Consider the following 55,625-nt stretch of genomic DNA (forward strand, 5'->3'; position numbering starts at 1 on the left):
CGTCCGCCGCTAACATCCGGGAGCAAGCTCCCTTCTGTCCGCTCGACTTGCATGTATTAGGCACGCCGCCAGCGTTCGTCCTGAGCCAGGATCAAACTCTCCGAAAAAGTACAAAACCGAAGTTTTGCTTTTCGCCAGTTTGACTGACTACCTATGATGTATCATAGGATTTTTTATAAAAACTCGAATTAACAGGTACGTTTTGTCTTGTTTAGTTTTCAAAGATCATCTTCGTTATCGCTCGTAAGCGACTTTAACATCTTAACATTTTGCTTTGGTTGAAGTCAAGAACTTTTTTCATTTTCTTTTTTCAACCTCGTTGCTGTTTTGCGGCAACGAATAATAATATACCATCTGGATTCTTTTCTTGCAATAGTTTTTTTGAAAAAAGTTTCATTTTATGAAAAATAAAAAGCGCCACAGATCAAATGGCGCTTTTGTTGATGTATTAACGGTTTCTCATTTGCGGGAAAAGCAGTACATCTCTGATTGATGGAGAATTTGTTAGCAGCATGATTAATCGGTCGATACCGATTCCTAGTCCACCTGTTGGCGGCATGCCATATTCTAAAGCTTCAACAAAATCGTCATCCATGAGATGCGCTTCGTCATTTCCTTCTTCACGTTCTTTTAATTGAGCTTCAAAACGTTCTCTTTGGTCGATTGGATCATTCAGCTCGGTGAATGCATTTGCATGCTCGCGGCGCACGATGAATAGCTCAAAGCGGTCCGTGAAGCGCGGGTCTTCAGGATTTTTCTTAGCTAATGGAGAAATCTCAACTGGGTGCCCGTAAATAAAAGTAGGCTGAACCAGTGTTTCTTCTACTTTTTGCTCGAAGAACTCATTGATAATATGACCTACTGTCATATTTTTCGTGATTTCAACACCATGATCAGCCGCATGCTGTTTTGCTTCTTCAACAGACATCTCCTGCCAGAAGTCTACACCTGTTGCTTCTTTGACCGCTTCAACCATATGAAGTCTCTTCCATTCAGGTTTGAGATCAATTTCATCTTCTCCATATTGAATGGTTGTTGTCCCTAGCACCTCTTGGGCAATATGAGCAATCAGGTTTTCTGTCAGATTCATGATGTCTTTGTAGTCTGCGTATGCTTCATACAGCTCGATCATAGTGAATTCTGGGTTGTGACGAGTCGATACACCTTCATTACGGAATACACGGCCAATCTCATATACTTTCTCTAGACCACCGACAATCAGACGTTTTAAATGCAGCTCGATCGCAATACGCATATAAAGCGGCATATCAAGTGCATTGTGATGAGTAATGAAAGGACGCGCTGATGCACCACCAGGGATGCTATGCATTGTTGGTGTTTCAACTTCTAGGTATCCTTTTGAATCTAAGTATCTTCTCATTGATTGAATGATTTTGCTTCGCATGATGAACGTCTGCTTACTTTCTGGATTGACAATCAAGTCAAGGTAACGCTGACGATAGCGTTGTTCTACATCTTTTAGTCCGTGATATTTATCAGGGAGCGGGCGAAGTGCTTTTGTCAGAACCTCAAAGCTAGTCGCTTTAATTGAAAGTTCTCCTACATTCGTTTTAAATACTGTTCCCGTCACACCGATAATATCGCCTAGGTCCGAGCTTTTAAATAATTCGTAAGCTTCTTCTCCTACACTATCTTTACGTACATAGATTTGAATTTGTCCTTCTAAGTCTTGGATGTGTGCAAAGCCAGCTTTCCCTTTTCCACGCTTTGTCATCATACGGCCAGCAATTGTTACTTGAGCTGCTTTTTCTTCTAAGTCTTCTTTTGAAAACTCGTCATATTCAGCAATAATTTGTGCAGATTGATGAGAACGGTCATATCGTTCACCGAATGGATCGATACCCTCTTCTCTCATTTTATTCATTTTGTCACGTCTTACTTGGAATTGATCATTTAATTCTTCGTTATTAAGCCCTTCATTACTCATTTATATCACTCCAATAATGTATTTTGCAGAGAAAAGCAGAAAAACTGCCAGTACGTGCACTAGCAGTGAGCTACAAAAAGAAAGATAGTCTTATCCTACTTTTATTCTTTGAAGCTCTTTTGCCTCGGCTTCGATCGTAAAGTCATCTAGAACTTTTACAAGCTCCGCTCTCGTTTCACTTTGATTGATTTGATTTCTTACATCTGCATTGCCTCGGACACCTTTTAAGTACCATGCTGCATGTTTTCTCATTTCTCTGACAGCCACATGCTCGCCTTTCAGGTCTATGAGTCTGTCTAAGTGAAGTTTGCACACAGACATTTTCTCACGCACATTAGGCTCTTCTTTTAGTTCACCCGTTTCTAAATAATGAACCGTCCGGTAAATCATCCACGGGTTTCCTAGTGCGGCTCTTCCGATCATGACAGCATCTGCACCCGTTTCATCAAGCATACGTTTTGCATCCTGAGGGGTTTTGACATCTCCATTGCCGATGACTGGAATGGAAACAGATTGTTTGACCTCTTTTATAATATCCCAATTCGCTGTTCCTTCGTACATCTGCACACGTGTCCGTCCGTGAAGCGCAACCGCTTGTCCACCTGCTCGTTCAACAGCACGGGCATTGTCGATAGCGAAGATATGGTCTTCGTCCCAGCCCATTCTCATTTTCACAGTAACAGGTTTATCTACAGCTTCTACGACTGCAGATACCATTTCGTAAATCTTGTTAGGATCCAGCAGCCATTTCGCTCCTGCGTCACATTTCGTGATCTTTGGTACAGGACATCCCATATTAATATCAATAATGTCCGCCGTTGTATTCTGGTCTACAAACTTGGCCGCTTCTACGAGCGTATCCTTTTCTCCCCCAAATATCTGAAGGCTCAACGGTTTTTCACGTTCATCAATGTACAGCATGCCCATCGTTCTGGCATTATTAATCAAGATCGCTTTGTCACTGACCATTTCAGCGCAGACTAAGCCCGCTCCAAACTCTTTCACCGTGAGTCTGAAAGCAGAGTTACACACACCAGCCATTGGTGCGAGCACTACTTTGTTTTTAATTTCGATATCTCCGATTTTAAACATCATGTCCCCTCCTTTCTTCTTCAAGAATTGGTGAAAGTTCTTCCACCGTTATATTTAAAGCATCTGCTATTTGACCAACCATTTGGTTTGTTGGTAATCGATTGCCTCGCTCAATTTCCCCTAAGACAGAGACAGAGATGCCCAGTCTTTTGGCGAACCCTTCCTGAGTATACCCTTTTAGCTTTCGGTATGCACGAATTCTTCTACCCCACATGTCTTTTTCCATATGCTTACACCTTCTTGGTCTGTTACGGCGTTTATCTGGGCTTCGCCGATTTCTGGGCAAATCTCACTCATCGGAACAAGAACGAATAAACGTTCGTACATTCTAGGATGCGGCACTACAAGTTGTTCTGTTTCAATATTTTCACGATTATAAAGTAAAATGTCAAGGTCAGCTGTCCGTGGACCCCATCTCACTTCTCTTGTTCTGCCCAACTCCTGCTCAATGTCCTGAGTCAGTGATAGAAGTTCTTCAGGACGAAGCGAGGTGGAAATCTTCACAGCCATGTTCAAGAAGTCATCCTGATTCTCGTAACCTACAGGTGTTGTCTCATATATAGATGAAATGGATTCAACTTGAACACCTGGATGTTCGTGAAGTTTTTTGACAGCTTCTTTTAAGTAGGTTTCCTTTTTTCCTATGTTTGAGCCTAAAGCGATATATGCTGTATTGTTCATGTGCGTGATCTCGTCATTTCAATAGCAACGGACTGATAGTGTCCTGGAATTGGCGGATCTGGTTTGATTACTTTTACTGTACATTCTTGAACTGTCGGAAAGTCCTTTAACACTTGGTTTGCAATTCTTTCTGTCAGCGTTTCAACGAGGTTCACCGGATCCCCTTCTACAATATTTTTGCAGATGTTGTAGAGCTCAGCATAGTTGATGGTCTCATTTAGGTCATCCGTTTGTCCTGCCTTACTTAAATCAAGTGAAGCTGTTAGGTCCACACGAAAGCGCTGGCCTAGTTTATTCTCTTCTGCAAATACACCGTGATAGCCGTAAAATTCCATTCCGTTTACATATATTTTATCGATGATAAGCGCCTCCTTTATTCAGCATGGCATCCATCATTTTTGCCATTCTTGCGATTTCTTTTACATCGTGCACTCGGACCATCGCGCTGCCCTTTTGAATCCCAAGACAGACCGTCGCACCCGTTCCTTCAGTACGTTCTTCAGGCGGCAGATCTAAAACTGCACCGATGAATCGTTTGCGGGATGTTGCTAGCAGCAGCGGATACCCAAGGTGGCAAAAATGTTCAAGTTCATTCATGACCATGAGGTTGTCAGTTTTATTTTTCGCAAATCCTACACCAGGGTCTAAGATGATCATGTCATCACGGACACCCGCTTGTTTTACAATTTGAACACTTTCTTTCAGATCTGCAATCATATCTGAAATCAGATGGGTGTAATTCCGCTCTGGTCGATTGTGCATTAAGATGATTGGCACGTTGTGCTTCGCTGCCACATGCGCCATTTGAGGATCAGCTTTCGCCCCCCATACATCATTAATGATTGAGGCTCCTGCTTTCACTGCCTCATCTGCGACAGGGGCTTTATACGTATCAATAGAAATAGGTATGTCCAATTCTTTTGTGATCTTCTCAATGACAGGAATGACCCTTGAAAGCTCCTCTTGCTCTGAGACAAGTGCCGCCCCCGGCCGAGTCGATTCACCGCCAATATCAATAATATGCGCCCCATCTTCTATGAGCTGCGCTGCATGAGCCAGCGCTTTATCCATTTGATTGAATTTTCCTCCATCTGAAAAAGAGTCCGGTGTGACATTTAAAATGCCCATGACCAATGTCTTTTCTTCATAACTAAGGGTATGGTGCTTGGCTTGTATGATTTTAGGCTGTTTTATCAATTGTTGTGTCATTGTGTCCACCTACTCTTTATGTTCTAGACGTGCTTTTGTATATTCTGTTCTCAGCTTGGTCGAAATCGTTCGGTTGTGGTTTTGCAGGACGGTGTCTCCGATATTTTTAAAAGGCACAATTCCCTGAACCGAATTGGTCATCCACGCCTCATCAGCTGAGAGCAAGTGTGAGAGTGGATATCTTCCTTCTATTAGTGGGATCCCCGAAGCTTGCAGCGTTTCGATACAATATCGACGGGTAACCCCGTTTAAAATGCCAGTATCAAGTGAAGGTGTATAGATCACATCCTTTTTTCGCCAAAATAGATTTGATGTAATTCCTTCTGCCACATCGTCTTCTTTTGTTAAAAAGATCCCTTCTACAGACGGATCGTTCCCTACTTCTCTTTTCGCCAGCAGGTTGTTCATGTAATGATGCGACTTGAGCCGTCTTGGACCTTCCGGTGTGTTTCTTCTTGTATCAAGAATGATTCCCTGTTTTTCATCTACTATTGATTCGGGCCGGAATGGGGAGATCATCACAAAAACAATAGGCTCCTCATAAGGATCTGCAGAAAATCCATTGCCTCTGCCCGCAGAAACATTGAAGCGGATCCTCGCATGACCGCCCGTTATTTGGTTTTGATTGAATAATGTATGAATGATGTCGAGTACAAATGGTTTCTCTATTGTGGATTCGATGCAAAGGTCACGCAATGATTGATTGAGCCTTTCAAGATGCCAGTCTAACAAGAAGACTTGTCCTGCTAGAGAGGTAAATGTTTCGAATACACCGATGCCATATAGAAAACCATGATCAAAAGGAGAAAGAGTCGCGTCTTTCTCCTCTATATACTGACCGTTCAGGTAAATGATCATGCGTTTACTTCATTCCCCTTTTTACGATAGGTTTCAATGAAATTTCTGAGCATTTCTTTACCGAAGGACGTCATAATCGATTCTGGATGGAATTGAACACTTTCAATCGGAAGTTCTTTATGGCGAATGGCCATGAGTTCGCCTTCCTTTGTTCTCGCTGTTCTGACAAAGCACTCCGGCAGCGTCTCGTCTTTAACAATTAATGAATGATATCTCGTGGCGACGAGTGGATTTTGGAGTCCCGTGAAGACACCTTTGCCGTCATGTTCAATCTCTGATGTTTTCCCATGCATTAACCGCTCCGCACGAATGACATCTCCACCAAATACTTGTGCAATGGATTGATGACCTAAACAGACACCGAAGATCGGAATCCTCCCAGCAAAATGTTTGATCGCTTCCATACTAATTCCTGCTTCATCCGGACTGCAAGGTCCTGGAGAAATCATCAGAAAGTCTGGCTTGAGCTCTTCGATTTCTTGAATAGTGACTTGATCGTTTCGTTTTACAATCAGTTCTTCCCCAAGCTCACCTAAATACTGGACCAGGTTGTACGTAAATGAATCGTAATTATCAATCATTAATATCATACTCTGCTCACCTCTAACTCAAAATAGTCTCTTCTTTGCTCAACTGTAATGCTTTTTTCACTGCATAGGCTTTTTTAATCGATTCTTTGTATTCGTGCTTTGGTACAGAATCGATGACAATGCCTGCACCTGACTGCATGAAGGCTCTGCCCCCTGTACAATAAGCCGTACGAATGACGATATTAAAATGCATATCTTGATTGAATCCAAACCAGCCTATAGATCCAGTATAAAGCCCACGCCTTGTTGGCTCAAGTTCTTCTATGATTTCCATTGTTCTCACTTTTGGCGCACCTGTAATCGTGCCGCCTGGGAATACAGCTCTCATGACATCTACCGCATCACAATCATCACGCAGCTCCCCTTGGACATTTGATACAATGTGCATCACGTGTGAATATTTCTCAATGGCCATAAACTCGTTCACCTTGACTGAGCCATAAGTAGACACTCGTCCAAGATCATTCCGCTCAAGATCAACGAGCATCACATGTTCTGCGCGTTCTTTTTCATCTTCAATGAGTTCTTTTGCCAGCGCTTGATCTTCCACATCATCCTTGCCTCTTGATCTTGTGCCAGCGATCGGTCTTGTTTCGAGCTGAATGCCTTTTTTCTTAATAAGCAGCTCTGGAGATCCACAGACAATTTGGAAATCTGGCGTGTGCAGATATGACATATATGGAGATGGATTCACGTGACGTAATGTTTTGTATAAATGATATGGGTGGGTATGAAGCTGTTCATCTTGTCTAATGGATAGGTTCACTTGGAACACATCACCGTTCGCGATATATTGTTTAATCGTTTCTACAGCTTCCCCGAAAGCTTCTTCAGTAAAAGGTGCAGCAGGTACACATTCCGAAGAAGACACGTTGACAGATGAATGTGCTGACTCTTCTGATGTGCTTGTCCAGCTTTGCTTTAATTCTTCGAGTCTTTGATGAACTTCACTGACAGGTTCGTCTCCTTCTGTATGAGTCATCAGCCAGAGGACGTCTTTATTATGATCAAAGACAGCGACATCATTGAATACGAGGAAATACAAATCAGGCGTCTTCAAATCATCGATGGACAGCATTTTAAAATGCTCGATATATCTTGCGTAATCATAGCTTAAAAATCCAATCGCTCCACCTTGGAAGTCAGGGTATTCGTCGTTCGTTTCGGTTTGTAGGGTTTGAAACCAATCAGCAAATGCCCTAAAAGGATCTCCCTCTTTGAACAACACCTCATTCTGATAATGGATGGTGGTCATCCCGTCCTTCCCTTTCGCTTTAGCGATCGGATGAATGCCGGCAATACTGTATTCTCCGCCACGTGCACTTTCAAGAAGGACGTGATGTGATTCATGAGCCGTTAATTGTTCGTATCGTTTCAAGAATGCATCTTTCGTAAAAGGAATTTTGATGCCCATCGGCCTACGTTGTGTCATGTTATCATCCTTTTTCATTTTCATTAATCTTATTGTAATGCAATCCATTTTAATTAGAAAATAGTATTTGCTTTCCATCTTCAGAATTCATGAAAAAACCCCAGCAAATGCTGGGGTGTATTGTTTAATCAAATTGATAAAGCGGCGTACTAAGGTAACGTTCACCGTTACTTGGAATAATCGCTAGAACTTTTTTCCCTTTACCAAGCTTCTTCGCTGTTTGAAGCGCTGCATAAATGGCTGCTCCTGAAGATATACCACCAAGGATTCCTTCTTCTTTCGCTGCCTTTCTTGCAAGTTCAAATGCATCTTCGTTTTTCACTTGGATAATGCCGTCATATACTTCTGTGTTCAAGATAGATGGAACAAAGCCTGCTCCGATGCCTTGAATTTTATGCGGACCTGGTTTCCCGCCTGATAGTACAGGAGAATCTGTTGGTTCTACCGCATAAAGCTGAATAAATGGAATGGCTTCTTTCAGGACTTCACCAGCACCTGTAATCGTACCACCCGTACCAACTCCTGCAATAAATGCATCAAGGTCGCCGTCAAACTGTTCAAGAATCTCTTTCCCTGTTGTGCGGCGGTGAATCTCAGCGTTGGCTTCATTGCTGAACTGCTGAGGCATGAAGTATCCGTGCTCTTCTGCTAATTCTTCTGCTTTTTTGATGGCACCTTTCATTCCTTCTGCACCCGGTGTTAAGACAAGTTCTGCACCGTAAGCGCGTAAAAGGTTGCGGCGCTCCTGACTCATTGTATCCGGCATAACTAAAATCGCATTGATTCCTTTTGCAGCCGCGACCATCGCAAGACCGATTCCTGTGTTTCCGCTTGTTGGCTCAATGAGTGTGTCACCAGCTTTTAATGTACCTTTTGCTTCAGCATCTTCGATCATCGCTAACGCAATACGATCTTTTACACTGCTGCCTGGGTTCATATATTCAAGTTTCAAGTAGACATCCGCACTGTCTTCATCTACTAAACGGTTTAATTTAACGACTGGTGTATTTCCTATTAGTTCAAAAACTGAATTTGCAATACGAGCCATCACTAACACCTCTATCTCCGAGTAATTTTATTGTATTAATATTAAATTATCAATTTCGAAAAATTTTGTCAATGCTTTTAGTCCTGCTCTCCATCGTAAAACCATGTGACTTTTGCTTCTTTCCACAGGGTTTTGACATTCGCCTTTTCACCCAGATCTTCCATGGCGATCTGCCTTTTGATCTGATCTTTGACTTCTTCATAAGAGAAGGAGCGGCCATTTAATTTTTCTTTTAATTGTATGATGGCATAACCGTTTTTGATCTCGATCGGCTCTTTCGTCCATTCATCTGGCTGAAGCTTTTGGGCTTCTTGTATGTATAGGGCTGGAATGCTTTCTTGCTCTTCTGTGACAAATCCAAGATCTCCGCCGTAAGGAGAGGTATATCGATCGGTGGATCGTTCAGCTGCTACAGCTTCGAAACTAGATCCGCCCTTTAAATCTTTTAATACACTTTGTGCCTCGTCTTTTGTTTTCACAACAATGTGGCGAATTCGGTATGAGTCATCATATTGATACAAGTCTTTGTTTTTTTCATAAAAGGATTTGGCTTCTTTTTCAGAAACGACCGCATCTCTCGTTAGAAGCTGTTCTAATAAAATTTGATAACGAATCTGCTCTTTCCATTCCTTTTCACTTGTATGACCGTCTTCGTAGAAATTATTAGATACCGCTTTCAGCATCAGCAGCTCACGATTGATCTCTTTTGAAGATACCTCCAGCTTGTTTTCTTTCGCAAGCTGATTGACTACCTTCTGATTGATCATTTGTTCAAGTGTTGCCTTTCCGTAGCGGTCTTCCATTTTCTTTAACCATTCTTGACGTGTGACTTTCTCTTTCCCAATAGAAGCAATTTCTTCACCGCTCTTCCCATTTGAAGAAGCCTGCGACATTTGTGACTTTGTTAATACATATGCAATGACAACGGCATTAATCATGAGCAGAACGAGGATAAATGTCCATACCACTCTTGCTTTCAGTCTCATCTTTCGTCTCCTTTCCATTCTAAAAAGAAAACCCGCTGCTTAGAGCTTAGCGGGTTATTTCTTCACGTAGCTCTTCTAGCTCTTCTTTTGTAAATACATACGTTTCGTTACAAAAATGGCATTGAGCTTCTGCTTGTCCGTCTTGTTCAATCATATCCTCAATTTCGGCTTTCCCTAGGCTGATAATACCGTTGGCAAACCGTTCTTTTGAGCAGTTACAAGAAAATTCGACAGGTACAGTTTCTAAAATTTGAGGTTTTTCACCGAGCACTTCTTCTAAAATTTCTTCAGGAGTCATCCCTTTTTCAATCAGTTTAGAGATTGGTTCAATGGTTGATAATCTCTTTTCGAGTCTTTCGATGACTGCATCTTCTGTTCCAGGCAGCAATTGAATGATGAAACCGCCTGCTGCAAGGATCGAGTTATCTGGATTGACAAGAACACCCACACCTACAGAGGATGGCACTTGTTCAGAGGAGACGAGGTAATAAGTAAAGTCATCTCCAATTTCACCTGAGACAATTTCTGTTTGCCCTGTAAAGTGGTCTTTCAGTCCGATATCTTTGACAACACTTAACGTTCCAGATGTTCCAACAGCACGTCTAACGTCAAGCTTCCCATGTTCATTTAAATCAAAGTGAACTTGTGGGTTTGAGACATATCCGCGCACCTGACCTTTTGCGTTTCCATCCGCAATGATGGCTCCGATCGGCCCACCGCCTTCAATTTTGACAGTTAATTTATTCTCGCCTTTCAGCATGGCTCCCATCATGACAGTCGCTGTCATGGTTCTGCCGATTGCAGCTGAAGCAGTTGGCCACGTATGGTGTCTTCTCTGCGCTTCGTTGATTGTATCTGTTGTGTTCGCAGCATACGCACGGACTTTCCCGTCATATGCTAACGCTTTAACTAAATAATCCATTTTGATTAAACCCTCCTATAATACACCGACACGATTGCGTTCATAAATTAATTGGAGTCCTTTTAATGTGAGGAACGGATCGACAATATCAATACAGTCTGATTCATTTCCAATCAATGTAGACAAACCGCCTGTTGCAATGACTTTCGGTGTTTGTTTGGCTTGCTGCTTCATCCGTTTCACTATTCCCTCGACTTGACCAACATATCCATACAGGATACCTGATTGCATCGCACTAATCGTGTTTTTCCCTACGATATGATCCGGACGAACAATTTCAATCCTTGGCAGCTTAGCCGCTCTTGTATATAAAGCCTCTGTTGAGATGGTAATACCCGGTGCAATTGCGCCACCCATGTATTGTTTTTGTTCATTGATATAGCAGTAGGTTGTGGCTGTTCCAAAGTCTACCACAATGAGAGGTGCCCCATACAGGTGAATGGCCGCCACTGCGTTCACAATTCGATCAGCGCCGACTTCCTTTGGATTGTCACACATAATGTTTAATCCAGTCTTCATGCCAGGCCCAACGATTTGAGGAGTAATGTGAAAATACTTTTCGCACATTCTTTCCAGAGCAAACATCATTGGCGGGACAACAGAAGAAATGATAATCCCTTCTATCTGGTCAAACATCAGCCCTACATAGTCAAATAAGGATCGGATTGCCATACCAAATTCATCTTCTGTTTTATGACGGCTTGTTTCAATCCGCCAATGGTAGTTCAAATCGCCATTATGATAAACACCTAAAACGGTATTTGTGTTTCCTACATCTATCACGAGTAACAACTTCATCACCACTTTGAATAGTGTCTCAAAAAGAGCATTTTTCGACTTTCTATCATACCATACACGAATTGAGTTCCATTTGTAAACAATTCGAAACCGATCCATTCATGAATCGAAATAAAAAAAGCTGCCGGTGAGCCCGACAGCTTTTTATAGAAGGAGATTAAATCTCCTCGTCTTCTTCTTTTTTCTTGATGTTCACTTTCACATCATCGTTTTTCTCTTCGTCATCTGCGTATACACGCTCTGGAAGCTTTCCAGTATCGTAAAGAGATTTAATTTGTTCAGCATCTAATGTTTCCACTTCTAGAAGAGCTTGTGCGATGATTTCTAGCTTATCTTTATTCTCAGTGAGAATTTGTTTCGCACGTTCGTAGCTTTCTTTGATGAAGCGCTGAACTTCTTGGTCAATTTCATAAGCGATCGCTTCACTATAATTCGGCTCGTTGTTGAAATCACGGCCAAGGAATACTTGACCTCCTTGTGCTTGACCGAATTGTAGAGGACCAAGTTTATCAGACATACCGAACTCTGTGACCATTCTTCTTGCAATGCCTGTTGCACGCTGGAAGTCGTTGTGAGCGCCTGTACTTACTTCACCAAACGTAATTTCCTCTGCAACACGACCGCCGAGCAAGCCGACGATTTTATCAAGAAGCTCTGGCTTCGTTTGGAAATAACGGTCTTCTCTTGGAAGCATGACCGCATATCCGCCTGCCTGACCACGAGGAACGATCGTTACTTTATGCACCATGTCAGCTTCGTCAAGGACAAGTCCAATGACGGTATGACCTGCTTCGTGGTACGCCACGATATTGCGTTCTTTCTTAGAAATGACACGGCTTTTCTTAGCCGGTCCAGCAATGACACGGTCAGTTGCTTCGTCGATATCACGCATATCAATTTTCTTTTTGTTTTGACGGGCAGCAACAAGTGCTGCTTCGTTTAGTAAGTTCTCAAGATCTGCCCCTGAGAAACCTGGTGTTCTGCTTGCAATGGCTTTCAGGTTGACTGTATCATCAAGCGGTTTGTTTTTCGCATGAACCTTCAGTACTTCTTCACGGCCAATGACATCTGGGCGGTCAACCGTAATTTGACGGTCAAAACGTCCCGGACGCAGCAATGCAGGATCTAGGATATCTGCACGGTTCGTTGCAGCAATGATAATAATCCCTTCGTTGGCACTAAAACCATCCATTTCAACAAGAAGCTGGTTAAGCGTTTGTTCACGCTCATCATGACCACCGCCAAGACCTGCTCCACGCTGACGACCCACTGCATCAATCTCATCAATAAAGATTAAGCAAGGTGCATTCTTTTTCGCATTTTCAAACAAATCACGTACACGTGATGCACCGACACCGACGAACATCTCGACGAAGTCAGAACCACTGATGCTGAAGAAAGGAACGCCTGCTTCTCCTGCAGATGCTCTCGCAAGCAATGTTTTACCTGTACCTGGAGGTCCTACTAGTAAAACCCCTTTAGGGATTCTTGCGCCAAGCTCCGCAAATTTACGTGGATCTTTTAAGAATTCAACCACTTCTACGAGCTCTTGTTTTTCTTCATCCGCACCGGCAACATCTTTAAATTTCACACGTTTCTTCTCTTCTGTGTAAAGCTTCGCCTTACTCTTACCAAAGTTCATGACACGGCTTCCACCGCCTTGAGCTTGGTTCAATAAGAAAAAGAACAGGATAAAGATGATGATGAATGGAATGATGGTTGTCAGAACTTGCAGCCATCCATTTGTTTCAGGTGCTGGTTCTACTTTTACATCTGTATTCTTCAGTGCACTGTAAATTTGGTCAACTCCTTGACCGTCTGGAACGTGGGTAATGAAGTATTCATCTTTCTTCGCGCCATCTAATTGACCACGAATTTCATAAACCCCTCTTACAGGCTGGATGGAGATACTCTCCACTTTTCCCGCACTTAAATTTTGCGAAAATTTGCTGTAAGACATGTTCTCAGGCTTTTGATTAGGGGATCCTAACCAACTGACAACCCCTATCACAAGTAATAAAATAAGTATATAAAAAATCGTATTACGAAAAACCCGATTCATTCCTTACCTCCTCCCACAGTAAGCACAACTATGTTCAATAGTATCATAGAAAATCATTCCAACACAACCAATAACCTCATGTAAACGTGTGCTCATTAGCCTTCGTAAACAGATGGTTTTAACACTCCAATATACGGGAGGTTTCGGTAACGTTCGGCAAAATCCAATCCATAGCCAACAACAAATGCATCTGGTACTTCAAACCCAACATAATCTGCTTTGATGTCTGCTTTGCGGCCGCTTGGTTTATCAAGCAATGTCACAATTTTAATGGAGTTTGCTTTACGGTATCGGAAAAGCTCTACCAGATAACTCAAAGTTAACCCACTGTCGATGATATCTTCCATAATTAGAATATCTCTTCCTTCAACAGAAGTATCTAGATCTTTGATGATCTTCACTTCTCCAGAAGATACGGTAGACTTTCCGTAGCTAGATACATCCATAAAATCAAGCTCTAAATATGTATCAATGTGTTTGATCAGGTCTGCCATGAATGGAAGAGCCCCTTTCAAAACACCAATAGCCAGGGGAAATTTACCATCATAATCGCTGGTTAATGTTGCACCCAGTTCCTTCACTTTTAGCTGGATCTCTTCTTCTGAGATCAAAATCTTTTCAATATCTTGTTTCATGCTTTTGCTTGCCCCCTACAAATTTTCGTGCTGTCTATATTGTAATACAATGAGATCGCTGTTTGTCATATCAATTTCTTCAAAAACGGATTTTTTCAGACCTGGGATCCAGATGATTTGATGATCCGAGTCAGTGACGATCGGCCAGCTGTCTCTTTCTGCAAGAGGCACTTTTTTATCAATAAATATATCTTTCACCTTTTTTGATCCATTCATCCCTTTTAGTTTGATTCGATCACCGTTTTTTCGTGAGCGAATGATCAAAGGAAGACGAACATGATCTTTTTGAAGCAAGAAAAAATGGTTTCCGTTCCGTGCATCCTTCGGAACATGATTTGATACCAAGATAGACTGTCCATTCGGGAGAAAAAGTTCCTCGCCAAGCTCACCTTTTAAATGATGAGTATATGACTGATCTATGACAAGCGATCGTTCAAAGGTAAACATACAGTGATCATAAGATTTGACAGCTTGTAAACCTTTTGGCAAATCTAATGATCCAGACGGTTGATCAGTATGAGATAACCAGTCCAAAGTCCCTAGAATATGCTGGTTTGAAAACGCTGATTGAGTGTTTTCATAAAGATAGTTTAATATTAGTTGAATGCCTCTTCTTTGTAAAGGCAAAGGCAGGTCAAGCAAAGGCTTCGTTTTGATCTCAATTTGCTTAGGCGTTTGATTCGTAATGACTTGATGCATTTGATCCTTTGTTAATGCCTGCAAGTACTGCTCATCCTCAGTCAGCATGTCACTTACAAACTGAAAGCTTTCATGCACATGAGGTGCCTCTTCTTTTAACACGGGAAGAACGTGTCTTCTGATCCGGTTTCTCAAGTAGTCATCGGTGTGATTGCTTTGATCAATGACATAAGGAACTTGTTCTTTTTCGCAAGCAGTGAGTACATCATCCTTAGAATATCCAATCAGCGGACGAATCAGCCACCCTTCTTGAAAAGGGCGCTTTGCTTGCATACCTGCGAGTCCTATTCCAACAGTTCCCCTTGTCAGCCTCATCACCATTGTTTCTACTTGATCGTCTCCATGATGTGCAAGCGCTATAAATTGAGCGTTGTACTGTTCCATCAATTGACGAAAGAAAGCATATCTGCACTCTCTTGCAGCTGCCTGTTTGTTTAAGCGGTTTTCTTTTGCATATTGGGTGACCTGTATACGAGCCGATTCAAAAAGGATCTCATGCTCTTTACAATACGCTTCAACAAATGCCAAATCAGCAAAGGATTCTTCTCCTCTGAACATGTGATCTACATGGGCTGCAATCAGCTGAAAGGAACCTTTTCGACGTTTGTTTAGTTCATGCAGCAAGAGCATAGAATCTGGTCCGCCAGAAACCCCGACAATGACTGTCGTATTTTCAAGGAAAACATCATGTTTTTTCAAAAAAGATTCAATTCTATTCACAACTTCCTCCTCACAAAGAGCAGGTAATTTAAAGATATACATATCCTATCACTTTCATTAGCTCCAAGCAAAGAAGAAGCCTGCTTTTTTACAGCTCTATAATAGGAATAAAACCACATACGCACAGTAAAGAGCGAGCACACTGCATAAGATGAGAATGGTTTCAAAAAGCCCGCCTGATTTTTTGCGTACTGATGTTCTTTTCGCAGCAGCAACTCTTGATCGTGAAGGTGCGGCCTGTTGATGTTGGGGAACAGCTGGCTTTTGCCTATTTTGCTGTGATGGCTTCTTCTGTCGTGATTTTCTTGAAGCAAGCAATTGTCCTTCTTTCAGCATCGCGCTTTTCATGTCTGACGCTGATTGATATTTGCCTTGGAGAGCCGCTTTTAACACCCTCTCATATCGCTTTAATAAAGGATGTCCTTCAATCGCTCGATAAAGCTGCTTTTCTGGTTCTGCCCCTTTTTTAAATTCTTTTTTATAGGCACAGTTCACCATGACCATACTTAAAGCAAATAAATCATAAGAAGGTTCTGCTTTTCTTGTACCGAAGCCCCAGTAGCCGCGGTCAAAAAACTCGGTGTATTCCTTAATCGCCCTTCCCGCCTTCGTTGTTCCTCCAACATCAATACATCGAATCGTAGCTGGGGGGCCTGAAACGATGAGATTATCAGGCTTCAAGTCACCGAAGATCCAGCCTTCCTTATGTAAGTGAGCAAGGTTAGACAACAGTTGAATCATGAGAACGACGATCCATTCATCGCCTTTTTGTTTCACAAATTCAAGCAGCAATGGCCCTCTGACATACTCCATGACATAAAACGACCGTTTCTCTGACATTCCAGGATAAAGAGCATCATCCATATCATAAAAAGAAGGCCCCATGGTTTTCACAGGAGCCTTTGAAAAGGATTTTAATACATTGACTTCAGATGCAATGAGCATACTGTCATCACTCACTTTAAGGGCCACTTGTCCCTTTGGCGATTCGGCCAGATAAACCACACCGTTCGCCCCTTTTCCCAGCTCTTTTACAATGCGGTAATGTTGGTGATGCCACTTTCCCTTTATCATTGTACCTAATGGGATGTTAGAAGCCGAATTCATCATGTTCTTCCTTCGCTTCAAGCAGCCCTTTTCGTGAACGAACTGATTTGAAATGCTGGAGTGCTTCTCGAATTGCTGGTCCTGTCGGTGTAATTCCTCCTGTTGTCAGCTTCGGGAAAATCGATGATAACGAATCGAACCGAGGCGTCCAGTTCAACACAATTTCTGCATCTGAGTTTTTCCCGGGAAATACACACATCCCAAACTGATTTTCACCAATTCTCGAATTTAGACTAATAGAGAGATCGATGAGTGCTTCTTTGACCGTTGGCAGCTTCGGTTTCATACTTGCACTCGTATCCACAAGCACAAGCACTTGAAGATGAACCGTCTCACCGAGCTCGTCCACAACCTCCATCACTTCTCCACGCTTATCTGGGGGAAGTTCTTCAATTTCAGTATCTTTGCCAAGAATTTGCTGCAATTCTTTATTCACAACACCTTGTAACGTTTGCGTCATCGCCTTTTTTGTAACCATTTGTACGGTTTGAGACAATTGCTGAACGTAGACAACCTGATGAATGCCTCCGCCTGCTAGAGCAATCCCCTCTACTTCTTTCATCGCTTCATGATCGTGTCTGTTCTCTTCCATAATGCCAATGACATTGACTGTGATCCCTTGCTCCTTTGCCAAAGCGGCAATCGCAAGTGGGTCTTCCCCATGATTTGAGCAGCCATCTGTAATCAGTAAAATTTGGTTTACGTGACCTTTTCGCATCTTCATTCCTCCTGGGATTGTAACTGAATGCTTATATCCCCATCATCGCCAGAAGAAATTCATATTATACGATATTTCAAGAAATCTCTTGTTTCTGAAGATAGAATGTACCTGTCGGAATGGATGCCCATTTTGGTGTATTGTGGTCGATCCTAATGACGACAACCGTCATATCGTCATCGATTTGACCTGCTCTTGTGCGAATGACCTCCTCCATTAATAAATCAGCAATCTCTTGCGGATCTTCTGTTTTAAAGCTCTTCATTTTTCGTTTGACCCACAAATCATGATTTTCGATATGCTTTGGTCCTTCAAAGATACCGTCGCTCATCATGATAAGGAGATCTCCTGCCTTCATCTGTTCACTCACCACTTCTACTTCAAATTCATCAATAATGCCAATAGGCAAGTTGCTGGCCTGTACCTTCATCACTTGATCACCACGTTTAATAAAACTTGGGGTGGAGCCAATCTTGAGGAACTTACAGCTCGCATCCTGTAAATCAATGATGGATAAGTCTAATGTGGAATAGACTTCATCTGTTGTCCGTAAAGATAAAATGCTATTAATCGTTTTAATCGCTACTTTTTCATCAATACCAGACGCCAAGATTTTTTCTAACAGCTTGATCGTTTCATTGCTTTCAAAATGGGCTCTTGCTCCATTTCCCATCCCATCACTAATAGCTGCGGCATATTTACCTGCACCCAGCTCCATCATGCTGTAGCTGTCTCCAGATACTAATCCTCCACCTTTCGCTGCATGTGCTACACCTGTAGACACTCGATACGATTTTGCAGAACCGAATACAACATGACAATAACCTGTTGGATGCTCCGCACACTGCTCTGCTTTGACTAAAACTTGTTCTTCTAAAATATCCGAGAGCATTGGAGCGATGATTTTTTCGCATTCCCCATGACCTTGGCAATAGGGAATTCTCATCTCTATATCAACATTTCCCTGTTCTAAGCTATAAATTTCAACTTGCTGAATTTCAATTCCAAAGTTCTGAAGTGCTTCTATCATCTGCTCTTCCTGAATAAAATGCTGCTCTCTTTCTCGTTTTATTTCCCGGGAAAAATCCTCCATGACTTGTGAGACACCCATAAGTTGTTCGGCCACAAGGCGCCTGCTGTCTTGGACCTTTTTCTTTAAGGTCTGATTTGCTTTATAGTAAGCTATCTCCTCTTCAATCAATTCTTCTACATGCTTTGATTTTGAGCAGTGCTGACTGAATTTCTTTTTCAACTTCCGGTTATGCTCGTACGTTTTTTCATCAGATTCATGCATAACTTGTTTCATGAGTTCATAGGTTGTATCAAAGTTCTGCACCCAGCATTTATTTTTCTTATAGCACGTTTGACAGGAACGTTCTGTGATCGTACTTAAAAAAAGATCTACATCCTCTTCCTGCTTCTTTTCCTCAGGAATGGATTCGTAAAATGTCGCAAAACTCTCAGACAGCGCATGAAATACATTAGAGAATTGATCTACCTTTTTTGCTGTCACGTCTCGTACTTTTCTGGCATATTGCTGCTGTTCCTGTACATGCTCTACCGTACCAGGAATATATTTTGCCACCTTGGACGTTACTGACTGTGGCGTGAGCAAAAACAGTGCAACTGCGATGAGTGATTCATATAGCGTTGTCATTAGCCCTGCTGACCCTTCACCGTAGAGGGAGATTAGTAAAGAACCCACAATCAAGCCTATGGCGGCTCCTGCTTTTTTCCCCTCTTTTAGTAATCCGCCTAATAAGCCCGAAAAGGCAAGCAGACTCATCTGATAAAGGTTGCCGATGTTGGCGAGACCAAGAATTAATCCAGTTACAACACCCACTGTACAACCAATACTCGCTCCTCCAATAAAGGCAAAGCTCAGCACTACATATCGTGACAAAATATGCTCTGCCTGCATTCCTTGAAATGTGATCCCAGCCAGACCTGTTAAAACTGAAGCGATTAATATCATAAAGCAAATAATTTCTTCAACCTTTAAGGAGTGTTTGATTTTCCTGACTGTAAAAATCGGCAAACTTTGAAGAAAAATCAGTGTCAAAATGAAGGCAAGTCCAGCTTCAACCCCTGCCATCACATAGTCATAGCTTTGAACCGCACCCTGCTCGAGGTATACAAAAGCTCCCCTGGTTATCAGCATTGAGAGCACAATTACAACCGGTAATGTTTTCACCGGGTCTTTGATGATGAATGAAACGACCTTTGACATGAGAAGGAACACGATCAATGACGCAAATACGAATAATGCATTTTGAGGTGATATCGTCATCGCTCCAGCGAGTAAAGCAAGACAAGCAAGCATCGCTTTATCCCTTTTAATGAGCAGCATGGACCCAAAGAAAGGCAATGCAAACGGCATAATTTCAGATAAGATAAAGGCTCGTCCCAATAAAAAGCCCAGAACAACATAAATAAACCCTTTATAGAAAAAAAGAGAATGCGTATGATGAAGAAACAGGTTTTTCATCTTTTTTAACCCTGCACTGATTCTTTCAAACCCCGCTCCCGTTAAATCAGTTCTTCTTTCTAGTTTTTCCATCTTTTCATCCCCCACCTGATATTCGTTGCTTGTCATTATAGCGAAGGTGAAAAAGAAATTTTGTCAAAAGAAGTTGTCGTTTCCATAAAACGTTCGACGCTTTATTTGCCAAAAAGGCATACTTTCTTGAAAGTCGATGTCTTTCATCAGAATTTTACGAAAGCACAAAAAAACAGCTTTCCTATAGAAAGCTGTTTTGAAGATGACCCGTACGGGATTCGAACCCGTGTTACCGCCGTGAAAGGGCGGTGTCTTAACCGCTTGACCAACGGGCCTTGCTTATCGTTCTTTTTAAAAGGATAGCGGCGGAGGGGATCGAACCCCCGACCTCACGGGTATGAACCGTACGCTCTAGCCAGCTGAGCTACACCGCCATAATGTAAAATGCGCTAAGAAGCACAAGAACTATAATACAAAGGATTCGCTTGTCCGTCAATAGAAAGTTTTAAATTAAATGGCAAATGCACAAAAAACGTTGAATTTGTATTTAAAAAAAGCACCCGCTAAACAGCAGATGCTTTGTTGTGAAAAATATATAGAAAGCAGCAACAAGTTAACCTCTTCTTGCTCCGCGCCCCCCACGTTTTGATTCCGTGTTACGTTTTAAAGATGTTAAGCGATCTTCGCTATCTTTTAAGAATTTGTTCATTTTTTGCTCAAACGATTCCTTCGGACGGAAATCATTTCTGCTCGGTCTTGATTGTTGTTGTTGAGGACGATCTTTTGCTTTTTTAATGGACAAGCCGATTTTACCGTCTTTTTCAACGTTAATCACTTTCACTTCAACTTGTTCACCGACTTTTAAATGCTCATTAATATCTTTTACATAGTTATCGGCTACCTCACTGATATGAACGAGACCAGTTGAACCGCCTGGCAACTCCACAAAAGCTCCAAAATTTGTAATGCCCGTAACTTTCCCTTGTAACTTGCTGCCAACTTCAATCGACATAAAAAAAGTGCTCCTCCTTAGACTTATAAAAAAATCTCATTTGTTCAATTATACATAAACTGAATTTTAAGTGTCAACAAGGCTAATCGCTCTTATTGCCCACATCAAAGATTTTTTCGCCTTTTTTAGACATATAATAGTCCCGTCGTGCCAGTTCGAGTACGTATTCTTTGCTTTTCAGCTTTTTGATTTCATCAGAAATATCTTCCTGCTTTGTTTGTAATTGCTTCAATTCTTTTTCAAGCACAACCTTCTTCTCTTCTTTTTCTTTCAATGCAGACGATTGCGACCAGAGGGCACTTGTTACCAAAACAGCAAACATGAGCACAATGACTCCAAACACGGTAAGCCTTCTAAGGAGTCCCCGGCGTTTGCGTTTTAGGCGCTGCGCTTGCTGTTCCATTTGTTTTTGATAATCATTTTGAATTTGTGCGATATTTCTTTTTCTCTCGTTCAAGGATGAAGGCCTCCTCTCTTACTTTGTCCAGAATTGTTTCCATTTCGTTTTCATGGTACGAGATAATTTCTTGATCCCTTGTAAAATTCCTGCTCCTTTTGAGAAAAACAACCTCATTGATGTTCGCCATTTTTCGGGAATTCGATGAATAATGGTCACATTGAGTAACCAAATAAGCGGATAACAAACAATATACAGCACCTTCCACACGAGTCGAAACGCAAAACGAACAAGGCGTAAGAGCGAGTGGAACAAGAACAGAAGAGCACTTATGATCAAACCGACGATCCAGCGAATGGGCTGGAAAACCATCGACATGATCAGCCTTTTCAGGAAGAGAACAGTCTGATAAATACACCTCATCACAAACTTGAGGATGTTCATATACAGCTGTTTCATCAATGCCTGGTACATCGAGAAACCTAGAGCAACAGCTAGAAAAATATAAAGCCTGAATTCTCCCTCATTGGTCAGCAGCAGGACATAAAAGAATAAGAGACCCTGCACCACCCAAAAAAGGAGGTCGTGAATGACCAGCAGCCATTTTGCTGTTTTTTCCCGGTTCACAAACAGCTTGTACGTATCCAGCGATGCGCCCAGCCAGATGCCCATCGCCGCCATCGAAAGCATCGTATAAAACTGGACCGTCAGTGTCATTTAAACAGCTTGCTAAAAAATCCTTTAGCTTTCTCCCCGTGCTGCTCATCTACATAGATTAAGTCAAAGACACGCCCTTTAATGGACACAACGCCCTTTTCTACATCTAAGTTTTTCATTTGCAGATTTTCTCCGCGAATGGCGAGGACTCCCATGACAGTCTCAAGCAGAAATTCTTCATTATCAAAGCTCTCGACCTGTTTGACCCCGGTAATATCTAAATGCTTTCTGTTGCGCATTGTGACATGATGCTCGGCTTCTGATGACAACTTCGTGCCTTGAGGTTGATTATAATATTGATTCATTTATACATCCCCCATATCTCATACTTGCATTGTTACTGCATTGTATGTGACAGGCGGGACATTTAGAACAAGCCCTATTCTGCTGTTTTTTCTTCTTTTAGCACGGTATACATGCCAGCAGCTTCTTCTTTTTTGGTGGTGTCTTTTAACTCGTTGACTTGAACAGTCACAAGCTTTTGACCAAAGCGAATTTGAAGCTCGTCCCCTTCTTTCACGTCAGAGCTGGCTTTCGCCTGCGTGCCATTAATGGAAATTCTCCCTTGATCAGCTACTTCTTTTGCCAATGTTCTTCTTTTGATTAAACGAGACACTTTTAAGAATTTATCTAGTCTCATGTATGTTCACCTCTTTCTATACGTTTGGCATCGTTCCACAGATCGTCCATTTCTTCTAAGGTCAAGTCCTCTAGTGAACGCCCTATGTCCTTTGCTTTTTGTTCAATATGCTGAAAGCGCCGCATGAATTTTGTGTTTGCAGAAGAGAGGGCGGTTTCAGGCTCTAGATGATAAAATCTTCCAATGTTGACGAGAACAAACAAAAGATCCCCAAATTCATCCTTCATTTGCTTTGTTGCACCTTCACCCGTCTTATCTGCCACTTCCACAAGGAATTCCTGCTTTTCTTCTTCGTATTTGTTCCAAATATCCTCTACTTCTGTCCAGTCGAAGCCCACTTTTGCTGCTTTCTTTTGGAGCTTATAGGCTTTTGTTAAAGCTGGAAGAGTCGTTGGAATGGATTGCAAAATAGAAGCTGCACGCTCCGGTTTTTCCTGCTGCTTGATTTTTTCCCAGTTGGCGACGACATCTGATGCTTCAGACACATCCGTATCACCAAACACATGCGGATGTCGTCGAATCATTTTTTCTGTGACATGCTGGATGACGTCATCCATTGAGAAGTAACCATCATCTTCACCAATTTGGGCATGGAGTAAAACTTGCAGCAGTACATCTCCGAGTTCTTCAACCATATGATCTGGATCGTCTTCATCTATGGCTTCCAGCAGCTCATAACATTCTTCAATTAAATATGGTTTGAGCGACTCATTCGTTTGTTTTTGATCCCAAGGACAGCCGCCAGGACCTCTTAATGTACGAATGACTTCACGGAAAGTGTCAAATTGTTGATAGAGTAGCTTTTCATCTTGGATTGGAGGCACATAAACACTCGTTAAGTTATTTATCGACACATCTCGATCAAGTTCAAATAAAGGAACACCTGTAATCTGCTCCTGACTGCTTCCAGCTGCCGTTACGATAAAGACTTCATAATCGTCAGGTAGCTTTTCCATGAGGGTAAGCTTCACATTCGAGGCTGTCATCTGATCATATACCTGACAGATCAGCACATGCTGGGTCAACTTCAGATCATCCGCTCTCATATCCCCAGCGTCAACGAATTGCAGCCCTTCAATCGGGTCAATCTGCAAAGAATTAAACGTCGCATCCAAAAAGCTTTGTCCACCAGCCACGTACAACTCAACCCCGCGCTTCTTCTGTTGTGAAACAAGAAGCTGCACTGTCTTTTCCGCCACAAACGGGTGACCTGGTACTGCATACACAATATCTTTCTCCTCAGCCTCTTGGAAGAGAATGTCTGTGATTTCCTCATACACTGCATTAAACTGATCATGCTTTTCATATATCTCATCAAAAAAGGTCAGAGACGGGACCTCCTGCATCAATTCTGCGGTGAGTGGATGATCCTGCGTTCTCATGTATACTTCTTTCGCCTGCTTCAGCTGCTTATATACACCGAGCGTTAGCTGATCTATGTCGCCTGCCCCAAGACCAACGACTGTAATCTTACCTGCCATTTCGATTCCCTCTCATCTGTTTAAAATATAAAATCTTTTCTCCTAATGGAATGAGTCTCCATTCCTCTTCCGAAAATACGTCTAGCTTAAGAATACTATATAAAAAGGCGAAACCACCAATAAAAACTGAAGTCAGGCTCTCTAAAACAGAAAACGGACGTTTCTCAAAGGGAATGACCCAAGAAAACAATGCCTGATATCCAATTAAAACGACGGCCATGAATGCTGCTGATAAAAGAATTTTCACTGGGAATAGCTCTCTTATTGAAATCCACCCTTTATGCTTCAAATACACCGCATTGAGCGCAGCGGCGGCGAGAAACCCACAAACAGTCGACCATGCGGCTCCATAAATGCCGAATAACGGGACAAGAACCAGCGTCAGCCCCCATTTCACCAGTACACTGATCAGGACCACAACAGCTGGGTACACGGTATGTCCCAGACCCTGAAGTAAAGCGGTTTGCGTAATCGCCATTGATGTGAAGGCAATGGATATGCAAAATATTTGCAGCGCATCTGTCCCTAAGTCATTACGAAAAAGCATAATGTTCACAGACGATAAAATACATATAAGCCCGACAGCTGAACCAATCCCCAGCACCGATGTTGCCTTAAACGATGTACGTACTTTTTCACGAATTGCTTCATGCTGCCCTTTTCTTAAGGCCGACGACAAAAACGGAACAAGAGACGTCCCAATACTAATTGCAAACACCGTCCCGAGCTGCAGGAACGGCTGACCTCGGTCATATACGCCTTTTGCCGCCTTTGCAGCTGCTTCACTCAGTCCCTCACTGCGCAGTAGCGCATACAGGTGAAAAGCATCGATCATTTGCATCCATAGGATCAGCAATCCACTCACACAAATCGTCAATGTATACAGCACCAAACTCTTCAGCACATCTTTTTTCCGCAGTGTAGCCTGTTTTAATGTCTTGCTCGCTGACAACCGCTTCCGATAGGTCAGCCAAAGGAAAAGAAGCAAAAGGAGTGAAGCCGCACTTCCAGCTATAGAAGAGAACACCGCACCCGCTCCTGTTTCATAAAGCGAATAGCCATGTCTCACAAAATAGAAAGATAAAACAAGCAGGACGCCTACTCTGATGAGCTGCTCAGCCAATTGAGAGACCGCAGTGGGGAGCATCAGCCCATCACTCTGAAAAACACCCCTCAGCATCACGGTAAGCGGCAGAAACAAAAACACAAACGAACTCATCTGGATGAGCAACATTAATTGACTGTCCGCCATGAGATTCGCAATTGTGCCTGCTCCTATATATAAACAAAGAAATAAGACCAAGCTCAGCAAAGTGATATACACCAAGGATACCTTTGTAATGATTCGGCGATTCTCCTCACCATGCTCGCTCAGGAGCTTGGACACCATCACAGGAAAACCAGTGGTGCCGAGCATAATCGCAATGCCAAGAAAGGGATAGACCTGCTGATAAATATAAAAACCTGTGTCTCCTACGATATTTTGAAAAGGGACACGATATACGGCACTCAGTACCTTTGATAACAAGCCTGCGATGGTTAAAATCACCGCACCTTGGAAAAGCCAATGCGGCTGATTCACAGCATTTTTCATGGATGACTCCTTTATGTTCAATCAAAAAATATACCTGCATTTAAACGCACTCATTATATCATACGTGACTGGCAAGCCGTTTCTTTCTAAGGAGTAGACGATACATTCATTGTTTTGTTTCATCCCATATAAAAAACGCCGACAAAATCAGATGATTTCATCGGCATTCTTTGGTTTTATCAAAATGATATAGATTTATTAGACCTAATGTTCCATTTGACGGGCTAAGAAGCCAGCTGCCGTTTCTGCCGCTTTATGCTCCACTTCTCCCATTGAACGCTCTTTAGAAAATAAGACGACGGCGCCAATTGGATCTCCGTTTGCAACAATAGGTGCAATGGTATAAGCTGATACATCATCATCAATACCATCCACAAGCTGAATTTCTTTCTTGCTGTCCTCTAATACAGAATTACGCTGATCCATTGTTCGTTCAAGTAAATCACTAATGGATTTGTTTAAGTACTCTTTTTTTGAACTGCCGGATACAGCAATATACGTATCACGATCACAGATGAGGATAGAATGACCCAAACTGTCGAATAAAGCATCAGCATATTCCTTCGCAAAGTCTCCTAGCTCACTAATCGGTGAATACTTCTTCAAAATGACTTCTCCATCGCGGTCGACAAAAATCTCAAGTGGATCTCCTTCCCGGATGCGCAATGTTCTGCGAATCTCCTTCGGTATAACCACTCTACCTAGATCATCGATGCGGCGTACAATTCCAGTTGCTTTCATTCACTGCTGCCTCTCTTTCGTTTGATGATGTGTTGGGTGAATGGAACAAAAGCGTCCACTTTATGCAACATTCACCACTTGACCCTGAGATTAGTATCCGTCACATCAAACGTAATATACACGAGAGACCAACAAAATTTTATGAAGATGGAATGGTTTCTTTTTTCACATCTTGAAGACCTCGAAGCATACGAAGAACGACTTCGAGCCACTCCTCCGTTTTCTTGCCTTTTGTTTGGACAGAAATAATCAGCTTGCTGCCTTCCATGCCAAGACCGATATCACGTCCATATTGACTGCCAAGCTCAAATAATTTTTGACCATCGATGTCGCTGCTTGCTTTTTCATCGAGAGTGAGTCTAACAATGCCTTTCTCCATCTTGATCAACTCGACACGTTCCTGCACAGCGTACACCTTCATCGTCGCAATCGTGAACAAATCAGCCACTTCTTGCGGATATTCTCCGAATCGGTCAATCATTTCATCTTGAAGCTCTTTCCGCTCTTCTATTGATCCAATCGCTCTAAACTGTTTATACATCTCGATCTTTTGTTTGCCGTCAGAAATATAGCTATCTGGAATGTAGGCATCAATTTGGAGATCAATTTCCGGCTCAAATTTTTCTTGAGCAGTCGTATCGCCTCTTCTTTCTTCAATGGCTTCTTTCAGCATTTGAGAGTAAAGGTCGAAGCCAACAGAATCAATAAATCCATGCTGCTGTGCACCAAGTAAGTTCCCTGCTCCTCGAATCGTTAAGTCACGCATCGCAATCTTAAAGCCTGATCCGAGCTCGGTGAATTCTTTAATAGCTTGAAGTCTTTTCTCAGCTACTTCAGAAAGCACTTTGTCTTTTCGATAAGTGAAATAAGCATAGGCCACACGATTCGAGCGCCCAACTCGTCCTCTTAACTGGTACAGCTGCGAAAGCCCCATTTTATCAGCATCATGAACAATGAGCGTGTTCACATTTGGTATGTCTACGCCCGTTTCGATAATGGTTGTACTAACGAGTACATCCGATTCACCTTCTAGGAAATTAATCATCACGGATTCCAGCTCGTTCTCACTCATTTTCCCGTGTGCGTAGCTTACTTTTGCGTCTGGAACAAGCATCGAGATTTCATCTGCTTTTCGTTCAATATCCTCCACTCGGTTATAAAGGAAGTACACTTGACCGCCTCTTGCCAGTTCTCGCTCAATAGCTTCTCTAACTAACGCACCATTGTACTCGACAACATAGGTTTGAACTGGGAAACGGTTCTCAGGTGGTGTTTCAATAACAGATAAGTCACGTACGCCAAGCATCGACATATGAAGCGTACGAGGAATTGGCGTTGCCGTTAACGTCAGCACATCAATATTGGCTTTCATTTGCTTAATTTTCTCTTTATGCGTCACACCGAAGCGCTGCTCTTCATCGATAATTAACAGTCCTAAATCCTTGTACACAATGTCTTTTGAAAGAAGACGATGCGTCCCAATGACCATATCAATCGTTCCATTTTTCAGCCCTTTTAAGGTTTCTGTTGTTTCTTTTCGTGTACGGAAGCGGCTAAGCTGAGCGATTTTAACAGGATAGTCTTGGAATCTGTCCATAATCGTGTCAAAATGCTGCTGCGCTAAGATCGTTGTTGGTACAAGCAGTGCCACCTGCTTCCCGTCAGCAATGGCTTTGAAGGCCGCTCGAATCGCCACCTCTGTTTTTCCATAGCCCACATCTCCACAAAGCAGACGATCCATCGGGCGCTCCCGCTCCATGTCTTGCTTGATTTCATGAATCGAGCGAATTTGATCATCTGTTTCTTGGTAAGGGAATGCAGATTCAAACTGGCGCTGCATCTCATGGTCAGGCGAGAAGGCATACCCTTTGCTTGCTTCACGTTCTGCGTACAGCTTAATCAGATCATCTGCAATGTCCTGCACAGATGATTCTACTTTTTTCTTCACACGTTTCCAGTCGCTGCCGCCTAGTTTATATAGCTTTGGTTCTTTTCCTTCTGACCCTACATACTTCTGCACCTGATCAATTTGTTCAACAGGGACATAAAGCTTGTCGCTTCCTTGATAATGAATATTTAAATAATCTTTATGAATGCCGCCAATTTCAAGCGTTTCAATTCCTAAATACTTACCGATCCCGTGGTTAATGTGCACCACATAATCGCCCACTTGCAGCTCTGAATAGCTTTTGATTCGCTCTGCGTTCGTCAGCTTTTGCTTACGTGCCTGCTTCTTCACACGTTTCTTGAAAAGTTCACCCTCTGTAATGACAGCAATTTTGGATAAAGGTAGTTCAAAACCGGTTTGAAGCTCACCTTGTAAAATATATACTTGCCCGCTGACAAGCTCAGCATCAGGTTTAGCAAGAGCTGCTTCAATGTCATAATCATGCAAGACAGATGACAACTTCTCTGTCCGCTCTTCATCCGCACCTAAAAAGACAACCGTATAATTCTGCTTTTTGTAGCGTTCAATTTCACTTGCAAGCACATTCATCTGGCCGTGGAAATTCTGCATTTGCTTACTAGATACATTGACGATATTTTGCGGATTGGTCTGCTGAACATGTCTCAAAAATAAGGAATAGTACAGAATCGATCTCGATTGCTGATTGAACAGCTTTTGAAATGGGAAGGAAAGGGCTAGATCATGCAGAATATTCCCTTCTTCCAGCAGACTAATTGTCCAATCTGCTTCTTCCTGTTCAAGCTGTTCTTCCATCTCCTGAATTCTGCTGATTTCATCTAGAATGATAATCGTATCCTGCGATGTATAATCTAGCAAACTAGCAGGCTTTTCATAGAAATAGGACAGATACTTCGTCATTTCTTGTGTCACAATACCTTCTAGCAGCTTCTCACGATCAGCAGAAATATTCTGATGGAGCAGTTCTTTTTGTTTATCCGAGTTGAATTTCTTTAAGCTACTGGCAAGACCTTCGTCAAGCTGTTCAATCGCTCTCACTCGTTCAGGCCCTCTTACAATCAGCTCTTTCGCCGGGCCAATCTTGATTTCTTGAAGTGTTTCCAATGAACGCTGCGTGTCAGAGTGGAAGGACCGAATAGAATCCACTTCTGTATCAAACAGCTCTATACGGATCGGGTGGTCTTCCGTTAACGCATAAATGTCAATGATTCCTCCGCGCACACTAAAGTCTCCGGGCGCAGCGACCATGGACGTCCGGTCATAACCGATTTGCACGAGTTGTTTTGAAAACGCCTCCAAATCAATTTCTTCACCAACCTTTAAATGGATCTGACTCTCCTTCCAGAGCTCAACAGGAGGAAGCATTCTACGCACTGCAGCTGCTGGTGTCACGACAATCGGATTTTCTCCATTCGCGAGACGATTCAATACATCAAGACGCTGCGCTCTAAGCTCAGGGCTTGCCACAGCAATTTCAGATGCAATGAGTTCATTGACAGGATAAAGAAGGACCGAACGATCTGGCATCACACTTGCTAGATCATCTGTGACCTTCTGCGCTTGATATAAGTTATGTGTCACAATAAACATCGGCCGCTTTAATTCGTCTGATATGGCGGCTGTAAATAAAGATCTGACGGAGCCTGATAGTCCGGCGAGCAGCTGTTCTTTTAACCCTTCTTTTAGTCCGTTAAAAATGGACTGAAAATCATCACTTTGTTTGATAAATGATTGTATATTTTTCATTTGGCTCCTCCTCCCTGCTTGTTTAAAACAGAAAAACGCTTTGGTCTATTATCTACACCAAAGCTTTTTATTGAATAAAGGTATGATACTGATGGTAATCAGGATTTCTTTCGAGCGCCTCTTGGCAATCCTCACAAATGGTTTGTACATGTAAATCACCATTTTCCCTATAAGAAATCATATCGTTTCTTTCCTCATTTGTTAAGTGATGAAATCCAAGTGCTTCACTTTGGACAGCGGATTCATCTAGACTGCCAACCTTTACACCACAGTGCCGGCAGTAATAGTGCAAAGCCATACGTGATCCTCCCATGCTGAGATTTTATGATCAGTATGTGCTTTGCTTATCATTCTTATACCTTCTTGTTAAAATCATTCATCACTTCTAAAAATGGCTTTGTTAAAGCCGCTTCACAAGCTTCAACAGATGCTTGAATAGCAGATGAGATATCAGGCTGTTCTTCCTCTGAGAAGCGTCCTAGTACGTAATCGACGACCTTCATGCCGTTTTGTGGACGGCCAATGCCGATACGGAATCTGTCAAACTCTGGTGAACCTAAATGCTGAATCAACGATTTGATTCCGTTATGTCCGCCTGCACTTCCTTTAGTACGCAAACGAATCCGGCCCGTTGGCAAATCAAGATCATCATAGATGACCTTCAAATGTTCAAGGGGAATATCATAGTAATCCATCAGCGGACGCACACATTCCCCTGATAAGTTCATATATGTAAGAGGCTTCACAAGTAGAACCTTTTGCCCCGAAACAAACCCAGTTCCATATTGTCCATGGAATTTTGATTGATTTAATGGGATATCCCATTTTTTTGATAGTTCATCTATTGTCATAAACCCGACGTTATGTCTTGTTTTTTCATATTCTTTTCCTGGATTACCCAATCCAACGAAAGCAATCATGAAACCAATAACCTCCTTTGTCGCACATGCACACGCCTAAAAAATGAGCCAATGTGATTGCCTCATGCAAAACGTATGAATTCTTTTCATTCTAGCACAAAAGACGTAACCGCGGGAGGGTTACGTCTCTAATTGACCAGTTATTCTTCGCTGTCATCTTTTTCTTTAATGGCCTCAGGCTCTTGCGTTTCCTCTTCACTATCTGGCTCTGGAACCTCTGATTGCTGAGGCGGTAAGATCGAAGCAACAACTTCTTCTGGATCATTATTAATTTGATACGTAGATTGAACAGTCAGATCACCAACTGTTAGTACGTCATTTACTTCTAAGTTTGTAATATCAGCTTCAATATTTTGCGGGATATCCTTTGGTTTCGCTGTAATGGATAGCTCAAATAGTGGCTGCTGAAGCACACCGCCATCCTTTACACCTTTGGATTCGCCAATGAGTTGTACAGGTACATCTGCGTCAATTTCTCGCTGTAAGTCGACCACTTGGAAATCAGCGTGGACAAGCTCATTTTTCAACGGATCTGTTTGCAGTTCTGTTACCATCACAGATTTTGTTTCACCGCCAACGTCTAATGTGATGATTGTGTTTTTTCCTTCATCACGTAATGTCTTTAATAAATCAATGCTGTCTAATGAAACAGCCAGGTTGTCTGTATTTTTTCCGTATATGACACCAGGAACGTGTCCTGAATGACGGATTTTTTGCAGTGTGGAACGTTTGAAATCAGTTCTTTTATTTGCTTTTAAAGTTGCCATATTCAGCACCATCCTATTTCTTTTTTGTCACTACTTTCATAAATACCCATAACTGAATCATTTTAAACATGTTTGACTTTCATTTATCACAGCAAAAAGACCCCAAGCTGATGCCTAGGGCCTTTTTCAATCAGAAAATTAGCTGAAAAGGTAGCTCACAGATTCTTCTTCATGTACACGGATGATGGCTTCTGCAAGCAAAGGCCCAACTGAAAGCGGAATGAATTTTCCAACTTTCTTGTCATCTGTTAAGTGAATACTGTTTGTCACAACTAATTCTTTAATTTTAGAGTTTGTAATACGTTCTACTGCTGGTCCAGACAATACTGGGTGAGTACAACAAGCATAGACTTCAGCCGCTCCATTTTCCACAAGTGCATTTGCAGCAAGTGTAATCGTACCAGCTGTATCAATGATATCATCGATGAGAATCGCCGTTTTGCCTTCAATGTTCCCAATGATGTTCATCACTTCAGCCACGTTCGGCTTCGGACGACGTTTGTCGATAATTGCGATTGGTGCTTTCAGGCGGTCCGCCATTTTGCGCGCACGCGTAACACCACCGTGGTCAGGAGACACAACAACGATATCATTCAAGTTTTTCTGTTCAAAATAGTTTGTTAAGATTGGCACAGCCATTAAGTTATCGATTGGAATATCAAAGAAACCTTGGATTTGCGGCGCATGAAGGTCAAGTGCAATGACACGTGTAGCACCTGCTGTTTCAAGTAAGTTCGCAAAAAGCTTCGCCGTGATTGGCTCACGAGGTTTCGCCTTACGATCTTGACGTGCATATCCGTAATAAGGGATGACAATATTGACCGTTTTCGCAGAAGCGCGTTTTAGTGCATCTACCATAATGAGTAGCTCCATAATGTGCTCATTGACTGGCGCACTAGTAGATTGAATAACATAACAATCACAGCCACGGATACTTTCTTCAATATTGATTTGGACTTCACCGTCACTAAAACGTTTAACAGAGCTCTTTCCTACATCAACTCCGATACGATCGGCAATTTCTTTGGCAAGTTCAGGGTTTGAATTCAAAGAGAATATCTTTAAATTCGCATCAGCATAACGATTAGACATGGTAAACCTCCGGGTATTTGGATTATTTTTTATGAATATTTTTCACATAATCTTCTTTATTGACTTGTCTTGCTCTAGCAATAGACAATGCATCCTGCGGTACATCTTCTGTAACCGTTGAACCGGCTGCAACATATGCCCCTTTTCCGACAGTGACTGGTGCAACGAGATTTGAATTACAGCCAATAAATGCGCCATCTTCAATCTTCGTTAAGAATTTGTTCTTCCCATCATAATTAACTGTAATAGATCCACAACCAAGGTTTACATCCGCTCCGACCTCTGCATCTCCAATATAGCTGAGATGAGACGCTTTGCTTCGGTCACCGAAAACTGTTTTCTTGATTTCGACAAAATTCCCGATCTTCACTTCATCGCCAATTTTCGACAACGGGCGAATATGAGCAAACGGTCCAATTGTCACATCTACCCCAACTTCACTATCGCAAACAACAGACTGCTTAATGACTGTCCGATCTCCAATTACGCTATCAACAATTTCAGTGTTCGGACCGATTGTGGCATCTGCACCAATCTTTACATTCCCTTTGATGACCGTCCCAGGATAAATCATTGTATCTTCACCGATGACTGCATCTGGCGAGATATACGTGTTCTCAGGATCAATCAAGGTTACACCATTCTTCATATGCTGATGATTAATACGTCGCTTCATGAATTGCTCTGCTTGTGATAGAGCGATACGATCATTGACTCCAAGTGTTTCTTCAAAATGCGGTGTTTGATACGCTGCAACCGTCTGTCCTTCATTCTTTAGAATTTCAATGACATCCGGCAAATAGTATTCGCCTTGTGCATTTTCATTTGACACTTGCTCAATCACACGGAAGAGATCTTCATTTGAAAAGCAATAGGTTCCAGTATTAATTTCATTCACTTGACGTTCAGCATCATTTGCATCTTTATGCTCGACGATTTTTACTACAGCACCTGTTTCATCACGAAGAATACGTCCATAACCTGTTGGATCATCCGCGTGTGCTGTCAAAATCGTCACTTTCGCTTGTTGTTTTTGATGCTCGCTTAACATGGCTTCCATTGTTTCCGCTGTCAATAATGGTGTATCTCCACAAATGACAATGGTTGTTCCCTTTTCCTGCGCGAGGAACGATTTAGCTTGTTTGACGGCATGTGCTGTTCCCAGCTGTTCTTCTTGAAGTGCATATTCACTTCTGTCCTCAAGCTGCTTCTTGACGTCCTCAGCTCCATGACCGACAATCGTCACAAGCTTGGCTAAAGATAGCTTTAACGCTTGATCTGCCACATGCTCGACCATTGGCTTTCCGCAAACTGGATGAAGTACTTTGTATAACTTTGACTTCATTCTTGTTCCTTTTCCCGCTGCTAAAATCACTGCGAACCGCTTATCCATTGATTGGCCTCCAATATCCCTATTATCCATAGAAAAATATATCCTAAATAAGGACTGATTTCAAGGATACAAGAGGAAGTACATTAATTTTCTAATGGTTGAAACCTAGAAGAATCATGAGGAAAAACGCAAAAAAGACAGCATTTAAAAGAAAACATTCATTTTCTCTTAAAGCTGTCTTTTTAGGTTCACATATCTTTAAGAAGCTCCAGCTTCTTCATATTCAATTGTCTCTTCCTCTTCGCCTAAGCGATGATACTCATTTAAAACAGCATCTTGGATTTTACCCCGAGTGCTTGAATTAATTGGATGTGCAATGTCGCGAAACTCTCCATCAGGCGTACGTTTGCTAGGCATTGCAACAAACAAGCCATTGTTTCCATCAATCACACGAATATCATGAACAACAAATTCGTGGTCCAGCGTGATGGATGCAATCGCCCTCATGCGACCATCGGTATTCACGCGGCGTAATCTTACGTCAGTAACTTCCACAGTAGTTCACCACCTTTTCCCAATATAAAAGCATTAATTAGGTATTCAACGATTGTGGTGATTCTCCTGCTCTTTTTTTAAACTTTTTTTGAAATATCGGGATATTTATACATTTTTTGTCATTTTGATGACGGCGCTTACATCAATTGCGTAAAAAAAGACATCATGCCGATGCCTTTTCATACATATAATGAAACCAAACGGCCTCCAAAGAGATGGCCTGTTTATTTCACTAATGCCACAACTTCAATTTCTACAAGTGCATCTTTTGGAAGTCTGGCTACTTCTACACATGAACGAGCTGGCTTATGTGTATGGAAGTATTCACCATACACTTCATTCACTTCAGCGAATTGTTCCATATCTTTAATGAAAACCGTTGCTTTCACGACTGTTTCAAAGGAAGCACCCGCTGCTTCAAGGACGGCTTTAAGATTATGAAACACTTGATGTGTTTGTTCTTTAATATCTCCATTCACAAAATCCCCAGCTGGCGTTAATGGAATCTGCCCTGAGCTGTAAAACATGTTATTGACGATAATCCCTTGAGAGTAAGGTCCAATGGCTGCTGGCGCGTTTTTGGTTTGAACAACTTTTGTCATATCAATCTCTCCCATTCAAATACATGTTTGATCAAAGCTTAAGCTTTCGAATGAAAAAACTCGTGGAAATTACCTTCATTAATCTCAATGATTTTCTGCTTCATATCAATGGTTGAAAGCTTTAAAAGTGATACATATTCATCGACAAGACGTTCATCTACGCCTTCATCTTCTAATAAAACACCGATCCCTGCAACATTTGCATTAAATTCCTCTAGAAGATTCATCATGCCATTAATGGTTCCGCCTGCTTTCATAAAGTCATCAATAATCAACACATTGGATCCTTTATCTAAGCTCCGCTTTGCAAGTGACATGGTTTGAATTCGGTTAGAAGAACCTGATGCATAATTAATACTCACAGTTGATCCTTCAGTTACCTTATTATCTTTTCTAACGATCACAACAGGCACATTTAAATACCCTGCAACAGAATAGGCAATCGGAATACCTTTCGTCGCAACAGTCATGACAACATCAATCGGTCGATCCGAAAAAATGGTCGCAAAAAGCTTACCGATTTTCGCAAGAATCGATGGATTGCCTAAAACATCAGTTAAATATAAATAGCCGCCAGGAAGCACACGTTCAGGAGTTGATAATGCCTCTCCGATATCGTTGACGACTTCGTCTGCTTCTTTTAGATGAATCTTTGGAATATATTTCACTCCGCCAGCAGCGCCAGGTACAGTAAGTAAAGTCCCTATTCCCTGCTGTTCGAAGGTCTGTTTGATAATCGTTAAGTCTTCACTAATAGAGGACTTCGCAGATTGATATCGCTCTGCAAAAAAAGTTAAAGGTACTAGTACGTGCGGGTGGGTTAACAAATAATTTGTTAAGTCCACCAATCTGCCGCTTCGACGAAACTTCATGAACTTACCCCCAGAACCCGAATAATTTATGAATAATATAACTTAATATACGGATTTAATCAAGGGTATTTTGTTCGCCGATCATGCGGACAGCGTAAACCTGATCACAAAATCCTCTCAGTCCGTTATATATTCTTTGTACCTTCGATTCATATTGAATCAAGCCAAATACAGTTGGCCCGCTGCCGCTCATTAATACAGCATCTGCTCCGAAACGCTTCATCTGTCTCTTAATCATATCGACTTCCGGATACATCTTTAATGTCACAGATTCCAACACGTTACCGAGTGAGCCGCACATCTCTTTATAATCTTTCGCTTCAATTGCTTCAATCATACGCTGTACATTTGGGTGTTCTACTTTGCTTGCGTCATATTGTCTGTAGACCTCAGCTGTAGATACCCCAATCACCGGCTTCGCTAAAATCACCCAGCAATGCGGCGGTGTCGCAATATGCTTTAGTTTCTCTCCACGTCCTGTCGCTAGCGCTGTCCCTCCGTGTACACAAAAAGAGACATCTGAGCCGATCTCCGCTCCAAGCTCAGCTAGTTCATCTAACGTGAGATTTAACTTCCACAAACGGTTTAAGCCGCGAAGCGCTGCTGCGGCATCACTGCTGCCTCCAGCTAAACCTGCTGCGACGGGAATTGCTTTTGTGATGACGATCGATACACCTTTTTGAATACCGAATCTTGTTTTTAATAATTTAGCTGCCTGATAAGCCAAATTCCGTTGATCATCTGGCACAAAACGATTATGAGATGATACACGGATTTCGTCTTTGTCCAGCTCCGTCAGCTCTAGTCGATCTGCAAGATCTATTGTTGTCATCACCATCTCCACTTCGTGATATCCATCCGGTCTTTTTCCATGAACATCAAGTGAGAGATTAATTTTTGCCGGTGCTTTTTCTAAAATACGCAAACATTTCACCTACTTCTCCATCTAAACATAAGTATCAATATTGTATCACATTTGATGGATCTGATGAATATTGGCTTTTGCCCCCAGCACACTCACTTTTTCAAGCAAAAAAGACCAGAGACACCCGAGGTATCCCTGATCATTTCTTTATCGTTGATTCTCTTCTTGAGCCATGTGCTGTTGAGCTAATTCAATGGCACGTTTGACCATATTTCCTGCGTCACGCGCACGAATCTCTCCCCAGCCTCCATTTTTGACGGTATCATAAAATCCAAGATCCTTCGCCAGCTCGTATTTGAACTCATCTGACATAATGCCTCGGCGTCTACCCAAACGAAACAGCCCCTTTGGTCGAGAATTCGAATCATTGCCACTCGTTTGTGGCTTTCTTATTTTGCATCGATTCCTGCCTTTTACCCCTTTCAAATAATGGACAGCCTCCCATACAGAAAAAAGGCAAAACAAAAAGCAGTAAACAAAAAGTTCACTGCCCATTAATAGGCGACTGAGCTAGCGGTATCATCGAACGTTAATTCGACCGTCTCAGTCAGTATATCTGCATAACTGTAAGAAACTCTTTCAAACGAATTCTCATCTTGATCTAATTGAATCACAAAAACAGAAGGGTACGTTTCAGCTAAAATGCCCGAACGCTCAATTGTTTTTCGGCGGCCTCCGTTAGCCTTTAACGTCAAACGTTTACCTAAGTTACCATCAAGCGATCTTTTGATGTCGGACAAAGTCTTCGCCATTGCATCCACCTCACTGAGATAATTATACAACAACGGCCCATTTTTGTCAAATAAAAATTAAATTATATCAACCAACACGAGCCATTGTCAACAAAATAATTTTGACAAACTTCTACCTTTTCTCCTCCCTATTTTTCTCAAATTCCGGTGAATTATGTATTCATATGAAATTTCTTTTTGAGCATAAAAAAAACCAGACTGAAATCAGTCGGGTTATGTCGATTCATGGTCTCTTTTATATGGCATACCTACCCTTAAAACACCCCTTGTTTCAATTCCTCCGAGACCTTTTTCTCTCGTCAGTGTATTTCGGAGCACATCCCACACGTTGATTCGATCTACAAATGGAGTGAAGCTGATCTTGGCAACAATATAGACGGGGTCAAGTGCATGAATGTTGACACGTGAGGGTGAGCTTGCAAAATTAGCACCTGCTTGAATTAATGATTCAAAATGAGATTGGCAGGCACCTGCAAAGATCACGAGCTGATCTAAATGCGGAACCTTTCTTCTTGCCTTTTGAACCGTTTCAACGAAATGACGAGAATGACGATATGCACCGATATCGTGTACACCGCCCTTTTGTTTAGAATACGCATCATGTCCTGTGATGACCAAAATATCAGGGCGATATTGATCAATTAATGAATCAATCATGCTTGGCATTTTCTTCTCGTGGCAATGCACACCATACACAGGTACACCGATTCTTTCATATACATCCAAGCATTTCTTTAAGTATGAAGCATCTCCATCTAAATGCAGAACCTTTCCGGGCATATGAAAATACTGCTCCTGATGCTGATATTGTCCAGACGTATAATACTCTTGTTTTTCACGAAGCAGCTGATAATCTTGCCTGAGTAAGTCGAGCGATTCGTTAATTTTCCGTTCATCGTCCTTCTCTCTTGTCAGCTGCTCCTCTTTTTGAATCAAGACCAAATCTGACATCTTCGCATCGGCAATCAGCCTCACTTCATTCCCATGCAAAATGGCGGTGGCTTCGTGCTGGTCTGTCTCATCAATTCGAATGATACGAAACATAATATCCATCTGATAGGATGCCCTCGTCACCATATCTCCTATTTGAAATTGCATGCTTTTCACTCCACAATCAGGCTCTTATCCTGTTGGTATCGTCTTACGCTACACTTGTTCTTCTTTCAGGTGTGTTGTTCTTTCTAGCCTATGCCTGAACAGGTGAAGTGGTGAAAACCAAAAGAAAAAAGCCCTTATGAAAGGGCTTTGTCTTCTTTTCAGCGTGATAGAAAACCTTTGCAGTCTAGGAAGGACGAGCACTGGAGCGGAGCGAATTTGGCATTCGTGAGCACCAGAGCGCAGGACTGACAAAGAATGCGAGGGTTTGTCTACACGCTGAAAAGCCCTTATGAAAGGGCTTTGTGTAAAACATTGGACAAACGGGCAAATTCATCGATTGACAATGATTCACCGCGGCGTTTCCCATCAACCTCAGCTGTTACAAGGGCTTCTTCAATGATGGCTTTATGTTTCTTGCCATCTGGCAGATTGTTCATCAAGTTATTCATCAATGTCTTCCGGCGCTGGCCAAAACTCGCACGAATCAGTTGAAAGAAGAACGTATCATTGTCTACTGAGACCGCAGGTGTTTCACGAACAGTTAGTTTGATCACGGCTGAATCCACATTTGGCTGTGGGACGAAAACCGTTTTCGGCACAACCATGACCGTCTTCGCTTCTGTATAAAATTGCACCGCAATCGACAAAGAGTTGTATTCTTTTGATGAAGGAACAGCAGCCATGCGATCTGCTACTTCTTTTTGCAGCATGACAACGATTCCTTTCAATGGAAGGTTTTCTTCAAGCAATTTCATAATAATTGGTGTCGTCACATAGTAAGGAAGGTTTGCTACGACCATTACTTCTTTACAGTCAGCAAACTGTTCTTCAATCACCTTTCTTACATCTGCCTTCAATACGTCTTGATGTATAATGGTGACATTATCGTATGGAGAAAGCGTATCGTTTAAAATCGGCAATAGGCGCTGGTCGATTTCAAAAGCCGTGACTTTCTTTGCCCGTTTAGCGAGCTGTTCAGTCAACGCACCGATACCAGGGCCAATTTCAATCACACCTGTCTCATCCGTAATCTCTGCATGATCGACAATGCGATCTAAAATATTCGTATCAATTAAAAAGTTTTGCCCTAAGCTCTTTTTAAAAGAGAAACCGTACTTCTTCAGTATTTCCTTCGTTCTGATGGGCGTCGCAATATCTTTATTCATCGGCTTCCTCCTGCATGACGGTCTTTAAGGCCGCAATAAAATCCTCTTTCGTTATTTGGAACATGTGAAGACGCTTTTGCAGCTGCTTCGCATTTGTATATCCTATATTTAAAAGCACACCTAATCGTTCGCGGCGGCGTTTTGATGCTTCGCCTCCGATAAGGCCTGCGTCAAATAAATCATCTAACGTAATCTCGCTTTCTGATTCTTCCATTTCCTCATGGACATGTGCAAGGCATTCTCGAATACTGTCCAAGGAAGCATGCTCGACACCAATTCCTTTGTCCCGCTTCGCTTTCGCAAGGTGTTTTGGTAAAAAGGCGTGCTTACAGCCAGGGACAGCCTCTGCGATGGTTTTACGGATCTTTTCCCCAGGGAAGTCAGGATCAGTTAAAATGATAACCCCCCTCGTCTCCTGAGCAAGACGCACTTGTTGAATGACTGTATCGCCAATGGCAGATCCATTCGTTTCAATCGTATCTGCATCAACTGCCATCTTTACTCTAGCAGTGTCGTCACGACCCTCCACCACAATGATTTCTTTGATTTTCATGTATTCCTCCGCTTGCAAAAACAATCTACATTTTTTTGTCAAAAAATGAAACCTTCCATGCTGTTTTTGCGTCTAATTAATTAGAAAACAGTGCTTCTATTATAACCAAAAAAACAGAGGGTGCGCAAAGCCCTCTGTTCATATAAATGATTTGATGTGTTTATTTGAGCACTCTAATTTTCACTCGTTTATTTCCCCATTGATAAGCTGCCGACTTACTTGGGACGAACACATCAATTTTATTCCCTTTTATAGCAGATCCAGTGTCTGATGCAACGGCATACCCATAGCCTTCCACATACACTTTAGAGCCCAGCGGAATGACACTCGGGTCAACTGCTATGACCTTTGCACCTGGATTTGCTTTTAAATTAAAGCCTGTAGACGTTCTGCCCGTACATCCAGCACAGCTCGCTGTATAGGCTGTAGACGTCACATAGAACTCTTTTCCTGAAGATTCATTACTTCTTGAAACCGCAGGTGACGCTTTAGGTTCCTTCTTGGACACTTGTGTACCAACGGCCACTAAACGATCCTTGCTGTCTTTTGCAGTAACCTCTTTAATTAATTCTTTAGACACCACTTTACCGTTTTCTTTCACAATGGCATAGTGCTTCTTTAATTTACCTTCTTCACCTTTTTCAAGCACCTTCTCTTTTCCTTTTTCAAGAGATCGATCCTTTTTATGTTTGGTATCAAAAGCAATTTTCTCTTCCACTACATCGGTGACTTTTTCCACCCGAGTGATCTTCACATCTGCGCTTTTTTTAGAAAGGTGACTATGTAACGCAGGTTTGATCTTATCGTGCTTCTTGAGCTTCAGCTCTTGTTGCTTTAAAAAGTCAGCGACCGTAGTCGAAGTGGTCCACACTTTCTTATCCTTTCCTCCATCGTTTAAGCTGACCTGGAAGGCCTGCTGAACCACAAGATCCATATTCTTTTTAATCTTGTCATTCTTTCCTGGAGTTACTTGATCGTGCTTCCCAATATCTATCTTCTCATTCTTCAATAATGCTCCAACCGTCTGATCTGTTGTCCATATCGTTTTCTCTTTCCCATCTAGGGTGAGATGAACCGGTATAGCCGCATCATACACAATGTTCATGTTGTCTTGAATCTTTGTATTTAGACTTGGAGAGATATGATCCTCCGCCTTGGTCCTTATTCCAAGGTCTGAAAGCAGCTGTGCTACTGTCTCTTCATGTGTACGAATTGTCTTCTCTTTGCCATTGATTGAAATGGTAATAGACTGCTTAGTGAGCTCATGCGCACCGTAAGCCGTCCCAGTTCCAGCTAAAAGCAAGCAAGTGACTAGAAATAAAACCTTGCCTTTTCCTAGCTTGACAGAAAACAGATTTTTCATTTTTTGTACGATGAAAAACGCCTCCTTCTCCTCGGAGAGATTATATAGAGTATCTCAAAACCTGTCAACCCTTCCACCCACTGTACAAAAATGCTCGATTGTAAACCTATTATGGGAGATTTTTGGAAGGAAGGGAAGAAAGACTTATCGACAACTTATCCTATGAGGAGGCGCAAACGTGTAGAACTTTTTCGTTATGTTTCACAATTGGACAAGCTTAAACAAGGATTGACATCATATACTGTCAGTTTATACGGAAAACTTTTTTCGCATTTTCTGTTGTCAATGCAGCAAGCTCTTCAAAGCTCATTTCTCGCAATTCAGCAATTTGTTCTGCGATATATTTCACATAACTCGGCTCATTCCGTTTCCCTCTAAATGGCGCTGGAGTTAAATATGGACAGTCTGTTTCAATCAACAGACGATCACTTGGAATATCCTTTACAACTTCCTTTGGTTTTTTTGCATTTTTAAATGTCACAGGTCCACCAAATGAGATATAAAAGTTCATTTCCATACACGCTTTTGCAATTTCGAGGCTGCCAGTAAAGCAGTGCATAATTCCTCCAACTTCTGCCGCTCCTTCTTCTTTTAAGATCGTCACTACATCTTCCGTAGCGTCACGGTTATGAATGATAATTGGCAGATTCACTTCTTTCGCAAGAGCAATTTGACGTCTAAAGACTTCTTTTTGCACATCTTTTGGCGACTTGTCCCAATAGTAATCTAGACCCATTTCTCCAATGGCAACAACCTTTTTATGTTGAGATAATTCTTTGATCCAAGCCAAATCTTCATCTGTCATATCAATGGCATCAACAGGATGCCAGCCGATGGCTGCATAAATAAAATCATATGCTTCAATTAGCTCCATCGCTCTCGTAATGGTTGGACGATCAAACCCGACCACCACAATCTTCTCTACCTTTTCACTTTTGGCTCTTTCAATCACCTGCTCTAAGTCTTCATTATATTGTTCAGCATTTAAGTGGGCATGTGTATCAAATAACATGGTTGATTGCTCCTTTCGACAATTCTTCTGAAAAACAAAAGGTGTTCGACGAAATGTTACACGTGGAACACCTTTGTTGAATTATAAAATTTTTGTTCCATTTGCTAGAGATTGATCTACTTCAAGAACCTGCAATTTACCACCAGTTTCTCCAGTTAAAATCATTCCCTGGGAAATTTCCCCTCTTAGTTTAACTGGTGTGAGATTCGCTACGCAGACGAGCTTCTTCCCTACCAATTCTTCTGGTTGATAGTGCTTGGCAATCCCTGAGACAATTTGTCTCTTTTCAAATCCAAAATCAAGCTGAAGCTTTAAGAGACGGTCAGCTTTTTTCACTGGTGCTGCTTCCAATACTTGTGCTACACGAAGGTCAACTTTCGAAAAATCATCGAAGGCGATTTCGGCACCCAGCTCAGGTAATTCAGTTTCTTCTATTTCAACTGTCTCTTCTTCTACCTTAGGCGCACTTCCCTGCATCTTCTCTTTAATGTATGCCACTTCTTCTTCAACCTCTAAACGAGGGAACAATGGCTCACCTTTTTGTACCGTCGCTTTTTGAATCGCACCGAAAGAAAGAATGCTTTCCCAACTTTTGAGTTTCTCTTCTTCAATTCCAAGCTGGAAGAAAATTTTCTCAGGTGTTTTTGTTAAGAATGGTGTTAACAATACAGCTGTGATTCGGAGTGATTCTGCTAAATGGTACATCACCGAATGCAGTTCTTTTCGTTTTGTTTCATCCTTTGCTAACACCCATGGAGCTGTTTGATCAATATATTTATTTGTTCTGCTGATTAATGTCCAAACATTTGAAAGAGCCACTGAGAATTCGAGGTTTTCCATCGCTTCTTCATAGGCTTTCACCGTTTGTTCAGCTACAGCTTTTAGTTCCTCATCAAACTCATTGACTGGTCCCTTATAGCTGCTTAATGTACCGTCGAAGTATTTTTGCACCATCGCCACTGTACGATTAAGCAAGTTTCCTAAATCATTGGCAAGGTCATAGTTTACACGTTCCACGAATCCTTCTGGTGTAAACACACCGTCTGCACCAAATGGTACTTCGCGTAGCAGATAATAACGAAGAGCATCAAGACCATAGCGATCAATTAACGTAACAGGATCTACTACGTTCCCTTTTGATTTAGACATTTTGCCATCTTTCATGAGCAGCCAGCCATGTGCAAAAATTTGTTTTGGCAACGGCAGATCAAGTGCCATCAGCATAATTGGCCAGTAAATTGTATGGAATCGTACAATTTCTTTCCCGACTAGGTGTACGTTGGCAGGCCAATATTTTTTATATTTTTCATCTTGATCAGTTCCGTAGCCAATCGCTGTTAAGTAGTTGAATAACGCATCAATCCATACATAGATGACGTGCTTCGGATTATTAGGTACTTTAATGCCCCAATCAAAGGTTGTTCTTGATACAGCTAAATCCTCTAACCCCGGTTTAATGAAGTTATTAATCATTTCATTCTTTCTTGATTCAGGCTGAATGAACGACGGGTTCTTTTCGTAATAGTCTAGTAAGCGATCAGCATACTTACTCATACGGAAGAAATATGATTCCTCTTTAATCAATTCAACAGGGTGTCCACTGTCTGGGCTTTTCCCTCCAATGACTTCCCCTTTCTCATTTCGCTCAACATCAACAAGCTGTGTTTCCGTATAGAATGTTTCATCAGGAATACTGTACCAGCCCTCATATTGATCTAAATAAATATCTCCTTGATCAAGCAGCTTTTGAAAGACTTGCTCAATGATTTTCGTATGTCTTTTTTCCGTTGTACGAATGAAATCATCGTTTGAAATGTCGAGTTTCTTCCATAATGATTTAATGTCAGCAACGACCGGATCTAAATACTCAATCGGTGTAATATTTTGTTCTTCAGCTTTTTGCTGAATTTTTTGTCCGTGCTCATCAGTACCCGTTAAATACATCACATCATAGCCTTGCAGACGTTTATAACGAGCCATGGCATCCCCTGCCACTGTCGTATAAGCATGTCCAATATGTAATTTTCCGCTCGGATAGTAAATTGGTGTAGTCAGATAAAACGTTTTTTTCTTTTCCGGCATGTCGGAACCTCCTGCTTGTGTGTAAATGTCAAAAACTCCCGCCCAATGGACGAGAGCGGTCATCATACTTCATTAAAATGTGTCAGATCATTTCATTATGTTTTGCACTTGTGCTTTCTCTATGATACCATCTTAGCCTTTAAGATCAAGCATATATACATAGAACAGATTGAAATGAACGAAAAAGATGAGTTTTTCGAAAAAAACGACAAACCGCTCGACATTTTGTCGAATATTGTCGTATGAAATCTATTTCCAGATTTACAATTGGCTAAATTAGGGCAAAAGTCTTGTTAATCTGTTATCGTCATTTTTCATATTTTTATAGATAAATTCTGAAAAATCCTTATACACCGGTAGTTTCAAGGTCCTTTGACTTTAAGAGTCATATTTTACAAACAATAGTAAACAAAATGATTGACGATTTATGGAAACCTTGTTATGCTAGGAATGTAAGGAATTTGTCGAATAATGACGAAGATAATATTATATTAAGAATAAGAACTTTTTGGGAGGAGAATGAAGATGAAATCTACAGGTATTGTACGTAAAGTTGACGAATTAGGACGCGTGGTGATTCCAATCGAGCTTCGCCGTACGTTAGGAATCGCAGAAAAAGACGCTTTGGAAATTTATGTTGATGATGAAAAAATTATCCTAAAAAAATATAAACCAAACATGACTTGCCAAGTAACAGGTGAAGTATCAGACGATAACCTTAAACTTGCTAATGGTAAATTAGTTCTTAGCCGTGAAGGTGCAGAGCAAATCATTAACGAAATCCAAAACCAACTTCAATCACAAAAATAAGTTTTATATAAAAAGGTTCTTGCACCGTTTGCAAGAACCTTTCTTTATTGTTCAATATGATACGCATCATAGATCGTCCGCTTTGGCACACCACGTTCGACCGCAGTACGTTTAATGGCCTCTTTTGACGTTAATCCTTCCTCTATGTAATGGATCACGTGCTCTTTTTCAGATAAAGAGTTCCACCAAGCTTCTTCATTCAGTTCTTCTTCATCCTGATCATTTCCTTGTACGACGAGACAGAACTCACCACGGATTTGTTGTTCTGTCACCCAAGTCAGCGCGTATTCTAAATCTCCACGAATAAACTCTTCAAATTTCTTTGTCAGTTCTCTCGTAATGGCAATATTCCGGTTCCCCCACACTTCTTTCATCACAGTCAGCGTTTCTTTTAACCGATGGGGCGCTTCATAGAAAATAATTGTTTCTTGGCGTTTCTTCAATGCTTCCAACTGTTTTTTCTTTTCCTTTTTTTGACGATCAAGAAAACCGTAAAAGAAAAATGGCTGTGGTGCGATTCCTGACGCAATGAGCGCCGTAAGTGCTGCATTTGCACCAGGTAACGGAATGACATAGCCTCCGATGTTCGTAAAGTCGCGAACCACTTCGGCTCCTGGATCAGAGATCGTCGGTAAACCGGCATCGCTCACGAGTGCAATATTCTTTCCTTCTTTTAACCATTCGATTAACTTGTGACCACTGCTATCTTTGTTATGTTCATGATAACTCGTTAATGGGGTATCAATTTCATAGACATGACAAAGCTTTTTCGTTTGTCTCGTATCTTCTGCGGCAATATAGTCTACATCTTTTAACGTTTGTATCGCTCGAAATGTCATATCTTCTAAGTTTCCAATCGGGGTTGGTACGAGATAAAGAATACCCATTTCTGATTGACGATCAAAGCTTTTCTGTGTCTTTTTCATGTGCCGCCTCCTTTTTGATTCGCTTTTCTTCTATATACATGTCCTTTTTTCGACGTGTCCACGTTTTGAAACGATATTCCTGTTGCATGGCTTCTCTTTTGGTTAAAAAGCATTCGTGGTAATAGAGTTCCACCGGCCGTCTAGCTCTCGTATACTTTGCACCCTTCCCACTATTATGGGCAGTCAGCCTTTTTTGTAAGTCATTTGTATACCCAGCGTACAAACTGCCATCTGCACATTTCAATACATAGAAATAATGACTATGCTTCTCCATACAGTATCGTCCTGATTTCTTTTGTATACTCTTGGTCTTCTCCATAAACAAAAAGCGGCGGGAGGATTTTCAAATCCGGCTTTCCATCTTTCATCCCTTCCACTAAAATGGTATTCGCTTCTTTTCCTTGTTTCGGATATACAAATTGAATTCGTTTTGGCTCAATTCGGTATTTCTTCATCATTTCAACAATCTCAAGCAGCCGTCCAGGGCGATGAACCATTGCCAGTTTGCCTCCTTGCTTTAGCAAAGTGGAAGAAACACGAATGACATCTTCTAATGTACAATGAATCTCATGACGTGCAATCGCCAAATACTCATTTTCATTGATTTCATCTTTAGAAGGAGTCTTAAAATATGGCGGATTACAAGTAATCACGTCTACTTTGTGGTTTCCGTACCGTTTAGGCATATCATTTAAATCACCATGGATCAACTCAATCTGCTGCTCCAGTTGATTATGCGCCACACTTCTCTTTGCCATATCAAACAGGCGTTCTTGAATTTCAACCCCTGTAATAGAGGCTTTAGATCTCGTCGAAAGCAGCAATGGAACGATGCCATTTCCCGTACAAAGATCAATAATCTCCCCTTTTTGAATCGGCACATACGCAAATTTTGCTAATAACACTGCATCCAATGAAAAGGCGAACACCGTTTTACTTTGAATAATTTTCATATCTTCTGCAAGCAAGTAGTCTAAACGTTCATCTTCTCTTAACGAAACCATGATGTATCCTTTCTTTTCCTGTGAAAAAGGCTCCCGATTCAGCGGAAGCCTTTTCTCATTTTTTATTTAAAAATGACAGACAGAACAAACAGTCTCCCTCTTTCCGAATGCTCCCATAATGTACATTACAAATATGGAAGCCCTCCTGATATAAACGAGCTAGGTTATCATGACCTTCTCCTATATCAGAATGACTTGGCTTCTGGGCAGAATCATGCTCTGCCTCAGACGATTTATCTCGATCGGATTGATCCAGACGTTCACGCAAGTGCTGATTCTCCATCTGCAGCTGATGATTTTCTTCAATCACTTCACCGATATGATTTTTCAAATCACCTAGCTGGCGATAAAGAGAACCGATTTGTTCTTCTAAATTAATCACCGTATCAAATAGTTCCTTTTTATCCAAGGTGGCACACCTCGTTACTCAGTTGTTTGTGCAGATACAACGCCTTCTTGTAATAATTCTTCCCAAGTATATTCTATCACTTTTTCTTGCCCGGTTAATTCAACTTGCAAAATTCGTTCTAAAATATTAAGCCCTACTACCTTTGCAGAGCCATTAGACGTCTGAATCGTTTCACCGATGTCCGGTAATTGTTCTTTTGCTGTTTCGTACTCATCATTCTCATATTTCAAGCAGCACATTAAACGGCCGCAAAGCCCTGAAATTTTGGTAGGGTTTAACGAGAGGTTTTGATCTTTTGCCATTTTAATGGACACAGGTTCAAAATCTCCTAAGAAAGTTGAACAGCAAAGCATACGTCCACACGGACCAATGCCGCCTAGCATTTTTGCCTCGTCTCTTACACCGATTTGACGAAGTTCAATTCTCGTCTTAAAAATAGATGCAAGATCCTTGACCAGCTCACGGAAATCTACTCTGCCATCCGCTGTAAAATAGAAGATGACCTTGTTGCGGTCGAATGTAAATTCGACATCGACCAGCTTCATTTCCAGGCCGTGTTCACTTACTTTCTGAAGACATGTGTCAAAGGCTGCCATCGCTGCTTCTTTGTTCTCCTCAACGATGAGCCGGTCTCGTTCGTCTGCGACGCGAATCACCTTACGCAAAGGAAGAACCACATCGTGTTCATCTACTTTTTTATTGGCGATGACCACTTGCCCGTACTCAACACCTCTGACTGTTTCTACAATGACACAACTATCATTTTCTATATGAAATCCATTAGGATCGAAATAATAGATTTTGCCCGCTTTTTTAAAGCGAACACCAATTACGTTGTACAAGCTTATCCCTCCTGCAACATCAACACCAATTGCTCCATTAGCCCTTGGGCATTCACGTTGGATTGAAGTCTCTTTTTCGCTTCTAATACAGCAAGGATCTGATTCGTCACCATCTGCTGTGTGGAATGCAGCGCGTGCTGCTTCATTGTCTGGAATAAGTCTTGATAAATGACTTTATCTTCATTTCCTATTTGAATCGACAATACATCACGATATATAAATAAAAGCATATCAAGACCAGTTTCTTGAAGGTCTTTCTCTTTGAAAAAAGGCATCCATTGATCTTGTATATAAAAAAATGCATGTTCTTTTCGCTGGTGTAAGACTTCATACAATTTTATCACTTTCGCTCTAGACTCTGCAAACTGATCATTTCGACTTAATTCGAGTGCTTCTGCTAAATTATTGGTTAAATTCGACAAAAGCCTTGCAAGATCCTGAGACACGCCTTCTTGTAAAAGCTGCTGCTCCAAAGATTGCGGCTGCAGCGGCTTAAAGCTAAGCATCTGACATCTTGAAATAATCGTATCCAGCATTTTATGCGATTGTTCAGTGATTAAAACTGCCATCGTTTCCCGGTTGGGCTCCTCTAGGAACTTTAATAAACTGTTCGCAGCATTGACCGTCATTTTGTCCGCATGGAGAATGATATACATTTTCCGATGCGATTCTACGCCTGCTTTTGTAAATTCCTCCTGCAAAGCCTGCACTTGCGCCTTCTTAATTGATTGACCGTCAGGCTGCACTAGATGTAAATCTGGATGGTTGCCAGACTGAATTCTTTTGCAGTTTTGACAGGACTCACATGGTTTCACTCCTGCTTCCAAACAAAAAAAGCTCTTCGCTAAAAGCATCGCAGCATCTAGCTTTCCGGTCCCTTTTTTTCCTTCAAATAAGTAAGCATGAGCCAGTCGGTCTTTATCAATACTATTAAAAATCAGCCGCATGACGCGCGGCTGTAAATCATTCATGTCATCCCAGCTAATTGCCATGTTATCACTCTCTATGTGTAAAGGTTAATCAATAAACCTTTTATTTCTCCAATACGTTCAAGCAAATCAATCGAGGGTTTCTCCTGATTCATCATATCCTCTGTTAACTCAATCAGCTTTTCATCTAATGCTTTGACTAAAGCGAGTGTTCGTGTGTTGCCATAAATGTCAAAGCTCCTTGATGTCTCTATATTTAATCCATTATCGACTGTTTCTTTTACAAAGCGTTTCACAAGTCCTTTAAACCTAGCCAAATCTTTAAGGTTTCGTGACTTTGTCAGTTTCTTGCCGAAGACTTCGATATCGCTCAGCATGACTGTCAACTGCTCTAAACGCATTTTACCACTTTGTGTCTCCATCGATGATTTAAACGATGCTGAAGTTTGGCTTCCTTTCATCGCTTGAAGTTCACGCTTTTCTAAAAGCAGCCGCATATCTTGATTAATTTTCACAGCAACCCATCCTTAAAATTGATGAAATTGTTCAACTGGCAGAATAAAGACGGTAGCTCCACCAACTTCAACCTCAACAGGGTATGGTACATATGAATCTGCATTTCCACCCATTGGTGATACAGGCGCGATCATTTGATCACGTTTACGGCAATTTTCCTTGATTAGCTGTAACGCTTTATCCACTCGGACATCATCACAACCAATGATAAAAGTCGTATTCCCAGACTTTAAAAATCCACCAGTCGAAGCTAATTTTGTCACGCCGAATTGATGTTCGGTCAATATTTTCAATAACTTGCTGCTATCTTGATCCTGTACAACGGCAACAATTAATTTCATTTGATTGGCCTCCTTCATTTTAGGCACAGGTGACATGCCGATGTCTTCCTCTATATTATAACAACGATTGGGAATGAGGTCATATTTGATTTTTCTTTAATGTGTCCTGAATCAGCTGAAACACTTCATTAAAGACATCCTGAACAGGCTGAGACGCATCTACTACACGGAATCGTTCTGGTGATTGCGCAATCAGCAGCTCATATCCTTCTCTGACCATTTGATGAAAATTCAGTGTTTCCATGTCTAATCGATTTTTTTCTCTTCCTTGATTGGCATCAATTCGCTTTAGACCTTCCTCTGGTGTAATGGAAAAGTAAATGGTCATTTGCGGCATCGTGCCATTAATGGCAAAATCATTAATGGATTTGACTTCTTCAATCCCAAGCCCTCTCGCATAGCCCTGATAAGCAAGGGAGCTGTCTACAAAACGATCACATAAAACAGTTTCCCCCCGCTTCAATGCCGGTTCTACTTTCTCAGCCAAATGCTGCCTTCTAGCTGCTGCATAAAGCAATGCCTCTGTTTTTGCGTCCATTTTTGTATTTTTTTCATTTAAAATGACTTCACGAATTTGCTCTGCAATATCAATGCCTCCGGGCTCACGTGTCGCCATCACTGCATAGCCTTGACGTTCCATTTCTTCGTACACTTTTCGAATCACTGTCGTTTTTCCAGCACCCTCTGGCCCTTCAAACGTAATAAACATACCGCTCATAGTGTCTCCTCTTCTATATAAACATATAATTTTCTCTGGTGAATCACCTGACTTGCTTGCACATGAACTTGATGCCCAAGCAAACGGCTTAACGTCGCAATTTGATCTGATTCAATAGGTTCTCCTTTGATCATCAAAGGAATGCCAGGCGGATAGGGAATGACCGATTCTGCACTAATCCGGCCAGCTGCTTTTTCGAATGGAACAGCTTCTACATCTCGCTTTTGCTGATCGTGCTCTAAGAAGAGCGATCCCGTTTGAGGCTCTTTTTTTATAAGCAATGAATCACTTTGCTGAAGAGCTTGCTCTATAGCTGTAAAAGGAACGTCCTTTGTCTGTCCTAGACCAAAAACGAGTAAGACTTGATGTTCATCCGCAAGTTCTGGGTGAACCTCCACCGACTCAAGCACCTTTTTTAGTTCATAGCCTGTCAGCCCTTTTGTTGAACGAATGACACATTTTAATGGATCCATAGGTAAAGAGTCAGACTCAACCACTTCGAGATTGGAGATCATATTGAACTGTGCTTTCAGATTTGCCAAGTCTCTCATGATTTCGTCCATTAACCCTTTTCCCTTCAACTCCTCCACATAAGCTCTCGCCACATCTAACGAAGCCATAATTGGATAGGAAGGTGAACTGCTTTGAAGCATCGTTAATAACGTCTTTATCCGCTTCACATCAATTCGGTCTCCTTGAAGATGAAGATAAGACCCCATCGTCATTGCCGGAAGGGTTTTATGTGCTGATTGTACCACCACGTCTGCTCCATAGGAAAGGGCAGATGGAGGAAAGGCACCGCCTAATACCAAATGAGCACCATGTGCCTCATCAACTAATACAATGATGCCAGCTTCATGACACATTTGAATGAGCCCTGATAAATCAGCTGCATGTCCGTAGTAGTTCGGATATGTCAAAACGATTGCCCGGCAGTTAGGATGTGTCGCCATAGCTTGTTTGACTGTTTCCTCCGTCACATGAGTTGGGACGTGCAAGTACGGATCACTCTCAGTTTCTAACATAATAGGCGTCGCTCCCGCAAGCTCAATCGCATGGAACACAGACTTATGACAATTTCGCTGAACGAAAATGCCCTCCCCAGCCTGACACGCAGACATCACCATTGCCAAATTGCCAACGGTTGTGCCATTCACAAGGAAAAAACTTTGTTTAGCTCCATATAGCTTTGCCAATAAATCCTCTGCCTCTTGAATCACCCCAGTCGGATGGTGAAGATCATCTAGACCTTCAAGTTCTGTCACATCCAGCTGAAGAATGGATGCATAATAGGACCGTGCCTCATCAAAAAAGACATCTCCATTGTGATGTCCCGGAACGTGAAAAGAATAGGGCTTCTTTTCCGCATGTTGTGATAATGCTGTATATAAAGGTGTTTTCAAACAAATCGACCCTTTTCACTTAAACGATATCTTATATCTATTATAACGTTCAAACAAGTGAACTGAAAGATGGATTCTCATTCCTTTATTGGTTTATGATTCACCAGCTTCTGCTCTGCCTCATACATGCTGCTTTTTAATTGAGCTCGTTCTTGGCTCCCATGTTCTTTTACCTGCAACGTTTCTTGCAATGTTTCGGCCAATTGGCGCTGAACCTTTTTCAACGTATCTATAGGCGTTAAGGATGCATCTTCAAGAAGCTGTCCTTGCTGCTTCGATACCTGTTCATATGTTTGCTGGATACGCTGCTCAAGCGCTGAATTGGCTCGCTGCTGAATATGATTGAACGCAATCGACATTTGGTTGATCCATAAAGGAATTGATGCGGAAACAGTTGATTGAATATGATTGGCTAATGTATGGTTTGTATGCTGAATCATTCGAATTTGGGCATTACATTGCAGTGCAATTTGACGGCTCAACAGCAAATCATACTTCCGTTCTTTTAATCTCTCCATATATTCTTCTTCATCGACTTCCCGACTCATCAATTGCTCCTCTAATGTCCGATCATGTGACTGTGTTGATTCTGTTAGGGCATGTCGCTCTAACAGCGTCAATTTTGCTTCAACTGCTGCAACCTGTAACGTCATCTCTTGAAAGTATGATTGATTTTCTTCAAATAAACGCTCCAATAACTTATGGTCCGAAATTAACACGCCTCTGGCGTAACGAAGCCTTGCTGACAATCTCTCTATCTGTGCTTCTGCTTGTTTAAAACGAGATATGATCTCCTGAGTAGAACGCTTTTCTCGCTGAAACAACCTTAAAAAAAAGCCTCGCTTCTTTGGCAATAAATCCTCTGGCTCCACTAAATGCAGTTGCTGCAAAAAAGCTTCTAGAACGTCTCCGATTTGGTCAATATCTTTTTTCTCCACATATTGCATCATTTGTTTTGATTGTTCTAACAATCGTTCCTGCACACGTGTGCCATAGAAAAGCAGTTTTTGTGGATGGTCAGGGATCTTCTCAGCTCGCTGTAGCGCCTCCTGCTTTTCCTCATCAGATAAGGTATCAAACACCCGAAACGGAAGATCTGTAGTAGATGGGGCTGTTGGTATGACTGGATCTTCTGGTTTCATCGAGTTTGACTCCTTTCATATCTATTTTTTAATCATTTTATCGGCCACTTCAAGTTCAATATGAAGTGCTTCTATATCTCTTCCTAAAACTTGCTGTAAATCATTCGTTAATTGCTTTTGCAGTTCAGTCAGCGTGACTCGAGTTTGGCTTAATGTCATTTCAAGCTCATGGCTACGATTCGGCTGATTATACAGCAGTGCATATTTCTCAGTTAATTCAACAACAGAATCCAAACTCTCAAAATAAAACCGCTGTGCATCATAAAACCGGTTCGGTTCCTTTTTTGTTATCGTATAGATGCGTCGTGCAAGCCGAAGAATTTCATAATTATGCTTGATCGTCTGTACGTTCTTCACAGCAAATAAAGCTTTCTTCAAACGAACCAGCTTTTGCCCGGCTTCTTTTAAATGCTGTTTAATATATACATAATCACTGCGAGACAGTCCGTGTTTCTTCAAAAACAACTGGAAGGCAGCCCATCGGCTTCCTGCAAACATCACACCCCACCCAATCATCGCATACAGTATCGACAATCCAACATGATGATGGAAAACACCAATACTGACAGTTAAAATCACCAGCGAAAAAAGAGTAGAGAGAACGGCCCATACAAATGTGTAAAAAATTGATTTCATGTTCATCGACTCCTATGAATAATCAGGCTCTCTGTTTATCTTATTATTTATTACGGTTGATGTCCAAACTAAGTTCCAAAAAACAGGCCCAATCCCCGATTGCCCATAAAAAAAGACCATCTAATGGTCTATGAATACAAAGGCGGCGTATGAAGACTTTTAAGCTTTCTTACATAATCAGCATAACTAGGATCCGAGGTTGATGTAGAAATTAACTTCCGTTCACAATCTCGGCATAAAAACTGATGATATAAATAAATTCCCTTTGTTTTTTTCTCTTCACAAATCAAACAAATTGCTTCTCGCTCTTTTTTGCTCATTGTGACACCTCCACTTATAGCTTCAGTATGCCCTAACGCTTTCAATTGTATACAAAATTAAGAATGTTTTAGATGATAGTTTAGTATATGTATCCATGCCAGATCGAGTGTTTGTTCCTTTTTTAAAATACAAAAAAGACCAGTTCCGATTGGAACTGATCCTTTGAAAAGCTTGGCGGCGTCCTACTCTCACAGGGGGAAACCCCCAACTACCATCGGCGCTGAAGAGCTTAACTTCCGTGTTCGGTATGGGAACGGGTGTGACCTCTTCGCTATC

At 41.6% G+C, this 55,625-nt stretch carries 58 protein-coding genes, 2 tRNA genes, 2 rRNA genes and 1 pseudogene; 1 reads left to right on the forward strand and 62 read right to left on the reverse strand.

What is annotated here, in order from left to right:
- From FBF75_RS18900 to metG, 48 genes and pseudogenes are all read right to left on the reverse strand, one after another.
- A 16S ribosomal RNA gene (locus tag FBF75_RS18900) occupies positions 1-107 on the reverse strand; the annotation flags it as partial.
- Positions 108-448: 341 nt separating this feature from the next.
- A complete protein-coding gene (gene lysS / locus FBF75_RS18905) occupies positions 449-1,948 on the reverse strand; it encodes a lysine--tRNA ligase (RefSeq protein ID WP_025206611.1) in 1,500 nt (499 codons plus the stop codon).
- Positions 1,949-2,038: 90 nt separating this feature from the next.
- Positions 2,039-3,040, reverse strand: coding sequence for a tRNA dihydrouridine synthase DusB (dusB, locus tag FBF75_RS18910; protein WP_008341796.1), 1,002 nt, complete (start codon positions 3,038-3,040; stop codon positions 2,039-2,041).
- Positions 3,033-3,266: a helix-turn-helix domain-containing protein gene (locus tag FBF75_RS18915; protein WP_008341798.1), complete on the reverse strand. Its 234-nt coding sequence runs from the start codon at positions 3,264-3,266 to the stop codon at positions 3,033-3,035. The genes dusB and FBF75_RS18915 overlap by 8 nt, the downstream gene beginning before the upstream one ends.
- Positions 3,218-3,721 (reverse strand): 2-amino-4-hydroxy-6-hydroxymethyldihydropteridine diphosphokinase, encoded by a 504-nt coding sequence (folK, locus tag FBF75_RS18920; protein ID WP_025206610.1) that lies wholly within the window; start codon positions 3,719-3,721, stop codon positions 3,218-3,220. Before folK ends, FBF75_RS18915 begins: the two co-directional genes overlap by 49 nt.
- A complete protein-coding gene (folB, locus tag FBF75_RS18925; protein WP_025206609.1) occupies positions 3,718-4,080 on the reverse strand; it encodes a dihydroneopterin aldolase in 363 nt (120 codons plus the stop codon). Before folB ends, folK begins: the two co-directional genes overlap by 4 nt.
- Entirely contained in the window at positions 4,073-4,930 is an 858-nt protein-coding gene (folP, locus tag FBF75_RS18930; protein ID WP_008341807.1) for a dihydropteroate synthase, read from the reverse strand. Before folP ends, folB begins: the two co-directional genes overlap by 8 nt.
- A gap of 9 nt (positions 4,931-4,939) precedes the next feature.
- Positions 4,940-5,788 (reverse strand): aminodeoxychorismate lyase, encoded by an 849-nt coding sequence (pabC, locus tag FBF75_RS18935; RefSeq protein ID WP_136945070.1) that lies wholly within the window; start codon positions 5,786-5,788, stop codon positions 4,940-4,942.
- Positions 5,785-6,378, reverse strand: coding sequence for an aminodeoxychorismate/anthranilate synthase component II (gene pabA / locus FBF75_RS18940; protein WP_025206607.1), 594 nt, complete (start codon positions 6,376-6,378; stop codon positions 5,785-5,787). Before pabA ends, pabC begins: the two co-directional genes overlap by 4 nt.
- 13 nt (positions 6,379-6,391) lie before the next feature.
- Positions 6,392-7,810, reverse strand: a complete 1,419-nt coding sequence (locus tag FBF75_RS18945; protein WP_025206606.1) for an anthranilate synthase component I family protein — start codon at positions 7,808-7,810, stop codon at positions 6,392-6,394.
- Between the two features lie 124 nt (positions 7,811-7,934).
- Positions 7,935-8,858 carry a cysteine synthase A gene (gene cysK / locus FBF75_RS18950; protein ID WP_136945071.1) on the reverse strand — a complete coding sequence of 308 codons (924 nt, stop codon included), beginning with the start codon at positions 8,856-8,858 and terminating at the stop codon, positions 7,935-7,937.
- A gap of 77 nt (positions 8,859-8,935) precedes the next feature.
- The gene (locus FBF75_RS18955; RefSeq protein WP_025206605.1) at positions 8,936-9,838 is read right to left on the reverse strand and encodes a peptidyl-prolyl cis-trans isomerase; all 903 of its coding nucleotides are present in this window, start codon (positions 9,836-9,838) and stop codon (positions 8,936-8,938) included.
- A gap of 52 nt (positions 9,839-9,890) precedes the next feature.
- Positions 9,891-10,766: an Hsp33 family molecular chaperone HslO gene (hslO, locus tag FBF75_RS18960; protein WP_007496169.1), complete on the reverse strand. Its 876-nt coding sequence runs from the start codon at positions 10,764-10,766 to the stop codon at positions 9,891-9,893.
- Between the two features lie 15 nt (positions 10,767-10,781).
- Positions 10,782-11,558, reverse strand: a complete 777-nt coding sequence (locus tag FBF75_RS18965; RefSeq protein WP_008341820.1) for a type III pantothenate kinase — start codon at positions 11,556-11,558, stop codon at positions 10,782-10,784.
- Between the two features lie 163 nt (positions 11,559-11,721).
- On the reverse strand, positions 11,722-13,626 hold the full coding sequence (gene ftsH / locus FBF75_RS18970) for an ATP-dependent zinc metalloprotease FtsH (RefSeq protein ID WP_007496173.1): 1,905 nt from the start codon (positions 13,624-13,626) through the stop codon (positions 11,722-11,724).
- A 95-nt stretch (positions 13,627-13,721) separates the two neighbouring features.
- Entirely contained in the window at positions 13,722-14,261 is a 540-nt protein-coding gene (gene hpt, locus FBF75_RS18975) for a hypoxanthine phosphoribosyltransferase (protein WP_007496175.1), read from the reverse strand.
- Positions 14,258-15,680, reverse strand: a pseudogene (gene tilS, locus FBF75_RS18980) (tRNA lysidine(34) synthetase TilS). Before tilS ends, hpt begins: the two are co-directional and overlap by 4 nt.
- A gap of 96 nt (positions 15,681-15,776) precedes the next feature.
- Positions 15,777-16,787, reverse strand: a complete 1,011-nt coding sequence (locus FBF75_RS18985) for a protein kinase domain-containing protein (protein WP_080628715.1) — start codon at positions 16,785-16,787, stop codon at positions 15,777-15,779.
- Positions 16,771-17,505, reverse strand: a complete 735-nt coding sequence (locus FBF75_RS18990; protein ID WP_008341829.1) for a vWA domain-containing protein — start codon at positions 17,503-17,505, stop codon at positions 16,771-16,773. Before FBF75_RS18990 ends, FBF75_RS18985 begins: the two co-directional genes overlap by 17 nt.
- A 76-nt stretch (positions 17,506-17,581) precedes the next feature.
- On the reverse strand, positions 17,582-20,065 hold the full coding sequence (spoIIE, locus tag FBF75_RS18995; protein ID WP_136945072.1) for a stage II sporulation protein E: 2,484 nt from the start codon (positions 20,063-20,065) through the stop codon (positions 17,582-17,584).
- Between the two features lie 203 nt (positions 20,066-20,268).
- Positions 20,269-20,340 (reverse strand) — tRNA-Glu (locus FBF75_RS19000).
- Positions 20,341-20,365: 25 nt separating this feature from the next.
- Positions 20,366-20,439 (reverse strand) — tRNA-Met (locus tag FBF75_RS19005).
- Between the two features lie 179 nt (positions 20,440-20,618).
- Positions 20,619-21,017, reverse strand: a complete 399-nt coding sequence (locus tag FBF75_RS19010; protein ID WP_003217901.1) for a S1 domain-containing RNA-binding protein — start codon at positions 21,015-21,017, stop codon at positions 20,619-20,621.
- A gap of 82 nt (positions 21,018-21,099) precedes the next feature.
- Entirely contained in the window at positions 21,100-21,474 is a 375-nt protein-coding gene (locus tag FBF75_RS19015) for an FtsB family cell division protein (RefSeq protein WP_017366439.1), read from the reverse strand.
- 18 nt (positions 21,475-21,492) lie between these two features.
- Complete coding sequence (yabQ, locus tag FBF75_RS19020) at positions 21,493-22,131, reverse strand: spore cortex biosynthesis protein YabQ (protein ID WP_007496188.1); 639 nt, start codon at positions 22,129-22,131, stop codon at positions 21,493-21,495.
- Positions 22,128-22,436 (reverse strand): sporulation protein YabP, encoded by a 309-nt coding sequence (gene yabP / locus FBF75_RS19025; RefSeq protein WP_007496190.1) that lies wholly within the window; start codon positions 22,434-22,436, stop codon positions 22,128-22,130. The genes yabQ and yabP overlap by 4 nt, the downstream gene beginning before the upstream one ends.
- A 74-nt stretch (positions 22,437-22,510) precedes the next feature.
- Complete coding sequence (locus FBF75_RS19030; RefSeq protein ID WP_008341839.1) at positions 22,511-22,771, reverse strand: RNA-binding S4 domain-containing protein; 261 nt, start codon at positions 22,769-22,771, stop codon at positions 22,511-22,513.
- Positions 22,768-24,252 carry a bifunctional methyltransferase/pyrophosphohydrolase YabN gene (yabN, locus tag FBF75_RS19035; protein WP_136945073.1) on the reverse strand — a complete coding sequence of 495 codons (1,485 nt, stop codon included), beginning with the start codon at positions 24,250-24,252 and terminating at the stop codon, positions 22,768-22,770. Before yabN ends, FBF75_RS19030 begins: the two co-directional genes overlap by 4 nt.
- Positions 24,242-25,846: a putative polysaccharide biosynthesis protein gene (locus FBF75_RS19040; RefSeq protein WP_136945074.1), complete on the reverse strand. Its 1,605-nt coding sequence runs from the start codon at positions 25,844-25,846 to the stop codon at positions 24,242-24,244. The genes yabN and FBF75_RS19040 overlap by 11 nt, the downstream gene beginning before the upstream one ends.
- Before the next feature lie 204 nt (positions 25,847-26,050).
- Complete coding sequence (gene spoVT / locus FBF75_RS19045) at positions 26,051-26,587, reverse strand: stage V sporulation protein T (protein WP_007496196.1); 537 nt, start codon at positions 26,585-26,587, stop codon at positions 26,051-26,053.
- Positions 26,588-26,726: 139 nt separating this feature from the next.
- Positions 26,727-30,260: a transcription-repair coupling factor gene (gene mfd, locus FBF75_RS19050; RefSeq protein WP_136945075.1), complete on the reverse strand. Its 3,534-nt coding sequence runs from the start codon at positions 30,258-30,260 to the stop codon at positions 26,727-26,729.
- 67 nt (positions 30,261-30,327) lie between these two features.
- Positions 30,328-30,558, reverse strand: coding sequence for an anti-sigma-F factor Fin (gene fin / locus FBF75_RS19055; protein WP_003217967.1), 231 nt, complete (start codon positions 30,556-30,558; stop codon positions 30,328-30,330).
- A 55-nt stretch (positions 30,559-30,613) separates the two neighbouring features.
- A complete protein-coding gene (gene pth / locus FBF75_RS19060) occupies positions 30,614-31,180 on the reverse strand; it encodes an aminoacyl-tRNA hydrolase (protein WP_007496201.1) in 567 nt (188 codons plus the stop codon).
- Between the two features lie 140 nt (positions 31,181-31,320).
- The gene (locus FBF75_RS19065) at positions 31,321-31,947 is read right to left on the reverse strand and encodes a 50S ribosomal protein L25/general stress protein Ctc (RefSeq protein WP_017359319.1); all 627 of its coding nucleotides are present in this window, start codon (positions 31,945-31,947) and stop codon (positions 31,321-31,323) included.
- A gap of 138 nt (positions 31,948-32,085) precedes the next feature.
- On the reverse strand, positions 32,086-33,039 hold the full coding sequence (locus FBF75_RS19070; RefSeq protein WP_003217907.1) for a ribose-phosphate diphosphokinase: 954 nt from the start codon (positions 33,037-33,039) through the stop codon (positions 32,086-32,088).
- A gap of 22 nt (positions 33,040-33,061) precedes the next feature.
- A complete protein-coding gene (glmU, locus tag FBF75_RS19075; protein ID WP_074041755.1) occupies positions 33,062-34,432 on the reverse strand; it encodes a bifunctional UDP-N-acetylglucosamine diphosphorylase/glucosamine-1-phosphate N-acetyltransferase GlmU in 1,371 nt (456 codons plus the stop codon).
- Between the two features lie 198 nt (positions 34,433-34,630).
- Entirely contained in the window at positions 34,631-34,927 is a 297-nt protein-coding gene (spoVG, locus tag FBF75_RS19080) for a septation regulator SpoVG (protein WP_008357439.1), read from the reverse strand.
- A 224-nt stretch (positions 34,928-35,151) separates the two neighbouring features.
- Positions 35,152-35,529 carry a 2-iminobutanoate/2-iminopropanoate deaminase gene (gene ridA, locus FBF75_RS19085; RefSeq protein WP_008341860.1) on the reverse strand — a complete coding sequence of 126 codons (378 nt, stop codon included), beginning with the start codon at positions 35,527-35,529 and terminating at the stop codon, positions 35,152-35,154.
- Positions 35,530-35,567: 38 nt separating this feature from the next.
- Positions 35,568-36,401 (reverse strand): pur operon repressor, encoded by an 834-nt coding sequence (gene purR, locus FBF75_RS19090; RefSeq protein ID WP_007496210.1) that lies wholly within the window; start codon positions 36,399-36,401, stop codon positions 35,568-35,570.
- Between the two features lie 55 nt (positions 36,402-36,456).
- Complete coding sequence (gene ispE / locus FBF75_RS19095; protein ID WP_017359321.1) at positions 36,457-37,326, reverse strand: 4-(cytidine 5'-diphospho)-2-C-methyl-D-erythritol kinase; 870 nt, start codon at positions 37,324-37,326, stop codon at positions 36,457-36,459.
- Positions 37,327-37,473: 147 nt separating this feature from the next.
- Complete coding sequence (locus FBF75_RS19100) at positions 37,474-37,659, reverse strand: small, acid-soluble spore protein, alpha/beta type (RefSeq protein WP_017366434.1); 186 nt, start codon at positions 37,657-37,659, stop codon at positions 37,474-37,476.
- Positions 37,660-37,820: 161 nt separating this feature from the next.
- The gene (gene veg, locus FBF75_RS19105) at positions 37,821-38,078 is read right to left on the reverse strand and encodes a biofilm formation stimulator Veg (protein ID WP_003217979.1); all 258 of its coding nucleotides are present in this window, start codon (positions 38,076-38,078) and stop codon (positions 37,821-37,823) included.
- Positions 38,079-38,291: 213 nt separating this feature from the next.
- On the reverse strand, positions 38,292-39,176 hold the full coding sequence (gene yabG, locus FBF75_RS19110; RefSeq protein WP_007496216.1) for a sporulation peptidase YabG: 885 nt from the start codon (positions 39,174-39,176) through the stop codon (positions 38,292-38,294).
- Positions 39,177-39,463: 287 nt separating this feature from the next.
- Positions 39,464-40,342 (reverse strand): 16S rRNA (adenine(1518)-N(6)/adenine(1519)-N(6))-dimethyltransferase RsmA, encoded by an 879-nt coding sequence (gene rsmA, locus FBF75_RS19115; protein WP_008341873.1) that lies wholly within the window; start codon positions 40,340-40,342, stop codon positions 39,464-39,466.
- Entirely contained in the window at positions 40,335-40,895 is a 561-nt protein-coding gene (rnmV, locus tag FBF75_RS19120) for a ribonuclease M5 (RefSeq protein WP_008341876.1), read from the reverse strand. Before rnmV ends, rsmA begins: the two co-directional genes overlap by 8 nt.
- A 160-nt stretch (positions 40,896-41,055) precedes the next feature.
- A complete protein-coding gene (locus tag FBF75_RS19125; RefSeq protein WP_136945076.1) occupies positions 41,056-42,258 on the reverse strand; it encodes a G5 and 3D domain-containing protein in 1,203 nt (400 codons plus the stop codon).
- 244 nt (positions 42,259-42,502) lie between these two features.
- On the reverse strand, positions 42,503-43,270 hold the full coding sequence (locus FBF75_RS19130; RefSeq protein WP_136945077.1) for a TatD family hydrolase: 768 nt from the start codon (positions 43,268-43,270) through the stop codon (positions 42,503-42,505).
- An 81-nt stretch (positions 43,271-43,351) separates the two neighbouring features.
- On the reverse strand, positions 43,352-45,352 hold the full coding sequence (gene metG, locus FBF75_RS19135) for a methionine--tRNA ligase (protein ID WP_008341884.1): 2,001 nt from the start codon (positions 45,350-45,352) through the stop codon (positions 43,352-43,354).
- Between the two features lie 519 nt (positions 45,353-45,871).
- Between metG and FBF75_RS19140 the strand changes: the two genes are divergently transcribed.
- Complete coding sequence (locus FBF75_RS19140) at positions 45,872-46,162, forward strand: AbrB/MazE/SpoVT family DNA-binding domain-containing protein (protein WP_087975202.1); 291 nt, start codon at positions 45,872-45,874, stop codon at positions 46,160-46,162.
- A gap of 44 nt (positions 46,163-46,206) precedes the next feature.
- Here FBF75_RS19140 and rsmI read toward each other — a convergent pair whose 3' ends face one another.
- From rsmI to rrf, 14 genes are all read right to left on the reverse strand, one after another.
- The gene (gene rsmI, locus FBF75_RS19145; RefSeq protein WP_136945078.1) at positions 46,207-47,088 is read right to left on the reverse strand and encodes a 16S rRNA (cytidine(1402)-2'-O)-methyltransferase; all 882 of its coding nucleotides are present in this window, start codon (positions 47,086-47,088) and stop codon (positions 46,207-46,209) included.
- Complete coding sequence (locus FBF75_RS19150) at positions 47,063-47,362, reverse strand: GIY-YIG nuclease family protein (RefSeq protein ID WP_019744059.1); 300 nt, start codon at positions 47,360-47,362, stop codon at positions 47,063-47,065. The genes rsmI and FBF75_RS19150 overlap by 26 nt, the downstream gene beginning before the upstream one ends.
- Positions 47,349-48,092 (reverse strand): tRNA1(Val) (adenine(37)-N6)-methyltransferase, encoded by a 744-nt coding sequence (locus FBF75_RS19155; protein ID WP_017359328.1) that lies wholly within the window; start codon positions 48,090-48,092, stop codon positions 47,349-47,351. Before FBF75_RS19155 ends, FBF75_RS19150 begins: the two co-directional genes overlap by 14 nt.
- A gap of 55 nt (positions 48,093-48,147) precedes the next feature.
- Positions 48,148-48,501, reverse strand: a complete 354-nt coding sequence (gene yabA, locus FBF75_RS19160; protein WP_007496228.1) for a DNA replication initiation control protein YabA — start codon at positions 48,499-48,501, stop codon at positions 48,148-48,150.
- Between the two features lie 14 nt (positions 48,502-48,515).
- Positions 48,516-49,343, reverse strand: a complete 828-nt coding sequence (gene ricT, locus FBF75_RS19165) for a competence/sporulation regulator complex protein RicT (protein ID WP_007496230.1) — start codon at positions 49,341-49,343, stop codon at positions 48,516-48,518.
- Between the two features lie 2 nt (positions 49,344-49,345).
- The gene (gene holB / locus FBF75_RS19170; RefSeq protein ID WP_017359329.1) at positions 49,346-50,335 is read right to left on the reverse strand and encodes a DNA polymerase III subunit delta'; all 990 of its coding nucleotides are present in this window, start codon (positions 50,333-50,335) and stop codon (positions 49,346-49,348) included.
- 11 nt (positions 50,336-50,346) lie between these two features.
- On the reverse strand, positions 50,347-50,787 hold the full coding sequence (locus FBF75_RS19175) for a YaaR family protein (RefSeq protein WP_008341898.1): 441 nt from the start codon (positions 50,785-50,787) through the stop codon (positions 50,347-50,349).
- A gap of 12 nt (positions 50,788-50,799) precedes the next feature.
- Positions 50,800-51,129, reverse strand: a complete 330-nt coding sequence (locus FBF75_RS19180) for a cyclic-di-AMP receptor (RefSeq protein ID WP_012008640.1) — start codon at positions 51,127-51,129, stop codon at positions 50,800-50,802.
- Positions 51,130-51,208: 79 nt separating this feature from the next.
- Positions 51,209-51,847, reverse strand: coding sequence for a dTMP kinase (tmk, locus tag FBF75_RS19185; protein WP_136945079.1), 639 nt, complete (start codon positions 51,845-51,847; stop codon positions 51,209-51,211).
- Positions 51,844-53,250: an aminotransferase class I/II-fold pyridoxal phosphate-dependent enzyme gene (locus FBF75_RS19190; RefSeq protein WP_136945080.1), complete on the reverse strand. Its 1,407-nt coding sequence runs from the start codon at positions 53,248-53,250 to the stop codon at positions 51,844-51,846. The genes tmk and FBF75_RS19190 overlap by 4 nt, the downstream gene beginning before the upstream one ends.
- A 77-nt stretch (positions 53,251-53,327) precedes the next feature.
- A complete protein-coding gene (locus FBF75_RS19195; RefSeq protein WP_136945081.1) occupies positions 53,328-54,392 on the reverse strand; it encodes a toxic anion resistance protein in 1,065 nt (354 codons plus the stop codon).
- A gap of 21 nt (positions 54,393-54,413) precedes the next feature.
- A complete protein-coding gene (locus FBF75_RS19200) occupies positions 54,414-55,028 on the reverse strand; it encodes a 5-bromo-4-chloroindolyl phosphate hydrolysis family protein (RefSeq protein WP_017359333.1) in 615 nt (204 codons plus the stop codon).
- 128 nt (positions 55,029-55,156) lie between these two features.
- A complete protein-coding gene (locus FBF75_RS19205) occupies positions 55,157-55,348 on the reverse strand; it encodes a sigma factor G inhibitor Gin (RefSeq protein WP_050826829.1) in 192 nt (63 codons plus the stop codon).
- A 170-nt stretch (positions 55,349-55,518) separates the two neighbouring features.
- Positions 55,519-55,625 (reverse strand): 5S ribosomal RNA (gene rrf / locus FBF75_RS19210); the annotation flags it as partial.

The organism is Bacillus sp. S2(2019), assembly GCF_005144805.1.
Lineage (GTDB): Bacteria > Bacillota > Bacilli > Bacillales > Bacillaceae > Bacillus > Bacillus altitudinis.

Bases quoted from the DNA above. Each gene is read 5' to 3' on its own strand.
- lysS (WP_025206611.1), bottom strand. From the start codon at position 1,948: ATGAGTAATGAAGGGCTTAATAACGAAGAATTAAATGATCAATTCCAA.
- dusB (WP_008341796.1), bottom strand. From the start codon at position 3,040: ATGTTTAAAATCGGAGATATCGAAATTAAAAACAAAGTAGTGCTCGCA.
- FBF75_RS18915 (WP_008341798.1), bottom strand. From the start codon at position 3,266: ATGGAAAAAGACATGTGGGGTAGAAGAATTCGTGCATACCGAAAGCTA.
- folK (WP_025206610.1), bottom strand. From the start codon at position 3,721: ATGAACAATACAGCATATATCGCTTTAGGCTCAAACATAGGAAAAAAG.
- folP (WP_008341807.1), bottom strand. From the start codon at position 4,930: ATGACACAACAATTGATAAAACAGCCTAAAATCATACAAGCCAAGCAC.
- pabC (WP_136945070.1), bottom strand. From the start codon at position 5,788: ATGATCATTTACCTGAACGGTCAGTATATAGAGGAGAAAGACGCGACT.
- pabA (WP_025206607.1), bottom strand. From the start codon at position 6,378: ATGATATTAATGATTGATAATTACGATTCATTTACGTACAACCTGGTC.
- FBF75_RS18945 (WP_025206606.1), bottom strand. From the start codon at position 7,810: ATGACACAACGTAGGCCGATGGGCATCAAAATTCCTTTTACGAAAGAT.
- cysK (WP_136945071.1), bottom strand. From the start codon at position 8,858: ATGGCTCGTATTGCAAATTCAGTTTTTGAACTAATAGGAAATACACCA.
- hslO (WP_007496169.1), bottom strand. From the start codon at position 10,766: ATGGATTATTTAGTTAAAGCGTTAGCATATGACGGGAAAGTCCGTGCG.
- ftsH (WP_007496173.1), bottom strand. From the start codon at position 13,626: ATGAATCGGGTTTTTCGTAATACGATTTTTTATATACTTATTTTATTA.
- hpt (WP_007496175.1), bottom strand. From the start codon at position 14,261: ATGAAACAAGATATTGAAAAGATTTTGATCTCAGAAGAAGAGATCCAG.
- FBF75_RS18985 (WP_080628715.1), bottom strand. From the start codon at position 16,787: ATGAATTCGGCTTCTAACATCCCATTAGGTACAATGATAAAGGGAAAG.
- FBF75_RS18990 (WP_008341829.1), bottom strand. From the start codon at position 17,505: ATGCGAAAAGGTCACGTAAACCAAATTTTACTGATTACAGATGGCTGC.
- spoIIE (WP_136945072.1), bottom strand. From the start codon at position 20,065: ATGGAAAAACTAGAAAGAAGAACTGATTTAACGGGAGCGGGGTTTGAA.
- FBF75_RS19010 (WP_003217901.1), bottom strand. From the start codon at position 21,017: ATGTCGATTGAAGTTGGCAGCAAGTTACAAGGGAAAGTTACGGGCATT.
- yabQ (WP_007496188.1), bottom strand. From the start codon at position 22,131: ATGACACTGACGGTCCAGTTTTATACGATGCTTTCGATGGCGGCGATG.
- yabP (WP_007496190.1), bottom strand. From the start codon at position 22,436: ATGAATCAATATTATAATCAACCTCAAGGCACGAAGTTGTCATCAGAA.
- FBF75_RS19030 (WP_008341839.1), bottom strand. From the start codon at position 22,771: ATGAGACTAGATAAATTCTTAAAAGTGTCTCGTTTAATCAAAAGAAGA.
- yabN (WP_136945073.1), bottom strand. From the start codon at position 24,252: ATGGCAGGTAAGATTACAGTCGTTGGTCTTGGGGCAGGCGACATAGAT.
- FBF75_RS19040 (WP_136945074.1), bottom strand. From the start codon at position 25,846: ATGAAAAATGCTGTGAATCAGCCGCATTGGCTTTTCCAAGGTGCGGTG.
- spoVT (WP_007496196.1), bottom strand. From the start codon at position 26,587: ATGAAAGCAACTGGAATTGTACGCCGCATCGATGATCTAGGTAGAGTG.
- mfd (WP_136945075.1), bottom strand. From the start codon at position 30,260: ATGAAAAATATACAATCATTTATCAAACAAAGTGATGATTTTCAGTCC.
- fin (WP_003217967.1), bottom strand. From the start codon at position 30,558: ATGGCTTTGCACTATTACTGCCGGCACTGTGGTGTAAAGGTTGGCAGT.
- pth (WP_007496201.1), bottom strand. From the start codon at position 31,180: ATGATTGCTTTCGTTGGATTGGGTAATCCAGGAAAAGAATATGAAAAA.
- FBF75_RS19065 (WP_017359319.1), bottom strand. From the start codon at position 31,947: ATGGCAACTTTAAAAGCAAATAAAAGAACTGATTTCAAACGTTCCACA.
- FBF75_RS19070 (WP_003217907.1), bottom strand. From the start codon at position 33,039: ATGTCTAATCGTTATGCTGATGCGAATTTAAAGATATTCTCTTTGAAT.
- glmU (WP_074041755.1), bottom strand. From the start codon at position 34,432: ATGGATAAGCGGTTCGCAGTGATTTTAGCAGCGGGAAAAGGAACAAGA.
- ridA (WP_008341860.1), bottom strand. From the start codon at position 35,529: ATGACAAAAGTTGTTCAAACCAAAAACGCGCCAGCAGCCATTGGACCT.
- purR (WP_007496210.1), bottom strand. From the start codon at position 36,401: ATGAAGTTTCGTCGAAGCGGCAGATTGGTGGACTTAACAAATTATTTG.
- veg (WP_003217979.1), bottom strand. From the start codon at position 38,078: ATGGCGAAGACTTTGTCCGACATCAAAAGATCGCTTGATGGTAACTTA.
- yabG (WP_007496216.1), bottom strand. From the start codon at position 39,176: ATGCAATTTCAAATAGGAGATATGGTGACGAGGGCATCCTATCAGATG.
- rsmA (WP_008341873.1), bottom strand. From the start codon at position 40,342: ATGAATAAAGATATTGCGACGCCCATCAGAACGAAGGAAATACTGAAG.
- rnmV (WP_008341876.1), bottom strand. From the start codon at position 40,895: ATGAAAATCAAAGAAATCATTGTGGTGGAGGGTCGTGACGACACTGCT.
- FBF75_RS19125 (WP_136945076.1), bottom strand. From the start codon at position 42,258: ATGAAAAATCTGTTTTCTGTCAAGCTAGGAAAAGGCAAGGTTTTATTT.
- FBF75_RS19130 (WP_136945077.1), bottom strand. From the start codon at position 43,270: ATGTTATTTGATACACATGCCCACTTAAATGCTGAACAATATAATGAA.
- metG (WP_008341884.1), bottom strand. From the start codon at position 45,352: ATGCCGGAAAAGAAAAAAACGTTTTATCTGACTACACCAATTTACTAT.
- FBF75_RS19140 (WP_087975202.1), top strand. From the start codon at position 45,872: ATGAAGATGAAATCTACAGGTATTGTACGTAAAGTTGACGAATTAGGA.
- rsmI (WP_136945078.1), bottom strand. From the start codon at position 47,088: ATGAAAAAGACACAGAAAAGCTTTGATCGTCAATCAGAAATGGGTATT.
- FBF75_RS19150 (WP_019744059.1), bottom strand. From the start codon at position 47,362: ATGGAGAAGCATAGTCATTATTTCTATGTATTGAAATGTGCAGATGGC.
- FBF75_RS19155 (WP_017359328.1), bottom strand. From the start codon at position 48,092: ATGGTTTCGTTAAGAGAAGATGAACGTTTAGACTACTTGCTTGCAGAA.
- holB (WP_017359329.1), bottom strand. From the start codon at position 50,335: ATGGCAATTAGCTGGGATGACATGAATGATTTACAGCCGCGCGTCATG.
- FBF75_RS19180 (WP_012008640.1), bottom strand. From the start codon at position 51,129: ATGAAATTAATTGTTGCCGTTGTACAGGATCAAGATAGCAGCAAGTTA.
- tmk (WP_136945079.1), bottom strand. From the start codon at position 51,847: ATGAGCGGTATGTTTATTACGTTTGAAGGGCCAGAGGGTGCTGGAAAA.
- FBF75_RS19195 (WP_136945081.1), bottom strand. From the start codon at position 54,392: ATGAAACCAGAAGATCCAGTCATACCAACAGCCCCATCTACTACAGAT.
- FBF75_RS19200 (WP_017359333.1), bottom strand. From the start codon at position 55,028: ATGAAATCAATTTTTTACACATTTGTATGGGCCGTTCTCTCTACTCTT.
- FBF75_RS19205 (WP_050826829.1), bottom strand. From the start codon at position 55,348: ATGAGCAAAAAAGAGCGAGAAGCAATTTGTTTGATTTGTGAAGAGAAA.